General features: G+C 46.3%; 45 protein-coding genes (2 of these 45 cut by a window edge). 33 read left to right on the top strand and 12 right to left on the bottom strand.

The features are described 5' to 3' along the window. Positions 1 to 178, bottom strand: partial view of a rhodanese-like domain-containing protein gene (locus G459_RS0118645; RefSeq protein WP_026969003.1) — the beginning only. 218 nt of this gene lie to the left of the window's left edge; the window shows 178 of its 396 coding nt (coding positions 1-178); the start codon lies at positions 176 to 178; its stop codon lies beyond the left edge, outside the window. Positions 179 to 247: 69 nt separating this feature from the next. Between G459_RS0118645 and G459_RS0118640 the strand changes: the two genes are divergently transcribed. The 3 genes from G459_RS0118640 (at position 248) to G459_RS0118630 (ending at position 2,978) form a co-directional block, all read left to right on the top strand. Continuing rightward, complete coding sequence (locus tag G459_RS0118640; protein WP_026969002.1) at positions 248 to 751, top strand: metallophosphoesterase family protein; 504 nt, start codon at positions 248 to 250, stop codon at positions 749 to 751. 147 nt (positions 752 to 898) lie between these two features. Then, entirely contained in the window at positions 899 to 1,705 is an 807-nt protein-coding gene (locus G459_RS0118635) for a helix-turn-helix domain-containing protein (RefSeq protein ID WP_026969001.1), read from the top strand. Positions 1,706 to 1,775: 70 nt separating this feature from the next. After that, on the top strand, positions 1,776 to 2,978 hold the full coding sequence (locus G459_RS0118630; protein WP_026969000.1) for a serine hydrolase domain-containing protein: 1,203 nt from the start codon (positions 1,776 to 1,778) through the stop codon (positions 2,976 to 2,978). A 14-nt stretch (positions 2,979 to 2,992) separates the two neighbouring features. Here the strand turns inward: G459_RS0118630 and menD are convergent, their stop codons facing one another. Genes menD through G459_RS0118615 form a run of 3 tightly spaced genes read right to left on the bottom strand, consistent with a single transcriptional unit; the run spans position 2,993 to position 6,338 of the window. Continuing rightward, a complete protein-coding gene (gene menD, locus G459_RS27910; protein ID WP_051315306.1) occupies positions 2,993 to 4,705 on the bottom strand; it encodes a 2-succinyl-5-enolpyruvyl-6-hydroxy-3-cyclohexene-1-carboxylic-acid synthase in 1,713 nt (570 codons plus the stop codon). Beyond that, positions 4,702 to 5,919 (bottom strand): chorismate-binding protein, encoded by a 1,218-nt coding sequence (locus G459_RS0118620; RefSeq protein WP_026968999.1) that lies wholly within the window; start codon positions 5,917 to 5,919, stop codon positions 4,702 to 4,704. Before G459_RS0118620 ends, menD begins: the two co-directional genes overlap by 4 nt. Further along, positions 5,916 to 6,338, bottom strand: coding sequence for a hotdog fold thioesterase (locus G459_RS0118615; RefSeq protein WP_026968998.1), 423 nt, complete (start codon positions 6,336 to 6,338; stop codon positions 5,916 to 5,918). Before G459_RS0118615 ends, G459_RS0118620 begins: the two co-directional genes overlap by 4 nt. 53 nt (positions 6,339 to 6,391) lie before the next feature. On the opposite strand from G459_RS0118615, the gene G459_RS0118610 reads away from it, so the two are divergent. Further along, positions 6,392 to 7,021 carry a histidine phosphatase family protein gene (locus G459_RS0118610; RefSeq protein WP_026968997.1) on the top strand — a complete coding sequence of 210 codons (630 nt, stop codon included), beginning with the start codon at positions 6,392 to 6,394 and terminating at the stop codon, positions 7,019 to 7,021. Here G459_RS0118610 and G459_RS0118605 read toward each other — a convergent pair. The 3 genes from G459_RS0118605 to G459_RS0118595 form a co-directional block, all read right to left on the bottom strand. Next, entirely contained in the window at positions 6,981 to 7,421 is a 441-nt protein-coding gene (locus tag G459_RS0118605; RefSeq protein WP_026968996.1) for a hypothetical protein, read from the bottom strand. The two genes, G459_RS0118610 and G459_RS0118605, sit on opposite strands and share 41 nt — an antisense overlap. Positions 7,422 to 7,681: 260 nt before the next feature. Next, complete coding sequence (locus G459_RS0118600; protein ID WP_026968995.1) at positions 7,682 to 8,452, bottom strand: zinc ribbon domain-containing protein; 771 nt, start codon at positions 8,450 to 8,452, stop codon at positions 7,682 to 7,684. Between the two features lie 3 nt (positions 8,453 to 8,455). Continuing rightward, entirely contained in the window at positions 8,456 to 9,556 is a 1,101-nt protein-coding gene (locus G459_RS0118595) for a Nif3-like dinuclear metal center hexameric protein (RefSeq protein WP_026968994.1), read from the bottom strand. A 41-nt stretch (positions 9,557 to 9,597) separates the two neighbouring features. On the opposite strand from G459_RS0118595, the gene lpxK reads away from it, so the two are divergent. The 7 genes from lpxK to G459_RS0118560 all read left to right on the top strand — a co-directional run bounded on the left by lpxK (position 9,598) and on the right by G459_RS0118560 (position 18,079). Continuing rightward, on the top strand, positions 9,598 to 10,644 hold the full coding sequence (gene lpxK, locus G459_RS0118590) for a tetraacyldisaccharide 4'-kinase (protein WP_026968993.1): 1,047 nt from the start codon (positions 9,598 to 9,600) through the stop codon (positions 10,642 to 10,644). Beyond that, positions 10,641 to 12,596, top strand: a complete 1,956-nt coding sequence (locus tag G459_RS0118585) for a putative porin (RefSeq protein ID WP_245588201.1) — start codon at positions 10,641 to 10,643, stop codon at positions 12,594 to 12,596. The genes lpxK and G459_RS0118585 overlap by 4 nt, the downstream gene beginning before the upstream one ends. A 126-nt stretch (positions 12,597 to 12,722) precedes the next feature. Continuing rightward, a complete protein-coding gene (locus G459_RS0118580) occupies positions 12,723 to 13,334 on the top strand; it encodes a MiaE family protein (RefSeq protein WP_026968991.1) in 612 nt (203 codons plus the stop codon). A gap of 177 nt (positions 13,335 to 13,511) precedes the next feature. Continuing rightward, on the top strand, positions 13,512 to 14,756 hold the full coding sequence (locus G459_RS0118575; RefSeq protein WP_026968990.1) for an ABC transporter permease: 1,245 nt from the start codon (positions 13,512 to 13,514) through the stop codon (positions 14,754 to 14,756). Positions 14,757 to 15,134: 378 nt separating this feature from the next. Next, positions 15,135 to 15,761, top strand: a complete 627-nt coding sequence (gene pnuC, locus G459_RS0118570) for a nicotinamide riboside transporter PnuC (RefSeq protein ID WP_026968989.1) — start codon at positions 15,135 to 15,137, stop codon at positions 15,759 to 15,761. Further along, positions 15,739 to 16,812 carry an acyl-CoA dehydrogenase family protein gene (locus G459_RS0118565; protein WP_026968988.1) on the top strand — a complete coding sequence of 358 codons (1,074 nt, stop codon included), beginning with the start codon at positions 15,739 to 15,741 and terminating at the stop codon, positions 16,810 to 16,812. Before pnuC ends, G459_RS0118565 begins: the two co-directional genes overlap by 23 nt. Before the next feature lie 211 nt (positions 16,813 to 17,023). Next, complete coding sequence (locus G459_RS0118560; RefSeq protein WP_026968987.1) at positions 17,024 to 18,079, top strand: PA0069 family radical SAM protein; 1,056 nt, start codon at positions 17,024 to 17,026, stop codon at positions 18,077 to 18,079. 107 nt (positions 18,080 to 18,186) lie between these two features. Here the strand turns inward: G459_RS0118560 and eutB are convergent, their stop codons facing one another. Beyond that, positions 18,187 to 20,532, bottom strand: coding sequence for an ethanolamine ammonia-lyase subunit EutB (gene eutB, locus G459_RS27905; RefSeq protein ID WP_084454573.1), 2,346 nt, complete (start codon positions 20,530 to 20,532; stop codon positions 18,187 to 18,189). Positions 20,533 to 20,936: 404 nt separating this feature from the next. Here eutB and G459_RS0118550 point away from each other — a divergent pair, with 404 nt between their 5' ends. Together G459_RS0118550 and katG are read left to right on the top strand one after the other, a co-directional pair. Further along, positions 20,937 to 22,247 carry a prolyl oligopeptidase family serine peptidase gene (locus G459_RS0118550; RefSeq protein ID WP_026968986.1) on the top strand — a complete coding sequence of 437 codons (1,311 nt, stop codon included), beginning with the start codon at positions 20,937 to 20,939 and terminating at the stop codon, positions 22,245 to 22,247. Positions 22,248 to 22,747: 500 nt separating this feature from the next. Beyond that, complete coding sequence (gene katG / locus G459_RS0118545) at positions 22,748 to 25,039, top strand: catalase/peroxidase HPI (RefSeq protein WP_026968985.1); 2,292 nt, start codon at positions 22,748 to 22,750, stop codon at positions 25,037 to 25,039. 241 nt (positions 25,040 to 25,280) lie between these two features. Here katG and G459_RS0118540 read toward each other — a convergent pair whose 3' ends face one another. Both G459_RS0118540 and G459_RS0118535 read right to left on the bottom strand, forming a co-directional pair. Next, on the bottom strand, positions 25,281 to 26,162 hold the full coding sequence (locus tag G459_RS0118540) for a pirin family protein (RefSeq protein ID WP_026968984.1): 882 nt from the start codon (positions 26,160 to 26,162) through the stop codon (positions 25,281 to 25,283). 84 nt (positions 26,163 to 26,246) lie between these two features. Further along, positions 26,247 to 29,570: a ligand-binding sensor domain-containing protein gene (locus G459_RS0118535; protein WP_026968983.1), complete on the bottom strand. Its 3,324-nt coding sequence runs from the start codon at positions 29,568 to 29,570 to the stop codon at positions 26,247 to 26,249. A gap of 743 nt (positions 29,571 to 30,313) precedes the next feature. Here G459_RS0118535 and G459_RS0118530 point away from each other — a divergent pair. Further along, positions 30,314 to 30,880: a hypothetical protein gene (locus tag G459_RS0118530; protein ID WP_157373378.1), complete on the top strand. Its 567-nt coding sequence runs from the start codon at positions 30,314 to 30,316 to the stop codon at positions 30,878 to 30,880. A gap of 62 nt (positions 30,881 to 30,942) precedes the next feature. Here G459_RS0118530 and G459_RS0118525 read toward each other — a convergent pair whose 3' ends face one another. Together G459_RS0118525 and G459_RS0118520 are read right to left on the bottom strand one after the other, a co-directional pair. Next, positions 30,943 to 31,737 carry a thymidylate synthase gene (locus G459_RS0118525; RefSeq protein WP_026968981.1) on the bottom strand — a complete coding sequence of 265 codons (795 nt, stop codon included), beginning with the start codon at positions 31,735 to 31,737 and terminating at the stop codon, positions 30,943 to 30,945. Between the two features lie 101 nt (positions 31,738 to 31,838). Beyond that, positions 31,839 to 32,882, bottom strand: coding sequence for an endonuclease/exonuclease/phosphatase family protein (locus G459_RS0118520; RefSeq protein ID WP_026968980.1), 1,044 nt, complete (start codon positions 32,880 to 32,882; stop codon positions 31,839 to 31,841). Positions 32,883 to 33,204: 322 nt separating this feature from the next. On the opposite strand from G459_RS0118520, the gene G459_RS0118515 reads away from it, so the two are divergent. The 19 genes from G459_RS0118515 to G459_RS0118425 all read left to right on the top strand — a co-directional run. Continuing rightward, complete coding sequence (locus G459_RS0118515; protein ID WP_026968979.1) at positions 33,205 to 33,780, top strand: DUF2911 domain-containing protein; 576 nt, start codon at positions 33,205 to 33,207, stop codon at positions 33,778 to 33,780. 121 nt (positions 33,781 to 33,901) lie between these two features. After that, positions 33,902 to 36,316: a penicillin acylase family protein gene (locus tag G459_RS0118510; protein ID WP_026968978.1), complete on the top strand. Its 2,415-nt coding sequence runs from the start codon at positions 33,902 to 33,904 to the stop codon at positions 36,314 to 36,316. An 8-nt stretch (positions 36,317 to 36,324) separates the two neighbouring features. Continuing rightward, complete coding sequence (locus G459_RS0118505; RefSeq protein ID WP_026968977.1) at positions 36,325 to 36,696, top strand: hypothetical protein; 372 nt, start codon at positions 36,325 to 36,327, stop codon at positions 36,694 to 36,696. Between the two features lie 107 nt (positions 36,697 to 36,803). Then, entirely contained in the window at positions 36,804 to 37,322 is a 519-nt protein-coding gene (locus G459_RS0118500) for a DeoR family transcriptional regulator (protein ID WP_026968976.1), read from the top strand. A gap of 144 nt (positions 37,323 to 37,466) precedes the next feature. Further along, entirely contained in the window at positions 37,467 to 40,088 is a 2,622-nt protein-coding gene (locus G459_RS0118495) for an SLBB domain-containing protein (protein ID WP_026968975.1), read from the top strand. Between the two features lie 11 nt (positions 40,089 to 40,099). Next, on the top strand, positions 40,100 to 41,419 hold the full coding sequence (locus G459_RS0118490; protein WP_026968974.1) for a UDP-glucose dehydrogenase family protein: 1,320 nt from the start codon (positions 40,100 to 40,102) through the stop codon (positions 41,417 to 41,419). A 26-nt stretch (positions 41,420 to 41,445) separates the two neighbouring features. Continuing rightward, on the top strand, positions 41,446 to 42,624 hold the full coding sequence (locus G459_RS0118485) for a Wzz/FepE/Etk N-terminal domain-containing protein (protein ID WP_026968973.1): 1,179 nt from the start codon (positions 41,446 to 41,448) through the stop codon (positions 42,622 to 42,624). Further along, positions 42,614 to 42,814: an LbetaH domain-containing protein gene (locus G459_RS30610; protein ID WP_157373377.1), complete on the top strand. Its 201-nt coding sequence runs from the start codon at positions 42,614 to 42,616 to the stop codon at positions 42,812 to 42,814. Before G459_RS0118485 ends, G459_RS30610 begins: the two co-directional genes overlap by 11 nt. Before the next feature lie 323 nt (positions 42,815 to 43,137). Beyond that, the gene (locus tag G459_RS30440) at positions 43,138 to 43,533 is read left to right on the top strand and encodes a Gfo/Idh/MocA family oxidoreductase (RefSeq protein ID WP_245588200.1); all 396 of its coding nucleotides are present in this window, start codon (positions 43,138 to 43,140) and stop codon (positions 43,531 to 43,533) included. Between the two features lie 590 nt (positions 43,534 to 44,123). Beyond that, positions 44,124 to 45,275, top strand: a complete 1,152-nt coding sequence (gene rffA / locus G459_RS0118475) for a dTDP-4-amino-4,6-dideoxygalactose transaminase (RefSeq protein ID WP_026968972.1) — start codon at positions 44,124 to 44,126, stop codon at positions 45,273 to 45,275. Continuing rightward, positions 45,268 to 46,458 carry a TDP-N-acetylfucosamine:lipid II N-acetylfucosaminyltransferase family protein gene (locus G459_RS0118470; RefSeq protein WP_026968971.1) on the top strand — a complete coding sequence of 397 codons (1,191 nt, stop codon included), beginning with the start codon at positions 45,268 to 45,270 and terminating at the stop codon, positions 46,456 to 46,458. The genes rffA and G459_RS0118470 overlap by 8 nt, the downstream gene beginning before the upstream one ends. Further along, entirely contained in the window at positions 46,449 to 47,909 is a 1,461-nt protein-coding gene (locus G459_RS0118465; RefSeq protein ID WP_026968970.1) for an oligosaccharide flippase family protein, read from the top strand. Before G459_RS0118470 ends, G459_RS0118465 begins: the two co-directional genes overlap by 10 nt. Further along, positions 47,899 to 49,044: a glycosyltransferase gene (locus G459_RS29105; protein ID WP_084454571.1), complete on the top strand. Its 1,146-nt coding sequence runs from the start codon at positions 47,899 to 47,901 to the stop codon at positions 49,042 to 49,044. The genes G459_RS0118465 and G459_RS29105 overlap by 11 nt, the downstream gene beginning before the upstream one ends. Positions 49,045 to 49,050: 6 nt before the next feature. Further along, positions 49,051 to 50,928 carry an asparagine synthase (glutamine-hydrolyzing) gene (asnB, locus tag G459_RS0118455; RefSeq protein ID WP_026968969.1) on the top strand — a complete coding sequence of 626 codons (1,878 nt, stop codon included), beginning with the start codon at positions 49,051 to 49,053 and terminating at the stop codon, positions 50,926 to 50,928. Between the two features lie 32 nt (positions 50,929 to 50,960). Then, positions 50,961 to 52,088 (top strand): glycosyltransferase family 4 protein, encoded by a 1,128-nt coding sequence (locus tag G459_RS27890; RefSeq protein WP_051315302.1) that lies wholly within the window; start codon positions 50,961 to 50,963, stop codon positions 52,086 to 52,088. 6 nt (positions 52,089 to 52,094) lie between these two features. Further along, positions 52,095 to 53,378 (top strand): glycosyltransferase family protein, encoded by a 1,284-nt coding sequence (locus G459_RS0118445; RefSeq protein WP_026968968.1) that lies wholly within the window; start codon positions 52,095 to 52,097, stop codon positions 53,376 to 53,378. Between the two features lie 1,295 nt (positions 53,379 to 54,673). Continuing rightward, positions 54,674 to 55,606, top strand: a complete 933-nt coding sequence (locus G459_RS0118435; RefSeq protein WP_211234406.1) for a glycosyltransferase family 4 protein — start codon at positions 54,674 to 54,676, stop codon at positions 55,604 to 55,606. 22 nt (positions 55,607 to 55,628) lie between these two features. Then, a complete protein-coding gene (locus G459_RS0118430) occupies positions 55,629 to 57,221 on the top strand; it encodes a glycoside hydrolase domain-containing protein (RefSeq protein ID WP_084454570.1) in 1,593 nt (530 codons plus the stop codon). After that, positions 57,214 to 57,671 carry the start of a DUF1972 domain-containing protein gene (locus G459_RS0118425; protein ID WP_026968964.1) on the top strand. The gene runs 631 nt beyond the window's last position, so 458 of the gene's 1,089 nt are visible here — the first part of the coding sequence; it begins with the start codon at positions 57,214 to 57,216; the stop codon falls past the right edge of the window. Before G459_RS0118430 ends, G459_RS0118425 begins: the two co-directional genes overlap by 8 nt.

Here is a 57,671-nt window from a genome sequence, read left to right as displayed (position 1 = left end):
GTCCTTCTGCCACTTCCTCGGGAGTTCTGACATCGATTACCAGAGTATTTTTCTTCGAGCTTTTTGTTGCAAAATTTTCCACAGAAAGAACACTAATGGAGTCTTTTTTAGCAGTTTGGGCAAAAGAGTCCGCTCCGGCAAAGAACAAGACAAGCAGGAATAGAAGTTTTGTTTTCATATGCTGGGGTTGAATAAGTGACCAAGGTCTGCCATATTGAACTGAAAATTTACCCCCTTTCGTTTCAAAATGCCCAAAAAGATCGGATTGATTTCAGACTCACACAGCTACATCGATGCCAAAACACTGGTCTATTTGCAAGACGTAGATGAGATATGGCATGCGGGGGATATCGGGATTCGCGATGTGATGGAGGCGCTGCCCAAGGACAAACCGGTTCGGGCTGTCTTTGGGAATATCGACGATGCCAACGTACAGCTCGAGTATCCGGAGTGGATGGATTTTGAATTGGAGGGAGTGAAAGTGCTGATGACTCACATCGGCGGCAGGCCTCCCCGCTATGCCAAGGGGGTGAAAGAGCGGATCAGGTCCTTCGGAGCCCAACTTTTCATCTGCGGACACTCGCACATCTGCAAGGTGGAATTCGATAAAACTTTAAACTGTCTCTACATGAATCCCGGTGCGATTGGCCAGCAGGGATTTCACTTGATGCGGACGATGTTGCTTTTTGAACTGGAAAGCGGCAAGATTCAAAACCTCCGGGTGGTAGAATTGGGGAAAAGAGGAACTTAGAATTTGCGCCTTTGCGTGCGAAGAATGGCTATTTTAGCCTAAAATCGAAATGTCGGGTGAATGTCGGGCGAAAACCGAGTCCGATACGTCCAATGCTAAAAATCAGAAAGAGAACTTGCCATGGTTAAATCAAAAACAGCATTCATCATGAAGCAACCACAACTGGGCAAGAAGATCTCTGAACTGAGAAAAGCCAAAGGACTGACGCAGGAAGAACTCGTCGAGAAATGCAATCTGAATGTGCGGACGATCCAGCGCATTGAATCCGGAGAGGTGACTCCGAGGAGCTACACGGTCAAGGCCTTGTTTGAAGCCTTGGATTACCAATGGGAGGAAGTGAAAAGCGGCTTTGCTGACGAGGAAAGAAAAGTACCCGCTTACTTGTATTTCGCATTTGCGGCAGGATTGGTTTATTTCTTCCTCGCTTTTTTCGAGATCGGGATGGAGTATGATTGGATTCAGGAGGGCGTAAAGACCGACACTTCGGCCTTTGTCGGGGTGAAGCTAGGGACTTTCCTGACGTACGCGGCATTCATCTATGGTTGGATCAGGCTTGAGTCCTTTATCCCGAATCCGGTTCTCAAGATTGCCCTCTGGACGATGCTGGGAGCCAGCGTGATCTGGTACAGCGTCGATTGTTTTGCGCTTATCACGGGACAGCTGGCTTTGGAGGATTATTATCTGGTGAAGCTGAGTTCATTCGGGCTTTGCTATGCCTTTATGGGGATTGGGTACCTGACTTACAAAAAGCTTTGGTCTAACATTCCGCAAATCCTCGGCGCCGTCGGTTTGATCGCCGGAATACTTATTTTCTCCGGCATCGGGGTGATTTTTGGACTGATTCCGCTGACTCTTTTTGAGATCGGGCAATTGGGATTGATGATTTGGGCTATAAATAATATCGGGAGAAGCAGTTCTCCCGATTCCTTTTTTACTGCTGATTTTCAGGGTTAAAGAGTCCAAGACTTAACAGTGGAGACACTTGTTAAGCATTAATCAATCTTCATTTTTATAGCCCACTCGAATGAAAAAAGTAGCAATCATCGCAAGCATAGTTGCGATTGTAATCCTGTCTTATTTTCTTTTTGAACCAGTTTTTACTTACTGGCTCACCAGAACGGAATCTCCAAATTTCGAAATACTTCTCCCGACGACAACGCATGCCGATGCTGTCAGCGAGGAGGCAGACGAGTTGTTGATTAACAAATTTCGACTCTTGAAAGCACCTTCACTATCCGTCTCAATAGGAATCGATGATTCCGTCGTTTGGTCAAATTCAATCGGATACTCAGATGTAGAGAATAAACGGTTGGTAGATTCAACGACCAAATACCGGATTGGAAGCGTTTCAAAAACTATCACCTCAATTGGATTGGGGCTACTTTTACAGAGCAAAGCGCTCAATCCAAATTCGATCGTGGGGGACTACGTACCCTACGTGACTGGTGATTTGACCAACCTGACTGTAAAAGAACTAGCCTCTCACACATCCGGAATCAGAAATTATGGCACTTGTATGTGTCTCCCTCTCTGGGAATATTATGACAATGACCACTATCATTCCACTGAAGAGAGTGTCTCCATCTTTGCAGATGACGAGCTTCTGTTTGCGCCTGGCAAAGCTTTCAGTTACAGTTCTTACAATTACACACTGTTGAGTGCGGTGATTGAAGGGGCGTCAAAACAGGAATACCGCGATTACATCCAGAGCAACGTGCTTGAGCCGTTAAATCTGACTCAGACAATCCCGGATAATGTGCTTCAACCGGCGCCAAACACTGCGGTATTTTATGATTTCGAGGGTGATTATTTGAGTACAGCTTTCGCCGTAGATAACAGCAACAAATGGGCGGGAGGAGGCTATCTGTCTACACCGACAGACTTGGTCAAATTTGGTAACGGGATCTTAAACAACAGCTTACTGGATGAGGATACGAAAGCGTTATTGTTTAACCCTGTCAAGCTAGCAGACGGCCAGGTGAATGAGCAGAACTACGCCTTGGGGTGGCGAAATGATCTCAGCAAAAAGGTGTTCTCGGACGGCCGGGAGGTCCGGATAATCCATCATGGAGGAACGGCTGCGGGATCTACCGCGATTCTGGTGTTGCTTCCAGAATATAATGCGAGTATCTCACTGGCAATGAATAAAAGTGGGTCAACCGCTGATCTATTTGATATAGCATTTAAACTAGCGGAGCTATTTCTTACAGAACACAAGCGTGAATAATCGTTGAAATGATCCTACAATTCCGCTGCTGTGGACTGTTGACCGTCGTCTGTTGACAATCGCATCCGCTCCTTCACCGACTTCAAAATCTCCGCGTTTTTTGGACTCGAAGTCTCGATTTCCAGGATCTTTGGATGAAGACTTGGTTCGTAGAAATCCGACAAAGCAGCTTCCAGCTCCTCTTTATTGATCACCTTCGAGTAGAAAAAACCGAACTCAGTCGCCAAATGCTGGGCCGTCAATTGTTGTTTGGTCTCAAAAAACTCCTCCAATTCGGGTTGCTTGGCGGGACCGTCGATCAGCCGGAATATTCCCCCCGCATGGTTGTTCAGAAGGATGATTCTTAGGTTGGGCATCGCGTAGTTATGCCAAAAAGCGTTGCGGTCGTAGAAAAACGCCATGTCTCCCGTGATCAGCGTCACCGGGTCTTTGGTAGTAAATGTACAGCCCACCGCCGTACTGTTCGAGCCGTCGATGCCGCTGGTGCCTCGGTTGCAGATGACCTCCTGTTCTCTTCTTCCGAGGAAATTCACATAGCGGACTGCCATGGAGTTGGCCAGATGGAGTTTTGACAGCTGTGGGATTTTGCCCAAGACAGAATACAAAGCAGGGTATTCTCCGAATTCCAAAGATGAAAAAGCAGATAGAAGCGCCTCTTGGGCTCTTTTCTCCAAGCCATCCCAGCGGCCAAAAAACTGCTCGTCCTGTGGTGCTAGATTTTCACCCAGCCAACCGAGAAACTCTACCGAAGCGCAAGGCAGGATCCTCGTCAAATGCTGGAATGTGTCTCTGGACTGCCCGTCGGGTTGGATGTGCCAGTGAGAAGCGCCGGACTTTCTCAGGAACTGCTTTAGTGACTTTGAGATCACGGATTTGCCGAAACTGATCACCAAATCAGGCGCTAATTCTGCTTGCAGGTTTTCATTTCCCAGCCAATGATCGTGGAGGCTGATCGTATGTTCGCTCTGTAGATTGGAGATCGTATCGGTGACGACGACCACATTTTGATCTTTGGCAAGTGCTTCCAGCAGCTTCTGGATCTGCGGATTTGGCTTTTGCTGGCCTGGGACGATCATCAGTTTCCTGACTTCCGCGAGCCGGTTTTTGATAAGTTTCAGACTTTCTTCGGTGAGCTGACTCTGGCCGGACACAGTCGTAAATTCTCTCGGATGTTCGGGATATTCAAACTTTTCTCCTTCCGCAGGATAGAAAGGTTCGCGAAGCGGAATATTGATGTGAACCGGGCCGGCAGGGAATTGCTTGGACAGGTTTATCGCCTCATTCACAATCCTTCCCGCGTGCCAGATTTGATCTTCGTTTGAGAAAGAGTCGGGGAAGCGGAAGCTCTTTTTCACATGCTTTCCAAAAACCTCTTCTTGATAGATTGTCTGCCCATCCCACTGATCAATCCACTCAGGTGGCCGATCGGCAGTCAAGATCAACAGCGGAACTTGTTGGAAATAGGCCTCTGCGATAGCCGGATAATAGTTGAGCGCCGCCGAACCTGAGGTGCAGACCAATACTACCGGCTGCGCCAGTTGCTGAGCCATACCCAAAGCAATGAAAGCGGCCGAGCGCTCGTCAGAGACCGTCCTGGAGTGGATATCCGGATGCCTTGCAAAAGCCAAAGTCAGAGGAGCACAGCGCGAGCCGGGTGAGAGAATCGCATTTGCAATTCCCTTTTTGGCGCAGATGGCCACTAGGTCGAGGATTGGCTGAATGATCAAGCTTTTGGTTTTTGGATGAATTTGCCAATGATCTGACACTTGAGCTCGGTTTCTTCCCATTCTTTTTCGGGATCAGAGTCTTCGGTGACTCCTGCTCCGGCGTAGAGAATCGCATGTTCTCCTTTAAGAGAGGCAGTGCGGAGATTAACATAGATGGAGGTCTCCTCCTGAATGTTCACCGGCCCGATGAAGCCTGCAAAGAAGGAGCGGTCGAAGTCTTCATTCGCCTGCAAAAACTCATGGGCTTCTTTTCGCGGCATACCGCACACTGCGGAAGTCGGATGGAGGAGATCCAGCATCACCGAACCCAACTGTGGAAATCCGGTGGCTTTCATGTCTACTCTGAAATCAGTGCGGAGGTGCAGGAGGCTTCCCGCCATCACCGTTTTAGGGCCGTGTTCTTCGTATTCCCTGAGGCGGATTTTTTTGAAGCAATCCACGATGTAGCGACAGACCAGCGCCTGCTCTTCGATCTCCTTTTGGGTCCAAGCGGCAGATTTAAGCGGATTTTCTCCGGAGGCTGGCTGTGTGCCCGCCAAAGCCATGGTGTAGAATTGATCTCCTTTGGTCTCAATCAATACTTCGGGACTTGCGCCGATCCAGGTACCAACTTGAGGGATATGAAAAAAGTTGACAAATGAATTCGGGTAAGCCTCCAGCATGTCGAGGAAGGTTTTTCCCAGATCAAAGTCTTCAGGAATCGAAATCTTCTTTGTTCTCGCCGGCACTGCCTTTTCCAAAACTCCAGCCTCAATCGCGTCGATGCCTTGCTGAACGAGCCGGATAAAATGTGCCTTCCGATCCGATTCAGTCTCCTTAATTTTGGTCGATGCGGAGGGTTGCCTGATCAGATTTTTGATCTGGGCTTTGACAGATTTCCCGGGATTAGTTGCGGAGGCTTTTACCCATTCCGGTAGATCTTCCTGATCAAAGTCTTGATCCAGCTGAAAGCTGAAATAGTGGTCTGATTTGATGAAAAAAGCTTTTTTATCCTCTTGGTCTGCGAAGGGATGGACGATGAAACCGCCGGGAAGCTCTTCGAAACTCAAGCTGACCCGCTCTGGACTTGCTTGGTCGTCGAGCAGAAATTCAAGTTTTTGGGATTTGGGTTTTCTCCACACCGCAAACGAACCGCCGGAATTAAGTCCCTTGAGAAAGAGGAGATCCAGAAATTCGGATTGAGTGGTAAGAGAAGAGGGTTCGGTATAATTCATTTTTTATCCAAAATAGCCATCGTGATCCGGCTAATGCAGCACAACTGTTCTGACTCGTTGTAGATCTTAATCTCCCAAATCTGGGTGGATTTGCCGACGTGGACGGGCTTCACGATTCCTTTCACTTTTCCATCCTTCACGCCGCGAACATGGTTGGCGTTGATTTCCAAGCCCACACATGCCTGCTTCGAGAGATCAATGGTTAGGGAAGCGGCGAGGCTTCCCATCGTTTCGGCCAAGGCTACATTTGCACCCCCGTGTAACAAACCCATCGGTTGCTTGGTTCGATGATCGACGGGCATAGTGGCTTCGAGGTAGTCTTCTCCGACAGCGGTAAACTCGATACCCAGATGGTCAACCATCGTCTTTTTGCTGATCGTATTCAGTTGATCCAGTGAAGGACTTGAAAGAAAAACCATTAAAATGTGGGTTAAATGAAGTTTATTTGGGCTTTGGACAAAAATAGAGAATCTTGAATCGAAAAAAAATTTACCTGGTCAGACACGGACAGACTGACTTCAATCTACAGGGAGTAGTGCAGGGTAGTGGAATAGATGCTCCAATCAATGAAACTGGCTTGGCTCAAGCCAATGCTTTTTTTGACGTCTACAAAGACATCGCTTTTGAACAGGTCTATCACACCGCCCTGATCCGGACCAAGCAGTCAATCCAGCAGTTTATTGATCTGGGGATTCCGACCACCGCGCTGCCAGAACTGAATGAGATCTCTTGGGGTGACTACGAAGGCACGCCGATGACTCCTGAGGAAGGAGAATATTATCGTCACATGCTACAACAGTGGCAGGAAGGGAATCTCGATTACGCGATTGCAGGGGGAGAAAGTCCCAATGTGGTGGCGGAAAGAATGAGAATCGGGATCGGCAAGATCTTAGAAGGCCCAGGTGAAACAGTGCTGGTGTGTACGCACGGCCGGGCAATGCGGATATTTCTCAGCCTGATCCTGAATTATGACCTGCGGTACATGGATCAGTTTGAGCACCATAACTTATGCCTCTACCTTCTGGAGCAGCTGCCGGATGACACGTTTGTAGTGAAGAGATTCAATGACCAGGAGCACCTCGCTGCTCTGAGTCAGCTTTAGAAGCCTTGGCGGCTTTTTTCTTGGCAACCAGACTTTCCTCGTACATCGCTTGATATTGCTGGTGGAGCACTTTGTTTTCGGTTAGATCATACAGCCGAAAAGCGATTTGTTGAAGCTGGATTTTTTGTCCGTTGTCGAGGTCAACCAAGAATTCCCCAAGGAAGCATTTGTCAAAATCATCGGAGGGTATTTCGATGAGCAGCGCTAATTCAGAGTTTCCTGCGAAGTATTTTGTCGAAAAGATACCGGCGAACTGCTCCTCGATGTCTTTGAGTGTGGTCTTGATCTCCTTCAATTCCTTGGTTTTGAAAAGCACCAAAAAGGTCTTGGATTCGGGATCATTCGCAAATGCCGAATTGCAGCAAATCAGAATTAAGAGAAGTGTTGCAAATTTTTTCATGGCTGACAATATAATGGATTAATTTTCCTCAACGCAAGTAAGAAAAACATAATCCATGCCTAAGGGGCTGAAAAAGTGAGATTCCGCAGCTCTTTGTAAAGCAAAAGTCTCCTGGTTTGCTGAAATGGGGTGATTCGATTTTTAACTCGCTCCGCCATTCAGTCGGTCATTGGTTCTGCTTGGCGGAATCTGGAAAATTTGGAGAAAAAAAATCCCCGAATTGTTGAATTTCGGGGACTGTATTTTATGCCGTTGGGAGATTAGGCTTTCGCTGTTCTCTTTTTGGTCTTAACGCCTTCTTCTTCGATCTCGTCTTCTACACCTGCGAGGATTCTACCGCAATGTTCGCAGACGATAAGCTTCTTCTTTTCACGGATGTCAGCTTGTCTTTGTGGAGGAACTGTGTTAAAGCATCCACCGCAAGCGCCTCTTTTCACCATAACCACAGCAAGACCATTTTTGGCATTTGCTCTGATTTTAGTGTAAGACTTGGCAAGTCTGTCTTCTATCTTTTTGATTGCCTTGTCATGCTCAGACTGAAGTTTTGACTCCTCTGATTCGCTTTCGGCAACGATGGTATCCAACTCTTCTTTTTTCAGATCCAGATCCTTCTGACGGTCTTTCATCAAGTTGCTCAGCTCTTCCAAATCGCCCTTTTTCTGGTCGATCTTTAGTCCGGATTCAGCAATTTTCTTCTTCGATACCTGAATTTCCAAATCCTGAAGTTCCAGTTCTTTGGTGATCGCGTCGTACTCACGGTTGTTTCGTACGTTCATCTGCTGCTCCTGATACTTTTTGATCAGTTTCTCAGACTCCTTGATGTTGTCCTTGAATCGCTTGATGTCGTCTTCGAAAGAGTCGATGTCGCTCTGGAATTTTTCGAGGCGTGTTTCGTAGCCTGCTATCTCATCTTCGAGGTCTTGGACTTCCTCAGGGAGGGCTCCTCTAACTTTTACGATGGCATCTAGTCTTGAATCTATGAGTTGAAGGTTGTAGATAGCGTCTAGCTTTTGTGCTACTGTACTTTCCATGTACTATCGGTAGGATGTGGGATTAGTAACTACTTTTGTCAAATAGAGTGCAATATTAGGGAAATTTTGTGACAATAGCTCCCCCAATAATTCTTTTGTGAAAATTTCGCTCTCATAATGCCCTATGTCACAAAGAATCAGCTGCCCATCCGCATCGAAAAATTCATGATACTTCACATCGGAGGTGATGAAGACGTCCGCCCCGGTCCGCTTTGCATCTGATAGGAGAAAGATCCCAGCTCCGCCACAAACTGCTATTTTCTGGATTTTTGTTTTGGTTGAGGCCGTGTGTTTAAATGTTTTAAGGTTCATTTTCTCCTTCAGATAATCCAGGAAAATCTCCGCGTCCATTGGCTCTTGCAGGACTCCAACCATTCCGGCACCGACTTCCTGGTTTTCATTTTCGAGCGAAGAGAGATAGTAGGCAACCTCTTCGTAAGGATGGGCTTTTTTCAAGGCATTCAGAATTTGATTGCTCTGAAAAGCCGGTAGGATTACCTCCACCCGGGCTTCTTGTTCGGACTGCTGCTTACCGCGCTCACCGACGTAGGGATTTGCTTTTTCAGAAGGGGTAAAGGTGCCGGTTCCATCCACCTGAAACGAACAGTCCTTGTACTCTCCAATCTGTCCGGCTCCCGCCGCAAACACGGCATCCAGGACAGAATCCTTGTCTTTGACCGGTACAAAAAACACCAGTTTGTTCAGGATTTGCTTTTTGGGTTGGAGGATTTTGGTGTCCGTAAGTCCCAGTCTGTCACAGATCCGCTTGTTTACACCGGTTGCCACGTGATCGAGGTTGGTGTGGATAGCATAGATTGCGATGTCGTGCTTGATGGCCTTGATGACGGTGCGCTCGACGTAGTTGCGGCCGGTGAGGCTTTTCAGTCCTTTAAATACAATAGGGTGATGAGCCACGATCAGGTTGGCGCCCAAGGCTATGGCTTCGTCAACGACCGCTTCGGTGCAGTCCAGCGTGCAAAGAATTCCAGTCACAGCGTCTCCGCGGCTTCCGCAGATCAGTGTGGCATTGTCGTAGCTTTCCTGATAGGCCGGTGGCGCCACTTGCTCCAGGTAAGAAATCACATCCTGAATCCTGTATCCCATAATTTTTCTTTTTCTTTGGTCAAAAATAGCAATTCCTGCCAATGCCGTGGTACGCCTTTCTGCTTGCACCTTTTGCACTGATTTTTCGGATCATCACCGGCATCCGCAATTGGCTATTTGACCGGCAGATCCTAAAAAGCTCTAAATCGCCGATCCCAACGCTGGTGGTGGGAAATCTGAGTGTGGGCGGAACGGGTAAGACGCCGATGGTGGAGTTTCTGATCCAAAATCTTGGCCCCGAACTTAGAATAGCGTCCCTGAGCAGAGGATATGGGAGAAAAACCAAAGGTTTCCTAGAGGCCAGTTCCAAAAGCTCTCCCTCTGAGATTGGGGACGAACCTCTCCAGATTTATGAGAAATTTAACGGAAAGGTGCCGGTTTTTGTGGGAGAGGATCGGGTTTCAGCTTTGGAAAAGATTGCCGCGATTTCGGCAGATCTTGGATTGGTGGTCTTGGACGACGCGTTCCAGCATCGAAAACTCAAAGCTGATTTTTATTGCCTGTTGACACCTTATAGCAGTACTTTTTCTGACGACTTTCTGCTGCCTATGGGTAGACTTCGCGAGAGCCGATCCGGAGCTAGCCGGTCCGATATGGTCGTAGTGACCAAGTGTCCTGAGACCCTGTCTTTGGAACAAAGAAAACAGGTGGCAAACAAATTGAGAAAATATTTACAAGCGGATACTCCGGTGTTTTTTTCCAAGGTTGGGTATGGAAAACCGTGTCCGATGGATCATCAGGAGCCATTTTCGGAAGCGGTAATCTTGCTTTCCGGTTTGGCAGATGACCGGCCTTTTGCGGACTATAGCCATCGTAAATTCAGGGTGCTGGACAGGCTGGCGTTTCCGGATCATCACGACTACACCACTGCGGACCTTGCCAAGATTTCAAGGAGTTGGGAGAAACACCGCGGCCAAAAGCCCGTTTTACTCACGACAGAAAAGGACGCCGTCAAACTTAAATCTCTGGCAAATCAGGGATTTTTGGGGGAAATTCCGATTTTTGTGTTGCCTATCGAGGCTCAATTTGATTCAGAAGACAAGCAAATGCTGCTCAGCTACATCCGGGAAAAATTCAGAAAGAAGTGATCAGAAAAGGCTTAGTCTTTGGGTTTTTGTTTGCGATGCTGGCTGCTCAGTCACTTTTTGCGCAGCGTCCCATCCCTCAGAATACGAACACGGGAGTCGGGCAAACGAACCGACCTTTGCGCGGTGAGGCGGATCCGGGAGAAGAAGAAGAGGTGACAGATGGGAGAAAGCCGCTGTTGGATGACAGTACCCGGCAGGTTTATGGACCGAAGACTTCTCTTTTCTACTTTGAAAAGGACCTGAAGCGCAACCGGCTCCAACTGTACGAGCAAGACACCTCGCTGACCAATTTTCACAACTACGACCCGGTAGCCAAGGGCGGCTGGAAATATCAGGACCTCGGAAATATCGGTTCGAATGCCAAGCCGGTATTTTATGAAATCCCGGAAACCATCGGGCTTCGGTCTGGATTTCAGGGCTATGATCTTTACTATCAGGATCCCGCAAAAAGGAGGTATTTTGACACCAAGTCACCCTTCACGGAGATGTCGGCTTTTTTTGGCGGGGGCAACCGAAACATGCTGGATATCGCCTTTTCCCGCAATGTGACTCCGAAGTGGAACTTGGGCTTCGAGTTGCACACCGAGCGGGTGAGAAAAACGCTCAATCCGGTGGATCGGGACGATCACATGACCGAGCAAAATGCCTATACGTTTCATACCAACTATCGCTCCGAAAACGGGAAGTATTGGGCGCTGGGGGCGTTCTCAAGGATGCGGCACGTGGTCTATGAGATCGGCGGGATTATTCCCCCGGACGTCGACCCTACCTCGCTCTATTTCACCTACGAGGACGCCAAAGTATGGCTTCACAACTCCCGGGCGCGGGATCTTCGACAGGACTATCATGTCTATCACGAGTATAAGCTGGGCAATGGCCTGCAGATCTACCACACGCTGGACAACAAGAACCAGAACGTCGTTTTTGAATCGGATCTGACGACTTCTGATTCCTCATTTTTTAACCAAGAACGGTATAACTCCTTGGATACCACGCGTAACGAAAGTGACTTTGCGGAGTGGAAAAACGAACTCGGCATCAAAGGGTCCTACAAAGGATTTTACTACAACGCCTTCACACGGATCAGAAATGGTCGAATGGAAAGTCCTTTCTTCCCGGATAAGAAGGAGTCTTTCAACGAAGTCTATATTGGAGGCGAGCTGATCGGTAAAATCTCAGAAAAATGGTCTCTGAGCGCGGATGGGGAATATTTGATTCCGGGGGCGTTCCGACTTCACGGGCTTTTTGTGTCCCCTTGGCTGGAGCTGGAATATACCAAGGCGGTCTACAAGCCAACCTCGCAACAACAGATCTACTACGGAAATCACTACCTGTGGGAAAATGACTTTGATAATATAGGTGTCGATCAGCTCAAGGGACGGATTAAATTGGACTTCAACAAGATCAGCCTACGCCCGAATCTGACGATCAGCCGGGTGAACAATTACGTATTTTTCAATGAGGAAAAGATAGCGACGCAAGCTTCCGGGCAGGCCTTCTTACTGATGCCGGGTCTGATAGCCAACATTCAGGTGGGAAAGAAACTCCGTTGGGATTCGGAAGTGATCTTTACGGAGGTTTCCGGCGACGGATCGGACAATTTCCGTATTCCGCAACTGTATGCGAACACCCGCTTCTACTTCGATAGCCCGATGTTTAATGAGAATGTCTTTGTGCAACTCGGAATTGATCTGCGGTACAAGTCGTCCTACTATGCCGACGCGTATAATCCCTCTTTTCAGCAATTTTACCTCCAGAATACGTTCGAGGTCTATGCCTACCCAGTGGCGGATATCTTCCTGGATTTCCGGATCAACCGAACCCGTGTGCTGTTTAAATACAATCACCTCAATGCCGGCATGATGAGCAGGGAAGGGTATTTTGTCACTCCTGACTATACCGGATACAGGTCTTTCCTGGATTTGGGTATCACGTGGTATTTGTTCGATTGAGATTTATATCGCAAGAAATTAAGACGCAAGAGCCGAGAATGTCTTATCGAAGAGGTCAAATCCCTGAAAAGACGCCAATTATTTGTTGGGATGTCGTAAATCAAAAATCGTAAATCTTAAATACCCATGGTTTGGGAAGAAAGCACCAGACAGAAAATGCTTCATCTGAAGCTGCCGACCGATCCTAGATGGGTTGGGATTGCGGAGATGCAGATCGAGGATATCTTGGTAGATCATGCCTACTGCGAGCAAAAAGCCGCCTCCTCCTGCATCAGTTTGATCCTGCGCTTTGTTGATCTGGAGGAGTTGGTCGATACGCTGACCCCGATTGTGGCCGAGGAGTGGGGACATTTCGAACGTGTGCTGGCTCAGCTGCGGAAGCGGGGGATGAAGTTTGGCTTTCCCCGAAAAGACGAGTACGTGATCAAGCTCCAAGAGTTTGTGAAAAAGGGGGGAAGCCGCATGCAGCAACTCACGGAGCAGTTACTTCTGAACGCGCTGATCGAAGCCAGGAGTTGCGAGCGCTTCAAGCTTTTGTCCCAGAATATCGCAGACGTGGAGCTTCAGAAGTTTTACTACGAACTCATGATCTCGGAGGCTGGACATTATGTGACTTTCATCGAATTGGCCCGAAAGTATCAGGACGTCGAGAAAGTCAATCTGCGCTGGCAAGAATGGCTGGCCTATGAGGCTGACGTCTTGAAAAACCTCGAAGTACGCGGGGACCGCATGCATTGAAACCGGAAAAAGTGAATTGAATGCGAAGAAGGGTTGGGTTGAAAGCTTACAACCTCTTTTTCCCGGATCATGAACTCATAAAAAATGTCAATCATCCGCCCAAATCTTCCGTATTTGTGTATTATTAATCCGATTACCGAGTAATTTTTCAATAAGCTGTTCCAAAACGAACAATCCATGAATTTGATCGAAAATGTCCGCGAGGCACTTAATTCTGTAAAAGTACATTTGCTTCGAACCGTCCTGACCGGAGCGATCATTGCCATCGGGATTTCTTCGCTGGTGGGAATGCTGACAGCGATTGACGGGATCAAGGCCCAGATTTCGGAGAGTTTTGCCGGCTTGGGAGCCAATTCGTTTGATGTTAGAAACAAAGGATTCAATGGAGGCAGGGTGGTGCAAGACGGGAAGACCGAAAAAACCTACCCGAACATCACGTTCAGAGAAGCACGAAAATTCAAAGAAGACTACGCCGCCATCGGAATCTCCACGGTGTTCAACTCGGTGACTGGAATTGCAGAAGTGAAGCGCGGCTCCAAGAAGACCAATCCAAATATCAGAGTGAGGGGAGGCGATGAAAACTACCTGGCGATCAAAGCAATGAAGCTTGCCAAAGGAAGAAACTTCAGCAACATGGAAGTGCGGTACGGCACCTCTGTAGCCATCATCGGAAAGGAGCTCGAAGAGACGCTTTTCAATCCGGGTGAAGATGCCATCAATCAGAAAATCAACTTCTTGGGAAGGCCTTATACCGTTGTGGGGGTATTGGACAAGCAAGGCGGAGTTGGACAGGACCAGGGCGCAGACCGTCAAATCTTGATCCCAATCGAGAATGCGGCCCGCTTGGACAAGGGTGGCAACTTCAACTACAGAATCACGGGAGTGGCTTCGGATCCGGTCAAGATCGACTACGAAATGGGGCAAGCCGTCGGGATCATGCGAAAAATCCGTCAGGATCGAGTCGCTCAAGAAGATTCATTTGAGTTGACGAAAAGCGAATCGGTGGCAGAAAGCCTGGAAGAAGTGGCCGGATATCTTCGGATTGGCGGTTTTGGAATCGGCTTCATTACCCTACTGGGTGCGTCCATCGGTCTGATGAATATCATGCTCGTGTCTGTGACTGAGAGAACCCGGGAAATCGGTATCCGAAAAGCACTCGGCGCCACACCACTCTTGATTCGTCAGCAATTTTTGATCGAAGCGATCGTGATCTGTATTATCGGAGGGATCTTTGGGATGCTGTTGGGTCTCGCTATCGGGAACGTCATTGCCAATTTCATCGGCCCCGGAGGATTCTTAGTTCCTTGGCTTTGGATGATCATCTCATTCGTGATCTGTATCATTGTAGGATTGATCGCCGGGTATATTCCTGCGTACAAAGCCAGCAGACTGGATCCAATCGAGTCGCTTAGATACGAATAGTTTCTAGTCGACAGTCAGTTAACAGCCGACTGTCCACAGCGGAGGAGGGGTAAAATCAGAGCCTCCTCCTTTTTGTCGACAAAAGATTTTTGGCTTCAGAAGAAAAGCGAAGTAGCGTCTAGGCCTTGCAAAGTGGCGGCTGTGGACTATGGTCTGTAGACCCCTTAACTAGAATCTGCGCGAATAAATCGGATTTCATTTCCGATATCGTAGCGTTTTAACTTATCTTCAAGCCATCAATTAAGGGGTGCCCTAACATGACGGGCTGAGATCATACCCATCGGCAAGCGATTGCCGAGCACCTGATCCGGGTAATGCCGGCGTAGGGATCGATAATCTACTTCTCCCTTATTTGAATAATGACTAAAAATTATTCAAATGGATTTCACATTCGACTCTGGTTTGCTTCTCGAGCAAATCCAAAACACCGGCATCCTGGAATGGACCGCGGTCGCTTTCGGGGTTTCCGAAGTTCTTCTGGCTAAGAAAAACAGCATCTGGCTCTATCCGACGGGGATCATCGGGATTCTATGCGGCTCGATCTTGCTGCTGGATTCCAAGCTGTACGCGGAGACCTTGCTCCATGGCTACTACCTCGTGATGAGCATCTATGGCTGGGCCAATTGGAAAAACCGCAGCCAGTCAGGAGCCTCGCAGATCAGCAAGAGCGACGGGAGGGATTTGGCTATCACGGTTGGGATCGCCGTCATCGGCTGGGGGTTTCTGTACTTCATGCTCACGACTTTTACCGACTCCGATGTGCCCGTGATTGACGCATTTGTGTCTTCTACAGCCTGGGCAGGGATGTGGCTTTTGGCCAAGCGCAAACTGGAAAACTGGATTTGGCTGAATATTTCCAACTTGGTTGCGATCCCTTTGCTGTATTCCAAGCAGCTGTACATGTTCTCATTTTTAACCCTTTTCCTTTTTGTAGTCGCCATCTTCGGCTATCTGGATTGGAGAAAAGAACTCAACAAAAGACATGAAGCACTCCAAACTGTTTAATTCCGAGCACGCGGCAGCGTCTGAAAAACTGGGACAGCTTTCCCAGGAATGGCTGGAGATGATCTATCAGGAAAAGTGGTTTAAACTTTTTGTCCCCCAAGAATTGGACGGCTTGGGCTTGAACTTGGTGGTTGCACTTCGTATCGAGGAAAAATTGGCCCAACTCGACGGAAGTTTGGGTTGGACCGTGACGCTTTGCGCGGGCGCTGGCTGGTTTGTGGGTTTTATGGAAAGGGAGCTTGCCAAGGAAGTGTTTGCCAATCCAAAAGTCTGTTTGGCCGGAAGTGGATTTGTGGGTGGAAAGGCGGATCTCGTTGGCGAAAATTACCTGATCTCGGGAAGCTGGACCTATGCCTCGGGCGCTTTGCATGCCAGCCATTTCACAGCAAACTGTGAGATGCTGGAGGGCGGCAAGCCTCTTCTGGACAAAAAAGGAAATCCTGTCGTCAAAGCTTTTATACTCAAGAAAGACGAAGTCCAAGTCCTGGATGGCTGGAACTACATGGGGATGATTGCGACGGGAAGTCATGCTTTCAAGGTGGAAAACTGCCCGGTGCCGCGTAATCGGGTTTTTGAGATCCATCCGGAGAAAGTCACACTGGGTAATCCCGTTTTTCGCTACCCCTTTTTGCAGTTTGCTGAGGCGACGCTCGCGGTGAATCTTCTGGGGATCAGCTACCACCTGATCAACCTGATTGAGCAGGCTTTTTGGAGGAGACACGAATACCGGAAGTACGACAAAAGGCATCAGAAGCATTTTCAAAAGCTTATTAAAAAACAGCGAAAGAAGCTGGAGAAGCTCAAAAAGGCGTTTTACAACTTGGTTCAGGAGTCGTGCGACGAGCTGGATGCAAAAGGGAAAATCGCCAATTCTCTGCTAAAAATGGTCAGCCGGATAAGCAGGAAGTTAACCCAAAATTGCCGGGAGGCCAATGGGAAGCTGTATCCTTTTGCCGGTCTGGAAGCTGCCAAAACCCACACTGAACTCAACCGTGTCTGGCGGGATTTCAACACGGTCAGCCAGCATGCTTTGCTGATCTTTCCTTTTTGAAAATTGTCCGCTAGAGAGGTTTTCGAAGAGGACGTTGGGATTTGGGAAAAGGCAGGCTTCCCGAAACTTTATCCACAGATCAACAGGGTATCTTAACATACTTGCTTCTAACCATCCTTGCTAATCACTTTCCGACATTCTCAGTCAGTCCCTTCCGATTCTCAGATCAACTCCCTATACTAAGGGCAACAGGTTTGACATTTTGAGTGACATGGAAGCGGAATATTTCAAAGGGAGAGGAGCACAGATTCAGTCGGGAAACCGGTTTTTGCAAAACCGCGTGGTGACGGATCATATTGAGGGTTTGGACGAGGAACTGCTGCTTCCTCCAAAGACTGAAATTCGGATCGAACGCTCCAAGACGATCGTCAATCCGGTCAAAAGCCCGGATTTGGGGCTGAGCTTTTCGCTGAATCCCTATCAGGGTTGCGAGCATGGATGCATCTATTGCTACGCTCGAAACTCCCACGAATACTATGGCTATACGGCGGGGTTGGACTTCGAAACCAAGCTCATGGTCAAGCCCGACGCTCCGAAACTACTCGAAAAGCAGCTTCTTCACCCCAGCTGGAAGGTTGCTCCGATCTCGGTCTCCGGCAATACCGACTGCTATCAGCCCTTGGAAAAGGAGATGGGAATCACGCGGGAATTGCTGAAGGTTTTTGCCCGGTATCGGCATCCTGTGGGTATGATTACCAAAAACAGCCTGATCCTCCGCGATCTGGATTTGCTTCAGGATCTGGCTAAGGATAGCTTGGTGCAGGTGTATATATCCATCACCACGCTGGATGAAAGCCTGAGAAGAAAGATGGAGCCTCGGACTGCAAGTGCGGAAAAGCGCCTGAAGACCATCGAGGCCTTGGCCAAAGCGGGAGTGCCGGTAGCAGTGATGAATGCGCCGATCATTCCAGGGCTGAACAATCAGGAAACTCCGGCGATTCTCAAAGCCGCTGCCGACCACGGAGCGCTCAGTGCAGGCATGACGGTGGTCCGGCTCAACGGTAAGTTGGAGGAGATTTTCAGGGACTGGTTGGAGAAAAATTTCCCGGACCGCAGTCAGAAAGTGATGAACCAGATCGCAGAGCTGCATGGCGGCAAGGTCAATGACAACGAGTTTGGACGAAGAATGAAAGGCAGCGGTGTGCTGGCCGAAAGCATTCAGACGTTGTTTCGATTTGCCAAGAAGACCCATTTTGCAGGCAGAGCCATGCCTGCTTTTGACCTCGGTAAATTCCGTCGTGGAGGCAACTTTAGCTTGGAGTTTTAGGGCTAACCCCCACAGATTCTCACAGAAAAGGGCGCAGATCATGGATTTTTAGCGGTAGGATCCGAAGGTTTTTCCAAGGGATGCCGAGATTTGCAAGCAAAACCTTGCTACGCGACGGATGATGCTTCGAGCCCCTTTTTCTGGAATAAGCCGTCAAAGATCTCTGCGACTTCCTCCGCGGCAAGTGTCGGTCGGAGCGAGGTGTCAGAGATTCCAGACACCACACGCGTGATGTCGTGGTCGACCTTCCCCTGGGTGCTCCACAGCCCAACCGGAGCCGCGGTGATGTAGGCAGAAAAGGCGTGATGGCCTGAGCCGGGCCGCTCGCCAATGATGTGGATGATGCCTTTTTTCTGTTCGGAATTCGGAAGATTTCCAAAAAGCGCTTCCCCAGTGGCATATCCCGCTCTCACCCGACCGTGGGTAAACACCGCGTTTTGCGGGCTGATGTGATAGCCCCTGGACTTGAGCTGAGCGGTCAGATTTTCCAGAAAAGGAAAGAGATGATTATCGTCTGTCAAAGCCAAAGCATTGAGACCGTCAGAGATGACGATTTGAAGGTCTGGAGCTTCACTTCCCCATCCGGTCCGCATCGCGGTCAACTGATCAGAAGTCTGTTTGCTGAGTTTTTCGCCGGTTTCCGGATGATAGACGTAGTCCTTGCGGTCCTTGCTTTGGGTGATCAGCGGAATGGCAGCAGGAATAGCTTGGACGAATGAACTCGGCATCTCAGCCCAAAGGCTGACCTTGGCGTCCTCGTAGAGTTCATGGATCTTTTTGTCGAGTTCGGGATTCAGATCCCAGACGTTTTCTCCAAAACCCTGCGCGATCGGGACGCCCCGTTCCTCAATTTCGGCGATGGTTTTTCTTCCTTCGGCCAAAATCTCCTCCTTGGTTCTCAGATCTTTTTTGGCGAGTTGGTATTGGTAATATACCCAAGTCGGATCGCCAAAATGCTCGGTGGGACGGTTGTCGGCGCCGATGACTTCGATCTTTTTGAAAAAGTCCCACATCGCGTCGTTGATCTTGTAGCCAAACTGTTCGCGGATCTTGACGTGGTTGTAAAAACCGGTCGTCAGATAGCTCAGCATCGGGTCGTTTTTGGTAGGCAAAGCCATCAGATAAGCGGGATTCGCCGGCATGATCTGGGCAATGCACCAGTCCAGATCATCCAGGGAGACATCCATGTGGAGCGTCGAGCACACATCCAGACCGATGGTCAATCCGTGCAGTTTGCCCATCACTGTGTCTTCCAGACAGCATCTGACGAGTTGTTCTTTGCTTTTGAAGACTTCCGGCCCGATGAATCCAGCTACATCATTTACATGCACCCAAGGCGTCTCTTCGGGACTTTTTCCTTCGGAAAGCTTCGCCTGCAAGGCCCGTACGAAGCCGTACTTTCTTGCTTCATGCACCACCATGTCGAAGCCTTCGCCATGTCCGTTGGTGAAGTCTGCGCCTTGGCCGGTTTCGGCATAGAGCCCAAATTGCCCGGTTCGGCTCTCCATGTGCGCCAGCATCTTGTCGATCGACACGTCAAAGGTTTGATTGGCATTGACTGTACCGGCGATGCTCTGAAACCAGATTCCAGAGGTTCCGGGATAGATTTTTTCCGCCTCGGCCTGGACATCGATGTGGGAGAGCACGCAGTTGGAGATGGTCTTTTCCAAGCCAAAAGTGGTGAGCACCTCAAAGAGTGCTTTCTCGATTTCTGCGACCGATCGAGGATCGCTGGAGACTGGATTTGTTCCCAAGACCAGATCACCTACTGCATAGCTCCACGCGTCAAAAACCTGCCAGACGATGTCGGTAGGATTATCTGTGGGGGAGTTGGGCTGCACTCTGGCGCTCATGTAGCCTTTGCTGCCGATCTGCGTGCCGGGGATGGGATTGAACACTTTCTGTCCCACTTGGATCAGTTCGTCGTTGTCCATCAACTTGACGACACAGGCGATCACGTCGCTGGACAGAGCGGGCATGATGGCTTTGATCTCAGCTTCGGTTTTGGTAAGTAGAAATACCTTCAATTCACCGAGAGTCCAGCTGTCAAGCTTGCTGTTTGTTGCTGTATTTTTTGCGATCAACTCGTAGAGCTCGTCGGTAAAAAGGCTGTTTGTCTTGAGGTCTCCGATGGTGGTATTTGCCAAAAGACTTCGGGCGTTTTGGCGGGAAGTCTCGGACTCCGCGGCGATCCCAAGGGTCAGGTCACCTTCCTTAAACTCGTTGGCAGCACCGATGATCTGGCGATAAAGCGTTTGGTCGTATTCTCCTGCGGTCCTTCGGATGTAGGCAAAAACGTCCTCTGTATCCAGAGGAGTGTCGATGATAGGGGCGGCACCTTCGATGCCCTTCTGCCGAAGCGAATTGAAATCGCAGGCGTTGAAAAGTAGAGCGGACGTGCCCAAGAGTCCCATTTGTGCCAAAAATTCTTTTCGACTGATTGTTTGAAGCATGTTGATTTAGAAGCTTGATGTTTCTGAAATCTTGGGTTTACTGACTTGTCTTGATTTAGGTCAAGTTAGCCAAAAGTTGCTGGAATTTTAATCCGAACAGCGTGTAAAAGCTGCCCGATTTTTAAATATTGAGAACTGTTTGCTGACTTCAGGGTGAAAGTGAAACGGCTTTCTCAGGAAAATGGGCTATTCGAACCGGTCGTTTCGATCGGATTTTTCGGCATAGTCCGGTTTGAGAGAAATAGGCAGATCGGGTAAAATTTTCTCTGTATCTGAGCCGGATTCTTAACTTTTTATCCCCGAAGAGATAAAGATTAAATCACGGCCATTCAAATAAAAAAAATGCAAAAATTGCCTTGATTGGCTACCTTTTATCATTGACTCTCAACCCAAAATTTAGACCTATGAAAAAACTAAAACTTTTATTGATCCTGCCTCTATTGGCCTGGACTTTTTTCCTGGATGCCAAAGCTCTGACAGTAGGTACTGAAACGGAAAGCGTGGCTCCGTTCGCCGGTGAATACAAACTGGTGGTGGAGGGATTTGACTGGGGGCCTGCGGTGAACAAGGTAGTTCTGAGTTTAGGCGAAACTGTAACTTCTGCCGATGCTTCGGATTTTTCAATCACAGCCACCCGCAAATCAGACAAAGGTGAAATTCCCGCTGCAAATGCCTCGGGTGCCCGATCTGTCGTGTACTCCTATGTTTCGGATGCAAATGGAGCTCGGGTAGAAAGTGGCGATCATGTTACGCTTGTCCTTGCTGTAAGCCCGAATCAGGCAATTGGCTCTCCGATTCAGTATTTTCCACGTTTGGGAAATGTCTGGATCGACTATAAGCTTCAAGTCACCAATACCAAAACCGGCAAAGTTTGGGACACCGAATCCGGCCGAATCATGCCCTTGGTCGATAAGTTTGACCTGACCGGGAAATACAAATACAACGACAATTTGACCATGGCTTACGCTTCCTATTCTCCGGATGGCTTACAGGAAAAAGCTCCGTTGATCATTTGGCTTCATGGCGGCGGCGAGGGCGGAACTGATCCGACAATTCCTCTACTGGGAAACAGAGCTGCCAACTATGCCTCAGACGAAATCCAGATGCTGTTTGGCGAAGGAGCATTCGTGCTTGTACCGCAAGCACCTACTTTCTGGATGCAAGGGCCTGATGGCATGACCAGAGGGCAGACCAATGACATTTACAATGAAGGATTGATGGCATTGATCAAAGATTACGTGGCGTCCAATCCCAAGATCGATGCGTCACGCATTTACGTGGGAGGGTGTTCAAACGGCGGGTATATGTCTTTGAAGCTGATCTTGGAGCATCCGGATTATTTTGCCGCAGGCTATATCAGTGCCTTGGCTTATAGCAATGAGTTTGTCAGCGATGCTCAGATTCAAAAGATCAAGAATGTGCCAATGTGGTTTGTCCATTCCAAAGATGACAATACCACCAAATCAGAGGAAACGGTGGTGCCGCTATATGAAAGACTAAAAAAGGCAGGAGCAAAAGATGTGATTTTCAGCTATTACGATCACGTCACGGACATCACCGGATTTTACGGTGGGAAAGACTATCGCTACCCCGGCCATTGGTCGTGGATATATTCCCATGCCAATGTGGCCCGGACAGACTTTGATGGTTCGCCGGTCTTGCTAGACGGAAGACCTGTCAGTATCATGGAATGGATGGCTGCGCAAAAGAAATAGCTGGCTTGAGTTCCGCACGTTGTGTCGTGTTTTCAGTTTTCCGGCATCAAGCCGGATTCCCAAGATAAATTTCTCACTGCTGAAGTTCATTTAAAGTGGTTCAACGACAAGAGTCATAGTTTTTATCAATCGAAAAAATATTCATATAACAATTCATTTTGGTACTTTCGTAGGCATCAGTGAGAAAATTATTCAATAGAGATATGGGCGATAGTAACACGCTCGGCTCTGACATGGAGAGCGACATCAACAAGTACCCTTTTCGTTTGTCGGAAAATACCGCCAAGCAAGGGTGACTACATTCGAATTCCCACTGATTTTTAAAAGAAGATAAATGATATAAAAGGCCTGCCGGAAAATGCACGCCAGGTGATAGGAAATAGCTATCAATTCATAAAAACAATCAATTTGACTTATCGGCAACAGATAAGTTGATTTGGGTTCAGTTTTAAAAGTATTTACCTTAAATGACCATTTTAAACTAACAGACAATGTCAGAAATGAAAGATCACAACTCTGGTGGGCCAGGTGCAGGAAAATGCCCTTTTGGCTATTCTGATACACCTGCCGAACAGAAACAAGCTGCCGGTAGTGGTACCAGAAATAGAGATTGGTGGCCCAATCAATTAAAAGTCAGCATTCTGAGACAAAACTCTTCGCTGTCTGATCCAATGGGCAAAGACTTCAACTATGCAGAGGAATTCAAGAGTCTGGATTTGGAAGCTGTGAAAGAAGATCTCCGTCACGTGATGACTGATTCTCAGGATTGGTGGCCGGCGGATTTTGGACATTATGGGGGCTTATTTATCAGGATGGCGTGGCACAGTGCCGGCACTTATAGAATACACGATGGCCGCGGCGGCGCGGGAGCTGGAATGCAGCGTTTTGCGCCGTTGAACAGCTGGCCGGATAACGTCAGCTTGGACAAAGCCCGAAGACTGCTTTGGCCAGTCAAGCAGAAATATGGTAAAAAAATCTCTTGGGCAGATTTGATGATCCTAACCGGAAACGTCGCATTGGAAACCATGGGATTCCAGACTTTTGGCTTTGCCGGAGGACGCGAGGATGTGTGGGAGCCAGATGAGTCGGTGTATTGGGGATCGGAAAAAAATTGGCTTGGAAGTGATCTGCGCTATGAGCACGGTTCTCCCGGTGTTGCCGATGATCGCGGCGTTTTGGTCTCAGATGACGATGCCGATGGTAAAACCCACTCCAGAAACCTGGAAGAACCACTCGCAGCTGCTCACATGGGGCTGATCTACGTCAACCCGGAAGGTCCCGACGGAAATCCTGATCCAGTAGCCTCTGCTAAAGACATCCGTGACACGTTTGGTAGGATGGCCATGAATGACGAGGAAACTGTGGCTCTCATAGCGGGAGGACACAGCTTTGGAAAGACACACGGCGCGGCGACTTCTGAGCATGTAGGTCCTGAGCCAGAAGGCGCTTCTCTCGAATCCCAAGGTTTTGGCTGGGCAAATAGCTATGGTTCAGGAGCGGGAAAAGATGCCGTGACTTCCGGTTTGGAAGTGATCTGGACCAAAACCCCCACTCAGTGGAGCAACAACTTCTTCGAAAACCTTTTTGCCTTCGACTGGGAGTTGACCAAAAGTCCGGGAGGAGCTCATCAATGGGTAGCGAAAAATGCCGATGCTTTTATTCCGGATGCTTTTGACAGCTCCAAAAAGCATCGACCAATGATGCTGACGACGGATTTGTCATTGAAACTTGATCCCGGATTTGAAAAGATCTCCAGACGCTTTCTGGAGAATCCCGATGAATTTGCTGACGCTTTTGCAAGAGCTTGGTTCAAGCTGACTCACCGCGATATGGGTCCCAAATCCAGATACTTAGGACCTGAAGTCCCGGCTGAAGATCTAATCTGGCAAGACCCGATTCCTGCGGTTACCCATCCCTTGATTGAAGGGGAACAAATAGAAGCCCTTAAAGCAAAAATCCTTGATTCAGGATTGAGTATCTCTGAATTGGTCAGCACTGCTTGGGCGTCCGCCTCTACTTTCCGCGGATCTGACAAGCGTGGTGGTGCCAATGGCGCCAGAGTTCGTCTAGCACCACAAAAAGACTGGGAGGTAAACAATCCTGCTCAATTGTCTAAGGTGCTAAGTGCGTTGGAGAAAATCCAAAATGACTTTAACTCAAGTAATGAAGCCAAGCAGGTTTCATTGGCTGACTTGATCGTTTTGGCTGGTTCTGCTGCGGTGGAGAAAGCTGCAAAAAATGCTGGATTCGACATCCAAGTTCCCTTCACGCCAGGTCGTGCCGATGCCTCACAGGAGCAAACCGATGTGGAATCATTTGCAGTACTCGAGCCTCTGGCTGATGGCTTCAGAAACTACTCCAAAAAGCTGTTTAGAGTTTCTCAGGAAGAAATGCTGATCGACAAGGCCCAATTGCTGACCTTGACTGCTCCCGAGCTGACCGTCTTAGTAGGCGGGATGCGAGTCTTGGACACCAACTTTGATCATTCCAAACATGGTGTCTTCACCGATCGACCAGGTGCACTGACCAATGATTTCTTCTTGAATCTATTGGATATGCGCACTGCCTGGAAAGCGACTACGGATACTCAAAATCTCTTCGTAGGAAGCGACAGGGTTACCGGCGAACCAAAATGGACGGCTTCCCGAGTGGATTTGGTGTTTGGCTCCAACTCAGAACTCCGCGCTATCGCGGAAGTGTATGGCTGTGCTGATTCCAAAGAGAAGTTTGTCAAGGACTTCGTCGCTGCATGGACTAAGGTGATGAATCTGGATCGATTCGATCTGGCTTAATTGCGAGAGTTTTATATACTAAAAAGGCGGCTCTGAAAAGGGCCGCCTTTTAATTTTTAGCCGGAAAGCTTAAAAGTTTTTCACCACAGAGTTTCAAAGAGAATTTTCAAAATAGGTTGGTTGGACTTAGTTAGAACTTTGAAAGATCTTCCCCTTACAATCCCTTTTTGAGAGCTAGGAGAGTAAAAGCTGAAGCTTTTCTTGGGGAACTGGAGGATAGTTGATGTGACTTGCCGCGATCCTATTTTTTGAGTGTGGGGTAGGGGACAAACTCCACCTCGTCTCCGGGGATTTTGTCAAATAGCTGGGCATCCCATTTTTCTTTGGCTTCGTCGATCAGTTCCTTGCTGGAGGAGACGAAGTTCCAGTCGATAATCCGCTCCTCTGGAAATGCATCGCCTCCAAAGATATAAACAGTGCTGTTGGCTTCGATGGTAAACTCACAAAGCTTACTGTCTTTGGCAACCAGAATTTGCTTTGGGCCAAAGGTGTTTCCTTCACTTTCGATTCCTCCCTCGAGGATGTAGAGGCCGCTTTCTCCAAAGAGATGTTCGCCGATGTTCAGGACTTGCTTTTCCTCACTTTTGATCTCCAGCATGTACAGGTTACTGTAAACCGGCACGGCAGAGCGGCGTCCAAATGCCTCTCCAGCCACCAATTTGAAGTCGACTCCGTTCTCACTCCATGTTGGGAGCTTGTCAGCCTCGACATGAAAAAACTCCGGATCCATCTGCTCCAGATCCTTCGGCAGCGCCACCCAAATCTGTAGCCCATGCATCAATTTGTCTTCGTGTCGTAGATAATCTGGCGTCCGCTCTGAGTGGACGATGCCCTTGCCGGCGGTCATCCAGTTGACCGCGCCAGGCTTGATCTCCACTTCGTTTCCCAGCGTGTCGCGGTGCATGATGCTTCCCTCAAAGAGAAATGTAAGCGTCGAAAGCCCAATGTGTGGATGAGGCCGGATGTCCATTTGTTCGCGCTCGTTGAGCTTGACAGGTCCCATGTGATCGATGTAGATAAATGGGCCAATCATGCGCTTCTGGCGAAAAGGTAAAAGTCTTCCGACGAGAAACTTGCCGATATCTGCGGCGCGCTCTTCGATGATGAGGTTGATGTTGGACATGTCAGATGGGCATTTCGTGGAACCTAAAAATGCGGTTTTTCATCGGGAATTTCCCCTCCGAGACAAAAAAAGAGAAGCTAAAAACTACACCGCGACCTCAGCTGACTCATACTTGCTCAGTGAAAAGTTGAAAGTGCTTCCTTTTCCAAGGGTGCTTTGAGCCCAGATTTTTCCTTCGTGTTTTTGTACAATTTCCTGACATAGGACCAGTCCCAAGCCAGTTCCCACCTCGCCCATGGTGCCAGGCGCCTGAGTGTTCGACTCTGAAAAAAGCTTGCTGAGCACAGCTTCTCTCATGCCGGTGCCATAATCTCGTACCGAGGTAATTACATCTCCTGACTTTTCGCTCACCGAGATCTCTATCCTGGAGTTTTCATCGGAAAACTTGATAGCGTTAGATATCAGATTTCTCAATACCGTCAGGATCATATTCCGGTCAGCATGGATAAATATCTCCTCTGAACACGACTTTTTTAGTGTGATTTTCTTATAGTCAGCCTGGGATGATACCATATCTACCGCAGCTTTCACTATCTGGCTCATCTGGATCATTTGGGGTTTCACTTCAAAAATCGTGGTTTCCTTAATCGCCCATTGCAGCAGGTTTTCCAGAAGATTATGGGTGTTTCGGGAGACATTCAGGAGATATTGGATGTTCTCCAGATGCTCCGAATTGTCCGTGTTTTTAAACTCGTCTTCCAAAAGCTCCATGTATCCTATGATTGAGAAAAAGGGATTTCTCAAATCATGTCCTATGATGCACAGGAGTTTGTCCTTGTCATCGATGTGTTTTTTCAGATCAGCATTTGCATGCTGCAGCATAGTAGTCCGCTCTTTGACCTTGTTTTCAAGTTGCTTGTTTCGCTGATTCATGGCACGGACCTGCAGTTTGTAGACAATGATCAAAAGGCTGACCACAACAAACGATACGAGCGTAATAAACCAAGCTGTCTTCCAGAACGGTGGTGATATGACCAGCACCAAGGATGTTCCTGTTTCGTTCCATACTCCATCGCTGTTGGACGCCTTGACCCGGAACACATAGGTGCCGGGGTTCAGATTGGTGTAAGTGGCATTTCGCTGCGTACCTACATAATTCCAGTCCTCGTCAAATCCTTCCAAGAAATACGCATACTGATTTTGCTCCGGATTGCTGTAATTCAATCCGATAAAATCAAAGGAGAACACATTCTCTCTGTGGGAAAGTCTTAGTGTGTCGGTTGCCGAAATGTGCTTTTGTAGAGGAGTGCCAGGTGATTTGAAATCCACAGATTTGTTGAACAGCTTTAAGTCTGTCAGGTACACTTGCGGCGCGTGCAGATTGGAGGTAAGATGGGCGGGATCAAACAGATTAAACCCATTCAGGCCGCCAAAAAGCAATTCCCCTTTTCTGGTTTTTAGGACCGAATATCTGGAGAATTCATTCCCCTGGAGACCGTCGGCTTTACCAAAGTTCTTGAAGGTTTGACCGACGGGATCAAACTTTGATATACCCCTAATCGAGCCGATCCACAGGAATCCAAGATCGTCCTCGACGATGGAGGTAATCTCATTCACTGGCAGCCCATCCTCCTGATCGTAGGTGATAAAGTTATCTTCTTCAGGCATATATCTTGAAAGGCCCTTGTCTGTAGCGATCCAGATGTTCTGATTTCGGTCTTCGAAGATTTGCCGGATGGAATTGCTCGGAATGCTGTTGGGGTTCGATTCTGAAAGCTGATAAACTTTGAATTTGCCTTCCACCTTATCTTCTGCACGGATCACATTCACGCCCGCGTGTGTTCCTATCCAAAGATTTTTGCGGCTGTCCTCAAAAATCCGGAGCGTGAGATTTGAAGAGATGCCGTCAGATTCATTTTTGTCACTTTTAAATAGACGAAGCTCGTTTCTTCTCTTGTCATAGCGGTACAAGCCTTCATCGAACGCCGCTATCCAGACATAATCTTCGTCAAAATGGACGTCGAAAACATTTCGGATGGGATAGGTGTCGTCTTTGATCCATTCCTGGAAACTGATGAAGGTACCTTTGTGCTCATCGGCCAAGATATTAAGCCCGCCGTTCCAAGTGCCCACCCAGAGTTTTCCCTCCGAATCTTCATTGAGGCTGATCACCGCATCCGAGCGCAGTGACCGTGGGTCGCCCGGGTTGTTTCTGTAGCTTTTAAAAGTACCCTTTTCGCGGTTAAAGTAATTCAGCCCTCCGCCGTCAGTGGCTACCCATATATTTCCGTTTTTTGCTTCCAAAAAATCCCTGACAATGTCATTATTCAGACTCTCCGGGTTCGTTGGGTTATTAAAATAGTGGGAGAATTTCGAGGCATAGGGATCCGCAAGATCTATCCCCGATTGCGCTGTGCCCACCCAGTACCTGCTCTGGTTATCCTGAAAGATATTCCAAACTGAGTTCAACGTCAGGCTGGTCGGGTTCTTTGGATCATGCAGATACCGGTAGAAAGCATCCATTTCTTTGTCGTACAGATGCAATCCACCGTTCTCATTGCAAGTCCAGAGGTTGCCTGTTGGGTCTACATAAAGCTTGTAGATGGCGTTGTTGTACAAGCTGTGCTCGTCAGCAGGGTCGTGCGCATACCGCACAAAGCTGACCTTGCCCTGTTGTGTTGTCATCCTGTTGAGACCATTGCTTCGGGTGCCCGCCCATAGGTTTCCGTCCCTGTCCACAGCTACGGTTTTCACATGGTTTGAGCTGATGGATTGGGAGTCGGTAGGGTCGTGTTGGAAATATTCTGTTTTTGACGTGGCGGTATTCAGCTTGACCAGCCCGTGCTGAAATGTGGCCAGCCAAAGTATATCTCCGTCTCCATAGGCCATCCCATTGATGACGATATTCGCATCCAATCCATAGGAGAGGAACTCCTGTCTGTCACGGTCAAGATAGAACAAGCCGGAACCGACGCTCGAAACCCACAGGGTGCCCCTTGAGTCTTCGAGAATCGTATTCACCAGATTACTTTCGCCCACTGGTTGCTTAAAATCAGTAGGAAGCCTAAATCTGGTAAAATCGTCCGTGTCTCTGTTGTATAGTGCTACTCCATTGCCGGTTCCGATCCATAGTTGATCATGACTGTCTTCATAAAAGGCCCCAATGTAATTATTGTTGATGCTGCTGGAGTCAGCACTGTTGGTATACGGACGGAATTTCAACCCGTCGTATTTGTGAAGACCGCTGTAGGTTCCTACCCAGATGAACCCCAACTTGTCCTGGTAAACCCCGGAAACCCGGTTGTTGAGCAGTCCTTCGAATATCCTTTGAAATTTCAGATCAGGCTTTTTTTCTATTCTTTGCCCTAGGACGACCGACCCAGGCAAAGTCAACACTGCCGCTAGAGCGAAAACCAGGATATACAGCTTTTTTATTTTTGAAAAGGGCAGATTACTGAAAACCTTCATTTTCGGTTTGGGTTGACGGTCAATTGGGTGTTTAGGATTTCAGGTGGAAGATGAACGCAATTTTCGCTGCTATTTCCACCGGATTTTCAAAAATATAGAAAAGGAATCAGGCTGCCTAAAGGATTAACTAAGTGTAAAGTAGATTGTATTGACGTCCGTTTTTGTTAGTTTTTCTTTGAATAGTTCAATAGGGAATTTTGCTATAGTAGGACCGAATCTGCATTTCACCCGAGACTCACTAAAAGAACGCGGCGAAATGCATTTTTGCATATACGTCTGAAAATCAAGTTCAGACTTCGGTCGCTTACCGGGAAATAGCATAAATGAGATGTTTTGACCTTTTTATTGAATTCTTGAGTGTTCCGTAAATGCGAGCTCGGTCGAAAGATTTTTTAAAGCGGCTAATATTTGTAAATGAGATGCTTATCCCTTGAAGCGGGTGGGGTCAAATCGATGCAGAGGATAGAGGTTTAACGGACAGGCTTAGCCTCGTATCGCTTACAGCTAAATCCGTTTGCCTGTCTTTAGAAGTAAGTACGGGCATCGCATCCATGGCGATGGTGACCCCAGTTTTTTGTGTCTTGATATAGACACGGGGAAATCTGCGCCGGATTCCACCCTGCTGTAATCTGCTCAGTATCGGGTAGACGGCAGGTTAATTTTCGGTGATTTTAATACTGAATCGAAAATCAGGTTCGTTTTGAAGAGAGTCTAAAGGCGCCAAAAAAGCCAAAAAGCATACAATGATCAACAAATTACGTAGTTTTTTTACCGGGTACAGAGTCAGTCAAGTAAGTCTGAACGGCTTGGAAATCAAAACCTATTACCGAGGGAGAACGCCCTCTTCCGACCCCTTGGCTAACCTAAGAGATTTGAAATTGAAGCTTCCTCAGATTCCCCCTGCAACGGAATTGTCGATGGATTTCAGCAAGTGTTGGGATGAAAAAATCAAATGCCTGGATGGACTGTCTCCATCTTTTACTGCAAAATTTCAAGTCGGAGATAGCACTTATTCGATAGCAAGATTTGTCACCAAGCAAGATAAATCTCCTGTGAGCCAATACGCGTTCAGTGAAAATGAGACAGTGTTTGCTGTTTTCTCGAGAATCTATGACCACGGTGATTTTTTTAAGGAAATTGAAAATGACCTGTTGGTAAAGCATAAGATTAATAGCGTTGGAACAGAGGATAATGGCTATTTCATCACTGATAGACAATATTCCGTTCTGTTTGATGTTTTTGGACATTCTCAGTCCTTTTTTTGGAATGACCAGAAGGCTCTTGAAAGATGCCTAGCTGGTATCGAGTAATAACAAAATAGCCCTGAATTCTGCAGAATTCAGGGCTATTTTTCAGATCTCATATTTCGGTCTCACACCGCCACCGCAGCCTTGATGTGAGGATGGGGATCGTAGCCCACCAGTTCGAAGTCTTCGTACTTGAACCCGAAGATGTCTTTCACTTCGGGATTAATCTTCATCGTCGGCAGCGGCCGAAGTTCTCTGCTCAGTTGTAATTCGGCTTGTTCGAGATGGTTGGAGTACAGGTGAGCATCTCCGAACGTATGCACAAAGTCCCCCGGCTCCAGCCCGCAGACCTGCGCGACCATCATAGTAAAGAGCGCATAGGAAGCAATATTGAACGGCACTCCCAGAAAGACATCGGCGCTTCGCTGATAGAGTTGGCAGGAAAGCTTGCCATCAGCTACATAGAACTGAAAGATCGTGTGACAGGGAGGCAAAGCCATGTCGTCGACATCGGCCACATTCCAAGCGCTGACGATGTGACGACGGCTATCCGGCTTCGTTTTGATCTGATGAATTAGAGCTTTGATCTGATCGATTTCGCCGCCTTTTCCGTCAGGCCAGTGTCTCCATTGATACCCGTAGACTGGGCCAAGGTCGCCGTTTTCATCCGCCCACTCGTCCCAGATGGATACGCCGTTCTCTTTCAGCCAGGCAATATTGCTTTCTCCTCTGAGAAACCACAACAGCTCGACGATGATGGAGCGGAGGTGCAGTTTCTTGGTCGTGACTACCGGGAATCCATCTGCCAGATTGAACCGCATTTGGTGTCCAAACACGCTGAGGGTTCCGGTTCCGGTGCGGTCGGTTTTGGTTGCTCCTTCGCTGAGAATTCTTCTCATCAAGTCGTGATACTGCTGCATGGGATTAGGGGGATTCTTGGTCGGCAAGTTAAGCTTTTGAGTCAAAACTTGTAAACAAATCTGGGTTTTGGTGGGTGCCTTATGGAGAGAATTGTCAAAGATCAATCATCCATCCCCTGCCAGGTAAAGGTGGCCGTGACTGGGTAGTGATCCGAATAGTCGACTTCCCGATGGGTGTTGAAATGCACGGGAGTGAGCGAAGGATCGGCAAAGATGTGGTCAATTCTCAAGAAGAAAAGGACCTTGTTGTAGGTGAATTCAAAGCCTCTACCGGCTTTCTCGAAGGCATTGTCCAGCTTTTCACTGAGCTTAAAGTACACATAAGAATAGGGAACTTCATTCATATCGCCCATCAGGATCACGGGATGCGGACTGTTGCTGAGGTGCTCGTAGAGGATCGACAGCTGCTGCGCACGCACGAGACTTCCCCTATGCAGCTTGCCCAACGTCTGCCTGTAGACCTGCTTGGCCTGATCATAGTCGTTGAGTGACCCGGTTTGAATCGCCATAGACTCCAAATGGGTGTTATAGATTCGCAGCGTGTCGCTTCCGACTTGAATGTCTGCGAAGATGGCACCGTTGGTCGCGTTGTTTTCGAAGATTACTCCATCGTTGACAATGGGATATCTGGAAAAAATAGCCATTCCTTGGGATCTTCTCTCCGGGTTGCCATCCACTGCATGAAAGACGTATTCATATTCCCCATCCTTGCTAAGCAGTTTGATCGCATTGCGGGTGCCAGACGTGTAATCTTGGTAGAATTCCTGAAAGACTTTGACATCAGCCGGATGCTCGGCCAGCCAGGTGAATACGTTGGGATCCAGCTCGTCTGACTTTTCTTTTCGATAGAAAAAGCTGTGGGTGTTATACGTCAATACCTTCAGGCCTTCAGCTTCTTCGTTTCGGGGATGAATCTGGAATGTGATCAGGATAAATTTATAGCCAATTGCCAGCGCGACGAGGGGGACGAAAGCAAGTCTCCGCCAGGCCAAGGCCAAGATGGCAAAAAGAAGTGCATTGGCGATAAGGATGATGGGAACAAAAAAGGGCAGCAGTCCTACAAAGCGAAAGACTTCCGGAGAAATGAAGACGCTTGAATAAAGTATCAGCGATACCAAAAATACCAGTCCGGTGATCAGTTTCATTTAGGTTGGGTTGAGAGCAATAGGAAATAACCCGAATTCAAAAGTGCTATTTTTTGTATCAAATTTTTCATTAATCTATTCCTTTTGAGAAAAAAGGGTGAAGCGTCCGCGCGGAGTATGTGTACGGGAAAGGGTATGGAATGTGTCAACCAAATTTCACGCTGCTCTTTGGAATCAGGCGATTTAGATTAATTTTACGTAATTACCCCATCAAACTAATCCTCTAACTCACATGGAATCGAGCATGACAAAACCGTCCCACACTGGGATGATCGTAATATGCGAGATTCCGTATGGCCTTTAAAAATCAAATTATACTCATATGAAAAAACTGTCTACTATTTGGTCGGTGGCCTTGGTCTGCGCATCGTTTCTAGCTTGCGAGCCCAAAGCAAAAGAATCCGCCTCAGAAGCGACTGCAGGAGACTCTGCTGCCGCGGAAGCGACTGAAAGTGAACAAAGACCGAGTCCTTTGATCGTTGAAGAAGGACAGATTGCCGGAAAGACGATCAAAGTCCACTATGGATCTCCAGCCGTGAAAGGCCGGGTGCTGTGGGGTGATCTGGTTCCCTACAATGTGGTGTGGAGAACAGGGGCAAATGAGGCAACCTACATCGAGATTCCCCAGGATATTTTGGTCGAAGGCAAAAACTTGGCTGCCGGAAAGTATTCTTTTTTCACCATCCCCAAAGAAACCGGATCCTGGACGGTGATCTTCAACTCGGATTGGAATCTCGAACACGGGCATTTCCAATATGACGAGAAAAAGGACGTATTGAGAGTTGAAGCCACGCCCGTCTGGGAAGAGAGCTCTGCCGAGAGACTGAGCATCAAAGTCGAATCTCCGGGCTTGGTGGTCCGCTGGGACAAATTGAAGCTGCCCGTTTCCATCCAATAATCCAAAAATCAACAGATCCCTGGTCCTAGGTCCGGGGATTTTTTTATCCCCAGGCCTGCATTCTCTACCTCGTTTGGAATTTCAAAAAATATAGACGTTCGCTCCCAAATAACGATCTTCAATGAAGTACTTTTCCTTCTTTTTCGTGTTGGCGATCACAGCCGCGCTGGCTGTGGCAGTGTCGATCCCGCTTGGGGAGATCCCTCCGATTGCTCCACTTTTAGATCCTAATCACGGGTTTTGGCAAAATTCGATCAGTGAAGATCAGCTTGCTATTGAAGAGATTGATCTTGAAAATCTGAGTGCACCGGTCGAAGTGGTTTATGACCAAAATCTGATTCCCCACATTTTTGCGCAAAATGAAGCAGACCTCTATCGCGCTCAGGGCTACGTGACCGCGCAGCATCGACTTTGGCAGATGGAATTCCAGACGATGGCTGCTGCCGGACGGATCTCAGAGATTGTTGGGCCCATAGCGATCGAACTGGATCGCATGACCAGAAGAAAAGGTTTGGCCTATGGCGCGGAGCTGGGTATGAAATATTTGCAGGAGAATGATCCAGAGACACTTGCCCTGATCGAGGCCTACGCGGATGGAGTCAACCAGTACATTTCACAGTTGGAGGAAGCCCAATTGCCAGTCGAGTACAAGATACTGAATTATCGACCGGAGCCGTGGTCTGCCTTCAAGTCGGTATTGCTTCTGAAGTACATGTCGGACATGCTGGTAGGAGATAGGGATCTTGAGTTTACCAACCTCCGGAAGATCTTGGGTCAGGCCAAATTGGACAAGTTGTACCCGGATTTTCCCACTGAAAATGACCCGATTATAGAGGCTGAGCGAATTTGGGATTTCACCGCAATCCCCGTCGCTAAACCTGACAGTATTTCTTATCCCGATGACCTGATCATCGCTGAGCCATTGCCTCAGCCGGAGGAAGGTACCGGCTCCAACAACTGGGCCGTGGCCGGGAAAAAGACAAAAAACGGAAATCCGATCTTGGCAAATGATCCTCATTTGAGCCTAAATCTGCCTTCCCTTTGGTACGCGATGCAGCTGAGTACACCCGATCTTACCGTGAAGGGAGCCACCCTCCCCGGCGCTTTGGGCGTGATCTCCGGATTTAACGATGATATAGCCTGGGGTGTGACCAACGCGACGAGAGATACCCGAGATTGGTACAAGATTACTTTCCAGGATGACAGCCGTAAATCGTACAAGTACGGTGCAGAGTGGCGGCAAGCCAATTTTCGCATCGAGGAGATCAAGGTAAAGGGCCAAGATCCGTTTATGGATACGGTGGTTTATACGCACTATGGGCCGGTCGTGTATGATCGGACGTTCAAGAGCGAGCGCCAAGATCTAAATTTTGCTTTAAAGTGGACTGTGCACGAAGGTGCTAATGAGCAAAAAACCTTTTTGCTGATGAACAAGGCCAGAAATCACAACGACTACAACGCCGCCCTTGATCACTATGCCGCACCCGCCCAAAACTTTGTGTTCGCCTCAGCGTCCGGGGATATTGCGATGAGGGTTCAGGGGAAATTCCCGCTGAAATGGCCCGGTCAGGGGAAATTTCTGATGGACGGGGCGGATCCCCGGCTGGAATGGCAGGGATACATTCCCAATAGCCAGAATGCAAGCACGCTGAATCCTGAGCGTGGGTTCGTCTCCTCGGCAAACCAATATCCTACCGATGCTTCCTATCCATACTATGTGTTTGACAATAGCTTTGAACAGTATCGAAATCGTCGCCTGAACAGAAAGCTTCGGGAAATGGAGCAAATCACGGTAGAGGACATGATGGCCCTCCAGTTTGATGACTACAATCTGCAGGCATCGGAGGCGCTTCCCGTGTTGACCACCTTGCTCGGTACCTATAAGTCAGATTCACCGGAAGCGGAAAGATATCTGCAGGAGCTTAAGTCGTGGGATTTTTTTGCTGACCCCAACCAAAAAGGACAGACCCTCTATTCGATCTGGTCGGCGGAAACAATGGAGAGCGTGTGGAGAGAGCTTCTGGACAGCAAAGCGCCCATTTTACGTCCATCCAGCTACCGGACAATTGAATTGATGGCCACGGCACCGAGCGATTCTATCTTTGACGTGGCTTCTTTCGAGGGTGTCGAAACCGCCGAATGTCACGTGCGGGCAGGGTTTGATTCCCTGCTGGTGAAGATGGCCGAATGGGAAGCAGAAGAGGGGGATTATGCCTGGGCAAATTTTAAAAAGACCACCATTCAGCATTTGGTGCCAAATTTTAAGTCTTTCTCCGCAACCAATGTCTATACGGGTGGCGGATCGGGCATATTGAACGCGACCGGTAGCAGACATGGAGCGAGCTGGAGAATGATCGTGGAGTTGGGTTCGGAAATCAAGGCCTTTGGAGTCTATCCGGGTGGGCAATCCGGCAATCCCGGAAGTAGATTTTATGAAAATTTTGTCCCCATCTGGGCTGCGGGAGAGTATTTGGATTTTGATCTGAGAGCTCAGCAGAACGCGGAGAATGTCCTTTTTAAAACTACATTGAAATAACCTGAGCCATGAGATTTATATTTCTGACTATTCTTACCGCCATTTTGGTGGTTTTTCTCAATCCCGTCGCACCTTTTTGGATGGTAATGATTGGAATTGCTTTCCTGGCAGCGTTGATCTACCCCAATGGCTTCGGTGGATTTCTGGGTGGGGGGCTCGGGATGGGTCTTACTTGGCTGGGTCTGTGTATCTATCTGGGGATCACTACCGGGAGTTCTCTTCCCGACAGGATGGGGGAGCTAATGGGCTTAGGCTCTGGAGTGACCTTGATAGCAATCACCGGAGTCGTAGGTTTTTTGCTCGGAGCATTTAGCGGCTGGACTGGAGTTTCGTTTCGCAATATGCTCTTGAAAAATCCCGAAGATGTCTATCAGGGATAAGTAATTGAGGCTCTTTAGCCTCGCTCTTTTTTTGTCAAAAACTCATTTTTATTTTTTCAGTTAGTTTGAATGAGTACCTTTGTTACTCATTATTTGCAAGATTTTTTATGCTTGAATCGTTAATCACCTCGAAGACCCGGCTGCGGCTTTTGATAAAGTTTTTTGTCAATTCCCAGAATCACAGTCATCTAAGGGGACTTGCCGAGGAATTTGGTGAGTCTACCAATGCGATTCGTAAAGAACTAAACAATCTAACTCACGCTGGAATATTGATTAAGCATTCTGATAAAAATAAGATTGAGTATCAGGCAAATACCATCCATCCATTTTATACTAATATCCGGGACATCATCCGAAAATATCTCGGGCTTGATATGCTGTTGGAACAGATTCTGGAAAGAATGGGAGAAGTGGAACAGGTTGTGCTCACCGGAGACATTGCGCGTGGTAGCGATACGGGTACAATTGACGTACTGGTGACTGGAGATAGTCTGAACGAGGATTATTTTGAGCATTTGACCCAGCGACTGGAGCAATTGATCGAACGTAAGGTAATCTTCACGCTGGCTTCCGGACGATTTTCTTCCGGCGGCCTGATGCTTTTTGACCGGCAAGCCGGCATTTGATTTTTTCGCCCCCGACGGTATTGGCATGCTAGGCACAAGTATTGTGACTGAAAGGGCGAAGCTGTATCAGATGAAGGTATTTTCGGTAAAACGATGCAACTTTAACAGATAAATAATGCGGAACAGTAACATTCCAAAAAAGAAGTGAAGCAATTCTATACTCATTTTGTATCCAAAGCGGTAGCGCTTTCCTTTGTTTTTTTACTTTTTGTCGGATCGGTTTGGGGCCAAAATCTCAATGACCTCAGAAATTTGAAAGTGGACAATCTCTCAGATGCCCAGATCGAGCAGCTAATCAAGCGAGCCGAGTCCAGCGGACTTACGTCAACTCAGATGGAAGCAATGGCCAGAGAGCAGGGCCTCTCGCCTATAGAGGCGAACAAGCTGAGGACAAGGATCATGGAGTTAAAGAAAAATGTCAGGTTGAGTTCTGAGACCAGCTCGGATGATAGCTTTAACATCAGTGAGCAGACTGAATCTGATTATTTGTTTGACTCGATCCGGAAAGCTGATCCATACTACGATCTCACTCCGTTCCAAAAGAAGATTTTTGGATACAAACTTTTTCACAACCGCAATCTCAATTTCACGCCCAGTCTAAATCTCCCGACGCCTCAGGGCTACATCATTGGGAGTGGAGATCAGTTGTTGATAGACGTCTACGGTGTATCTCAGGAGTCATTTGATGCGACTGTCTCCTCGGAGGGGCGTATCATGATCCCGAATATTGGGCCGATCCAGGTGGGAGGAGCTTCCATCGAGGCAGCGACGGCCAGGCTGAAAACAGCATTGTCGCGCATCTATTCGGGATTGGGAGGCAGTAACCCAAGTACGTTCCTTCAGGTCAGGTTGGGGAACATCCGATCGATCAAAGTCTCCATGGTTGGGGAGCTGGCCAAGCCGGGCACCTACACCCTGCCATCGTTTGCTTCCGTCTTCAATGGCTTGTTCGCTGCCGGTGGGCCAAATGAGAATGGATCGTTCAGAACTATCCAAGTGTACCGGGACAGCCGTTTGGTGACTACGGTGGATATCTACAAGTTTTTGTCAAAAGGCCAGTCTGAGGCTAATATAACCCTGCGGGACAATGACGTCGTGATCGTCCCGCCTGTTCAAGCCCGGGTTGAGATCATCGGGCCGGTGAGAAGAGAAGGTTATTTCGAAGTGCTCCCAGAGGAGACACTTTCTGACCTCTATATCTATACGGGAGGGTTTACCAGTGAAGCTTACAAAGACCGACTGACCGTGAGACGGATCGAAAACAACGAGCGAAAAGTCTTGGATGTCGCTCAGGCCGATTTCAAAAACTTTAATCCAAAGGATGGCGATGAAATCCTTATCGGAGAGGCTTTGGACCGGTTTGTAAACCGCGTACAAATATCCGGTGCTGTCTTACGACCGGGAGAATATGCGCTTGAGAATGGCGTTTCTGTAAAAGGCTTAATTGAGAAAGCTCAGGGACTGAAGCCCGAAGCCTTTGTCAATCGGGCAACACTCTATCGGACTGGCGCGGATTTGACTTTGGCGGCTACTACGCTGGATCTTAAGGGAATTTTGGATGGAACTGCGGCGGATGTCGCTCTCAAAAATGAAGACCTCCTTTTTATTCCCAGCCGGTATGATATTCAGGAGGAAAACTATGTGAAGATCTCCGGTGAAGTGAGTATACCTGGCACTTTCCCTTACGCGACTTCCATGACTGTGGGAGATTTGATTTTGCAGTCGGGCGGTCTTTTGGAATCTGCCTCCAATTCCTATATCGAGATTGCCAGAAGACTGAAAGACACAAGTTCTGGCAAATTTGCAGAGTTGGTTACACTCACGATTGACCCCAATCTCCAGCTTTCTGAGGAGGAATCTAAGCAACCTTTGATGCCTTTTGATCATGTATTTATCCGCAAAAGTCCGGGGTTTGAGCGGGAGCTCTTGGTCAATGTGCAGGGTGAGGTGAATTACCCCGGCGCGTTTGCCATCTCCTCTGCCGATGAGCGGATTTCGGATTTGGTCAAGCGTGCCGGCGGGCTAAACCAGTTTGCCTATCCTAAAGGCGCGAGTCTGGTAAGGAGAACGATCTACTACAAAGAACTGACTCCGGAGCAAAGTAAAGAAAAATTGATGCGGGAAATCCGCGAAAAAGTGGATCCGGAAAACAAAGATCAAATCAATCAGGCGGAACTCATTCTCTTTGAACGACTCGACGAAAAGCTTTCGGCGATTGAGGAACAGAGGCTGATCGAAGAGCAAAAGCGGATTCTTCAGGGCGACAGCACGAAGACTGCAGACTCTCTTTCGAGGGATACCCTGTTTAATGACGTGCGTTTTAAGCAACAGGATGTCATCGGAATTAACTTGACGGAGATTCTCCAAAACCCCGGGACAGGTGAGGATCTGATCCTGCAGGAAGGGGATATTCTCAGAATTCCTAAAGAACTCCAGACGATACGGATGGTAGGCGAGGTACTGCTTCCGACTACCGCCAGATATGTCGAAGGAGCGAGTTTCCGACGCTATATTTCCAAAGCCGGAGGGTTCTCTGAGAAGGCAAGGAAAAGTAAAGCCTATGTCATCTATGCCAACGGCGATGCAAGGAGGACACATTCCTTTCTTATGTTGAAGTTTTACCCTCATCTGGAGCCGGGCGCGGAGATAGTCGTTCCCGAAAAGCCTGAGAGGCAAAAATTGGGTGCAGCAGCCTGGGTGGGCATTGCAACCAGCCTGGCCACGCTTGGTATTTTAGTGCAGACATTCATTAACAACAATCCGTAAGTAATTATTTCATGAAAATAGCAGTAGTTGGTACCGGCTACGTCGGCCTGGTTTCAGGGGCATGTTTTGCAGATGTAGGGATCGAAGTGACTTGTGTGGATATTGATCAGAGAAAGATCGAAAACCTGAAGAATGGCATTATGCCAATCTATGAACCTGGACTTGAAGAGATCGTTACCCGAAATTTCAAAAGTGGGAGGTTACAGTTCAGCACGGATCTGGGAGAGGCTATTCAGGGAGCAGAAGTAGCTTTTATCGCAGTGGGAACACCTCCCGGCGAGGACGGTTCTGCGGATCTCAAATATGTATTGGCAGTAGCAGATGAGATCGGGAGGAAGATGACCGACTATATCGTCGTAGCAACCAAAAGTACCGTACCTGTCACTACAGGTGAAAAGGTCAGAACAGCGATTCACAATGCCCTGACAGAAAGAGGTTCGGAATTGCCTTTCGCTGTCGCTTCTAACCCTGAGTTCCTGAAAGAGGGCGCAGCCGTCGAAGATTTTTTGAAACCGGATAGGATCGTCATCGGGGTCGACGACGAGCGGGCCGAGAAGATCATGCAACGCTTGTATAAACCTTTCCAGCTCAGCGGAGAGCGAATCATCTACATGGATATTCCTTCTGCGGAGATGACAAAATATGCAGCTAATGCCATGTTGGCTACCAAGATCTCGTTCATGAACGACATCGCTAACCTATGCGAACTTGTAGGCGCTGATGCCAATATGGTGAGGAAAGGAATCGGCTCCGACCCAAGAATCGGTAATAAGTTTATCTACCCCGGCGTGGGATATGGTGGTTCGTGCTTTCCGAAAGACGTGAAAGCCATCATCAAAACAGCTAAGCAATATGGCTATGATCTGAGAGTGCTTCAGTCGGTTGAGGACGTAAATGACGATCAGAAACATGTGCTGGCCAACAAGGTGAAAGCCCACTTCGGTGAAGATCTCAGCGGAATGACCTTTGCGATGTGGGGCTTGAGCTTCAAGCCCAACACAGACGACATGCGGGAAGCTCCTGCTTCAGTCATCATCGACGAACTACGAGCGGCCGGCGCCAATGTGAAAGCCTACGATCCTGTATCGATGGAAGAGGCAAGGGCGCACTACATCTTTGACAAGGTGACTTATTGTAAGGATGCATACGACGCGTTGGTAGATGCTGATGCACTGCTACTCGTGACCGAATGGTCCGAGTTCCGAATCCCTAGCTGGGATGTGGTCAGCAAGCTGTTGAAAAACAAAGTCGTCTTTGATGGTCGAAATATCTATGACAGGAAGTATCTGGAAGGCCTCGGCTTCGCTCACTATGGGATTGGGGCCAAGTAAGGCAGAATTATCGGCTTTCATCTCGTATGTCCAACTATTTCTATTCGGAAGAACAAGAATCGGCATATGAGCATTTCAACAAATCTCTAATCAACGACATGCATAGAACTAACGGAAATACCCCAAACGAACAGTCCAGCTTGGACTACGTAGGTTTGATCCGGGCTACCTTTGAAAATAAAAAGGTACTAATCAGAATGGTGTTGATCGGATTTTTTTTAGGGATTCTGGTAGCCTTTACGACTCCCAAGGAATACCAAGCATCTTCTTACATATTATTGGAATCTGATGGCTCTGCGACTTCGTCGATGGGCCAATTGGGAGCATTGGCTGGTCTGGCAGGCATTAATATGTCTCAGTTACAAGGGGGGCAGATGTCCCTGACTTCAGACATTTTTCCAGATGTAATTCAGAGTAGGGATTTTCTTTTGGCAATAGCGAAAGAAGAGTTCGTTTTTGAGTCAAAAGGAGGTGCTAAACAATCTCTAGAAGAATACTACTTTAAAGAAAAACCCTCCAACATCCTCAAAAAGACTTTAGATTTTATCCTCGGAATTCCTAGTATGATCGTTGGCTGGTTTTCATCACCAGGTCCGATTCCTGCCGATCTACCCGCCTCGCAAGGAGGGGACATGGACTACCTTAATCTTTCTTCGAAGGAGATTTTTGCCGCGGGAGAGCTCAAAAAGAGAATCCTCATTGAGCAAAAAGAAAAGATGATCAGATTAAATGTGTCTATGCCGGAACCTCTCATTGCAGCAGAAGTAAATTCCAAAGTCTTAGAGCGTCTAATCGCCTATGTCACTGAATACAAGGTGGGGAAACAGAGGAGGAATATTGAGTTTATCGAGGAACGGGTAAAAGAAAGCGAAGAGAAATTTAATGACGCACAAATGAGACTGGCATCTTTTAGGGATTCTAACCAAGGGGTAGTTTCCAGAAAAGTGTTGACTAGAGAAGAGCAGCTGGAATTTGAGTTTAACATCGCCTATAATATCTACAACTCTCTGAAACAGGAATCTGAACAAGCTGCAATTCAGTTGAAAAAGGAAACGCCTATTTTCACAGTTTTGGAGAAATCCTCTGTTCCTTTGGGAGCATCAAAACCCAATAAGCCACTGATTCTGATTTTCTCCATTTTCTTGGGGTTTTTTGTAGGTTTTTTGGTAAACCTCTACAAAGTACTAGCAGCAAATGTCAAGTAGATTAAAAGATGGCAACAATACAAATGATAGATCTTCGTACGAAATCCAACACAACGTGTCTGTCTACACTGGAGTAACTTGCAATGACGATGTATTCTTGGGCCCATCGATGGTGTTCAGCCATGTGACCAATCCGAGAAGTGCCATTAATCGTAGAAGACAATACGCCAAAACCCATGTTGGCCACTGAGCTTCGATAGGAGCCCTGTAGCCACGATAGTCTGCTTACATGACATACGAGAGTTCGCGTTTGTAGGAGTGGGTACAGTTGTTACTAAAACTATCTCGCCATATGGGTCGGTGGTAGGGAACCCCTCCCGTCAGGGATGGATCAGCGAGTATGGACATAAACTGGTATTTGATCAAGATAGGATAGCAAACTGCCGAGTCAGGGGGAAAATATCAAGTTAAATCTGGAACTGTTTCAAAAATACGATAGGGAATAGAATGATTCACTAGTGAAAGGAATTTTGGGAAGGAGACCTTTATAATTGAATTTCAAGAAAATAAAGAATGAAGAATTTTGCACCAATAGACGCGGCGGGATATATCCCTCCCAGACACATGAAGGCAATAAAGGATGCCGGAAATGCACTTTTAGCTTCGTATGACAAATTTGAAAGTGGCGGAGTAATGGACAGTCATTTTCCAGAGGCAGATTTTTTCACTGAATTTGAGCGATTTGACCTGCCTGTTGAGAAGTTGAAGGGAACGGAAAACGGGATAGAATATGTGAGCATTTGTTTACCTAATTACCTTCATGATTCCCATATCCGATTTGGACTGAGAGTCGGGGCCGATGTAATCTGTGAAAAGCCTTTGGTATTGAATACTTGGAACATCGAGGCCCTCGCTGAGGTGGAAAAGCAGTACGAAAAAAGGTGTTTAATATTTCGCAACTTAGACTGAATCCGTCTATAGTTGCTTTCAAAGAACGGATTCAAAACGGCCCTATGGATAAAATCTATGCTATAGATTTGGCTTATATACTTCTAGAGGCCATCGGTACTATACCTCCTAGAAAGGGGACGTAAGCAAATCTGGGGGCACTGCAACAAATTGGTGTGCATTTACGATATGTTAGCTTGGGTCTTGGCTCGGTCAAAACTAGTCAGGCCCACATCCATTCCCATGATAGGGCTGCTGGATATTTGGAGCTCGAAAAAGCCCATGTAAGGTGGTTTTTGAGTACTGACGAAGATACCCTTCTCGACTCAGTAAAGACTAAAGGGGGGAGAACTTTCCGCTCTCTGTTCATGGAAGAGGAAGAAATTGAATTCACCGAACTTCATACGCACTGCTATCAACACATTCTGGAAGGCAAGGGATTTGGTCTTGCAGAAGCCATTATTAGGATTCAATTAGTGCACGATATCCGACACATTAAGTCTCTTAAGCTGATGGGTGACTATCATTCCCGTGTGAAATCTCCTCTTAACAACCATCCTTTTAATTCAAAATGAAGCACTGTTGCTCATACAATTCAATTATACAGCTGCATGATTCCATTTAACAAACCCTATATCACCGGTAAGGAAATTGGTTACATCACTGACGCGGTAAACACCGGGAAAATATCGGGTAATGGAAAATATACGCGACTGGCCCAGACATTTTTTGAACAAAAGTACGGAATAAAAAAAGCGCTCCTCACGACCTCCTGTACCGATGCCCTTGAAATGTGCGCGTTGCTGCTCGAAATACAGCCAGGTGATGAGGTGATTATGCCCAGCTATACTTTTGTTTCTACTGCCAATGCATTCATGCTGCGGGGGGCAAAAATCGTATTTACGGACAGTAGAATCGATCATCCGGGAATGGACGAAGACACTGTCGAATCGTTAATTACCCAGAAAACCAAGGCGATTGTCGTTGTTCATTATGCTGGAGTTGCATGCGACATGGATCGGATCATGGAACTTGCAGACAGGTATGGTATAACCGTCGTGGAAGATGCTGCCCATTCCATCAATTCCTTTTATTCTTCGAAAAAAGGAACAAGAACACCACTTGGCTCAATTGGACATCTGGCCACATTTTCTTTTCACGAGACGAAAAATATCTCATCAGGAGAAGGTGGCCTTTTGGCAATTAATGATGAGAGATATGCCTATAGAGCGGAAATTATTTGGGAGAAAGGAACAAATCGGGCATCATTTTTCAGAGGGGAGGTAAATAAATATGGCTGGGTTGACCTTGGTTCTTCCTTTTTGCCTTCTGAAGTGACTGCGGCATTTTTGTGGGCACAGTTGGAGCAATTGGATGACATCCAATCCAAAAGAATCCAGATCTGGGAAAGGTACTATCGCCACCTCTCCGGCAAAGTGGAGAAGTTCGGAATACGGTTACCCTCAATTCCAGATTTTGCGATGAACAATGGGCATATGTTTTATCTGATTGCCAGCGATGACAATCAGCGGGATTATTTGCTTCAGTCACTAAAAAAAGCTGGCATACTGGCTGTTTTCCATTATTTGAGCCTTCATAAAAGTGATTTTTTCTGTCATAAACACGACGGACGTGAACTGGCCGCTGCAGATTTATACACTGATAATTTAGTTCGCTTGCCACTTTATTATGAGTTGACAGAGGATCAACAAACGGAGGTGATTGGTCACGTTTTAAGAGCACTTGAATTAGTTAATGCTTAAGAATTTAATTTTTCTTCCGGATTCACCGTATTGCGAATGGATCATCGAAAGGTGCGAACATGTCCTTCCCGGAGAAAACCGGTATATCAATGTATGTGCAAGCGAGCCCAAATACCCCCACCCATGTTTGGAGGTGAAAGGTGGAGACTATGCTGAGTTATGTGCTTTGGCCGACCAGCTGAACAGCTATGCCCAAATAGTTATTCACTATCACTTTGATCTTTTGGGATTCATACTGGAACGGGCCGAGATTACGCCGGATCGTGTTACTTGGGTGCTTTGGAGTGGAGATTTGTACAATACACCATTTTTTGACCGGCAGATCTATCTGCCGCAAACTCGATTTTACGCCGCAGGGGGAGTGATATTGCCTCCTACTGGACTACGGTGGTTGAAGGAGAAGATTAAGCTTTATCGTCGAAAGCCGGGTTACTTCAGTTATAGAAAGTCTTTCCAGCGAATAGGTACCATCGCGTCTATCTTTGAGATGGATGTTGCTCACGCTTCCAGGATTTTCGGTAGAAGCTATAAGATGCTGCCTTTCGCACTGCTGTCTTTTGAAGAGTTGCTAAGGGGGATTCCGGGAGAGGGCAAGCAGCCTGGAGAGAAGATTCTCCTTGGCCATGCCGGCGTACCTGAGAATAATCATCTTGAAATGTTTGAGAGGATGAGGGAATTGGCAGTGGATCGGCCCTTGGTTTGTCCACTTTCTTACGGAAATTCTACCTACAGCAAGATGGTGTATGCCAAGGGTTCGTCCATGTTTGGGGCGCAACTCGAGATCATTATCAAGTTTATGCCAAGGCAGGATTATTACACCAAGTTATCAGAAATGGGATTTGCGGTATTTAACACTCTGGTTCAGCAGGCATTTGGGAATATCCTGGGACTGTTATATATGGGAGTAAAGGTATTTTTGAACAGAGATAATTCGATATATACACAACTCAAAAAAATGGGAATTGTCGTCTTTTCAATGGACGAATTGACCAATCAAAATCTCCTAAACCGACTTTCTCCCTCTGAAATAGCACATAACAAAACGTTGTTGAAGAGGGACTTTGCTGAGGAGAATATCATCAGATACTATCGATCCCTTCTTGATCCAAGTTTTGTTGCGGCTGAAAGTCCATCGTACCTTTCCCAAAAAATGGACAACCTCCTGTCAATACAATGTCCCTAGCCGGAAATATCAAACGACTCCTTTCTGAGAGTATGATATACGGACTGTCGGGAGTGTTGTCGAGGTTTATTTCCGTATTTCTCACTCCGATTTATACGAGGATTTATACCCCCGAAGATTATGGGGTGATCAGTATCCTTACCAACGGGTATTTGTTGGTTTCCATTGTTCTTGTCTTTTCTATGGATTCCGCCACCGCCAGGTGGTACTACGACTCAGGATCCCAAGACATCAGGAAACAGGTAATCAATACTTGGATATGGTTCTATTTGTTTTTTTCGCTTTTGGTGGGGGTGTTCCTCTTTTTCTCGGCTGGTTTCTGGCAAGGGAAATTTCTACAGGAATCTCCTGATGCCGTGTTTTACATTAGGTTGATAGCGCTCAATTTACCGATGGTAGTGTGGTCAACTGTCGCTATAAACGTGCTCCGGTTTGAACTGCAGGCAAAGAAGTCTGTTTTTTTATCCCTTTCCCATAGCTTGTTGCTGATTTTACTTAATGTTCTTTTTGTTGTCATTCTTAGACTGGGACTCCAAGGGATCTATTTTGCCCAGCTAATGGGTTCGTTGATTATCGTTCCCCTTTCTTTGCATTATTTAAGGAAGTGGATCGCTCCTCCCAAATGGTTTTCGAGATTTCTGTTTCGAGAAATGGTAAAATTTGCCTTTCCTTTAATGCCGGCTACGGTAGGCTATTGGGTGATCAATTTATCAGGTGTATTTTTTATCAACAAATTCCTAACTCAAGACCAAGTCGGACTGTACCAGATCGGAATTAGCATCGCAGCGGTGTCAGGATTGGCCACCACGGCTTTTCAACAGGCATGGTCACCATTCGCATTCTCTATCTTGAGTCAACCCAATTCGAAACAGGTTTTCGCCTTGTCTCTGAAAGTATATGTCTTGCTCGTGGGCGTATTTTGTATGTTGATAGCCGTGTTTTCTCACGAAGCCTTGGTTGTATTGACGACCGAGGCTTACTATCAAGCTGCGGTAGTCGCCAGTATCTTGACGTTCAATTCTTTCCTGATGGGGCTCAGTTCCATCTCGGGCTTGGGAGCAACAATTGCGAAAAAAACTTTTCCCTTAGGAATGATAAACTTGGTTTCAGGCCTCGTACTGATAGCATTAAATTTCGCTCTGATTCCAATCCTCGGGATTGAAGGGGCAGCTTTGGCGGTTTGCATTTCCCAATTGTTGATTCCCACCTACATGTTTTGGAAGTCCCACCAGTATTTTGCCATCCCTTTTCCATTCTCGAATTCCTTTTTTTTGGTCGCATTGATGGTGGGTGCAGTCATCTCGACCTATTATTTTGAGCAGGCAAATTTTTGGCTGAACCTTGGCTTAAAATCAGCGATTGTCATTCTTGCCTTGGGTCTCATGGTCTGGATGAATAAGTCTGAAGTGGAAAAATTTTTAATTTTGGTAAAATCCCGCCGTGATAGCTGAGAAACCGACATTGTTGATCTTTACTGTGAATCCGGTACACAATGCGCCGCGCGTGATACGTGAGATAGAATGTCTAAGAGACCACTTCCACATTGTTGTTACGGGTGACACGAAGCCTCTCGACGCTTCAGTTGCCTACTTGGATACTTCCAAAATAAAACTCTCCCAGCTGGAATACACGCTGGGCAAAATCTATCGCATCTTCACATTGGGAAAAGTTTTTATGGGTATATATCCGACCACCCAACGAAAGATTGACAGTCTACTCGATCGGGTCAGACCCGATTTGGTCATTGTCCATCCGGGGGCATTTTTGCCTTATTTTTTTGGGAAAAAGAAAAAATTTAAATTGGTCTTTAACGCCCATGAGTTTCACCCAAAAGAATTTGAAGGAGATCTGCGATGGAAGAATACTTGGGGCCAAATCTATGACTCTATCTATAGAAACTATCTCCACAAGGTAGACCTGCTGGTGAATGTCTGCGAGGGCATAGCACACGAATGTCTCAACGTCTACGGAAAAGATTCATTGGTCATCCCCAATGCTGGACCCTGGAGACAGGGATTGGAGCCAAACTTGAAAACCTCGGGGAAAATCAGGATGATTCACCACGGTGTGGCGATTCGGGAAAGAAAACTGGAATTGATGATCGAACTTGCGGACCGGTTAGGGACTAAATTTGAGTTAGACATGATGTTGGTATATCAAGACAAAGCATACCATCAAAAACTCCAGAAGCTTGCTGCGGCTACGAAGAATGTCAGGCTAATTTCAGCGGTGTCTTTCGACCGTATTATCCCATTTATTCATCAGTACGATGTGGGTTTATTTTTACTCCCTCCGGTTAATTTCAATTACCTTTATGCTTTGCCCAATAAATTTTTTGAGTTTGTGCAAGCGAGGTTGGCAATAGCAGTTGGCCCCTCTCCGGAAATGGGTAGGCTGGTTGAAAAGTATCGTCTGGGAATTGTTTCTGACGACTTCACAGTGGATTCTATGGTCGAGAAATTGACCACCTTGTCTCATCAGCAAATCAACCAATTTAAATGTTCGTCTGATCACGCCGCAAAAGTTTTGAATGCTGAAAGATATCAAGATTCAATGCTGGCGGAGATACAAAAATTAATGAATTAGAATTCTATGTGCGGAATAGCAGGAATCATCTCCGAAGATCGAAATCAAGTCGCTAAAGAAAAGTTGGTCAAAATGACCGATTCCATCATCCATCGCGGTCCTGACGGTTCCGGTCATTGGATCAGTGAGGATGGTAAAGTTGGATTTGGACATCGACGACTTTCCATATTGGATTTGTCAGAGACGGGAGCTCAACCCATGCATTATCTGGGTCGATACACGGTTACTTTTAATGGTGAGATATATAATTACCTGGAAATTAGAGATAAATTGCTGGAGAGGGGATATATGTTCCGAAGCAACTCAGATACGGAGGTACTCTTGGCTCTTTATGATTTTAAAAAGGAAAACTGCCTTCAAGATTTGGATGGCATGTTCGCCTTCGCCATTCATGATAAGCAAACCAATGAAGTTTTTTGTGCACGGGATCGGTTTGGTGAAAAGCCATTTTTTTACACTCAGTTTCAAGGCGCTTTCTATTTTGCCTCAGAGATGAAGGAGTTTTGGTCGGTGGGTGTGGATAAAACTCCAGATTCTGAGATGATCTTCAATTACCTCCATTTTGACTTATTGGATAATCACTCAGAGTTGGGTCAGACATTTTTTAGGGGAGTTCGAAGGCTTGCCCCAGGCAATTTTCTCATCTGGACAGACGGTAAGTTTGTCACCAAGAAGTATTGGAATATCAATCCCCAAAAACAAAATAGGTCTATTGGGCTGGAGGAAGCAAAAGAACAATTCAGGGCCCTATTTATGGAATCGGTTAGCAGAAGGCTTCGTTCTGATGTATTGGTGGGCTCCAGTTTGTCAGGGGGCATTGATAGTTCTTTGGTAGTCTGTGCGATAGATCATCTTTTAAGAGATCACCCTGAATCTATTCAAAACACCTTCTCTGCCAGATTTAAAAATTTCCATAAGGACGAGGGATATTTTATCCAAAAGGTCCGGGAAAAAACGAGGATAACCTCTCACGAGGTGTACAGTGAGATGGATGATTTGGAAGCTGTTTTTGACAAGATCTGTTACCATCAGGAGGAACCATTTGGCTCGGCGAGTATCTTGGTCCAATATCAGGTCTATGAGCTAGCCAAAAAGAGGGGAGTCACCGTCCTGTTGGATGGTCAAGGAGCAGATGAGATTTTAGCTGGATACCATCCGTATTTTACCACCTTTTTCAATGAAATAAGAAAGCGTTCAGGAGCACAGTTTGAAAAAGAGTTTTCTGCATACGCTCAGCTTCATGAAGGAAATACGATCAATGCGAAAATTCCTAAGCCGGGATTGAAACAATCAATTGCTGCAAATTTCCCCGGTCTGGTCAATAAAGTGGCACGGAGAGTATTGAACATGCAGATGAAAAATACTGCTTTGATGGCAGAAGATTTTTTCACGGAATATAAACCTCTGTCACATAATGACTTTAATTTTGATTTTGGGCATTTGAACAGTCATTTGTATTTCTCCACCTTTGAAGTTGGATTGCCTACTCTTCTGAGATATGCTGACAGAAATTCGATGGCGCATAGCAGGGAGGTAAGGCTTCCTTTTCTTTCTCATGAATTGGTAGAATTTGTCTTTAGTTTACCTTCGGAACTGAAAATCAAAGATGGCTGGACCAAATACCTGATGCGAATAGCATTTGAAGATTCGCTTCCGGCAGAAATTACTTGGCGTAAAGACAAAATAGGGTTTGAACCCCCACAAAAATCTTGGATGGACAATCCTAATACTCAAGAGAAGATAAGAGCCTCAAGGGAAATCTTGAGCAAGAATGGAATACTAAAAAAGGGGGCGGAAAATCTACCCATCCAATCCCAAGTAGCGCACACCAAAGGTGATGGGAGCTGGAATCATTTGATGGTCGCAAATCTTTTTGAAAATTGAATAATCGGGTTCTCATTTTATCTTTTTCCCGCATGGACTCTGATCCCCGGGTGCTGAGACAGATCGCCTTTTTCGAGAAGCAGGGATTTGAAATCATTTTGAGTGGATTGGAATATAATGGAGACAAACTTTTTTTTCCTCTTGTTAAATCCAGACCTCCATTTTTCAGGCTACTAAAGCTGATTATTTTGGTGACTAGATTGACTAGAATCAGGGTCTTGGAGTTTTTGCGTTACAGCAGCTTGAAAGATTTAAGTAGTCAAAGCCCAACTATAGACTTGATTTTAGCAAATGATGCCGAAACTTGGCCTCTTGCTCTGGAATTGAAAAAATCACACCCGCCGGCTAAGGTGATCTTTGATGCCCATGAGCAATATGCCAAGGAGTTTAGTGATATGTTTGTGTGGAAGTGGTTTCACAAACGATTTGTAAATTTTGTCTGTGAAAATTACATACCAAAAGCAGATAGATTTATAACAGTATGTGACGGCATTGCCCAGGATTATGCCAAGGAATACGGTGTCGAGGCTCATCTAATTTTGAATACCCCAGATTTTAAAGACGATTTAATGCCTAGCCCTGAAAAGGAGAAAATTCAAATCATTCATCACGGTATCGCCAATAGAAGTAGAAAAATTGAAAAAATGATTAATCTGGTTGATCATCTGGATATCCGTTTTGAATTGAAATTGATGCTGGTACCTTCAAATTCTGCTTATTTAAGACAACTGAAGGAAATGGCCCAAGGCAAAAAAATTGAGTTTTTGGATCCAGTACCCACCCAGGAGATTTCGGCATTTATCAATAGATTCGATATAGGCCTTTTCATTTTGGAGCCAGTCAATTTCAATTATGCAAATGCCCTCCCCAATAAATTTTTTGAGTTTATCCAAGCAAGACTGGCAATTGCCATTGGCCCATCTCCTGAAATGAAAAAAATTGTGGAAGTCGAACAAAATGGGATCGTAACCAAATCATTCGAAGAGAAGGAAATGGCCCAGGTTTTAAATAAGCTTTCCAAAGAAGAGATTCAAAGGATGAAAGCTAAATCGCACGAAGTAGCCTGGAAATATTCCAATCATCAAAATGAAAATGTGATGAAAAATCTTCTTCATGACTTAAATCTATTACAAATCAGCGCTGCTGATTCAGCCAATTAATCGGCATTGAAAAAGATCATTCTAGTATCTTTTTATTTTTCCCCCTGTACCCTTACACCGGCACAGCGGATTACTTTTTGGGCTGAGAATTTTCACCGGTTTGGATACTATCCCATCGTTGTCACCCGAGCTTGGAACAAGGATCTCAAGACTCATTTAGACACTAAAGTGCCATTTGAGAAGGAGATAGAAGTCCAAAAATTCCCCAATTTCGAGGTTCATTACCTACCATTCAAGCCCGGAATCCTGGACAGGTCTTTCAGAAAATTTGGGGAAGGTAAACTTCGGCCCTTTTTTTTGTTGACCAAGTTACTGGATGTAATGATGGCGCAATTCACTCTTGCTTTCACTTCCTATTCCAATTTTTTACCGCATCTCCATAAACTTATTCAAAAAGAAAATCCTGAAAAAATGTTGATTTCAGGAGCGCCTTTTTACCTGTTTAGGTTAGGTTATAGTCTTCGTAGAATATTTGGGATTTCTTGGATTGCGGACTATCGGGACGATTGGAGCACCAATGAACTACAGATGGAAAAGGGGGGAGGCAGCATTCGAAAATGGGTGGCAAAAATTGAGTCCAAGTATGAAGAAAAATGGGTCGGAACGGCGGATTCGATCATTTCAGTATCTGATCCATATACTAAAAGGATTTGCGATTTCCTCAGGAAACCGGGAATCACAATTCAAAATGGATTTGAAGAATCACTTCTTGACTTGACGGAAGTGGCGTTGTATCGTCAATTCACTGTCATTTACAGTGGCGTGCTTTATCCGTCTCAGGAATTGAGTTTTATCATCGAAGTATTGAATCGTTGTAATGAAGCGGGAAGTCCCTTTCGGCTCGTCTTTTTGGGAGCCGGATTTGATCCGAAAGAGAAGGTGAGAATTGAGTCCCTGGTACCGAAGCATTTGACTCCTTGGGTGGAAGTGACGGCCCGATTCCCACGACAGGAGGCGATCCAAAGACTTCGCAAAGCCCACGTATTGCTCGGCATGGCCTATGGGAAGATGAAGGGAATTCCTTCCTCCAAATTATATGAATACTTGGCCTTGGGAAAACCCATTCTCCTATGCCCAAGTGACGGAGATGTCATGGAATCCATGGTCATGGAGGCGGGTATTGGGTTTGTCGCCAACGATGTCAGTGAAGGAGTACTCCAGATCAATCGACTACAAGCTTTATATATGCTCCCTGAACTAGTCGAAGAAATGAAAGTGAAATCGCAGGAAAAAATTGGCAAATTCAGTCGCTTCGAACAGATGAAAAATTTGATTGATGTACTCAAATAGAGAACTTTATAATTCTTTTAGGATTGAAGATCTGAATCGTAAAATCTACAATGTTATTCTATTCGGATTATTTTTCATGTTGCTTTCCTCCGCACTTAAAGTCGATAAGGTTGCTCTCTTAGCTTTTATTGTATTGATGTTTGTTGCTAAATTGAAAGAACCCATTTTATATAGTACGAAACTTTACATTGTTCTTTTTTTGACTTCGTACTTGTTGCTTATTAGTATAGTTAATGAGGTATTCAATCCCATGATTTTTTTTCCACTATTTGGAATAATTTTTCTGAATTTTTTTGACCACCCCAGATTTGTTGAAATTCTATACTCGGTCTTAAGTATCTACATCTTAATTGCACTTTTTGCAGGTGTGGCTTCATACATTCTTGGCCCTAATATCTTTGTTACTTCACTGGGAGATAAGGGGCTGCCGTTTCTTCGACCCCTGATGGGACTTAGCCCGACAGTACAGACGTTTGGATCCATATGTATCTTATGGATGGTCCTCAAAGTCCATTTAAAGGGTTTGAAATCTAATTTGATGTTTTTCATCGTTGCATTTGCTATTTTATTGACATTTAACCGATCAACCTACCTCTTTTTTCTGCTCTTCATGAGCTTATATTACAGATGGGCTTTTTTGGCTTTTTTGGCTTTTGCCTTGACAATTTATATCGCTTTTTTTGACATTATTAATTTGTTTATTTTTAATTCTTCTACCCTTAGTTCACGCTCGGAGTTGCTCCAAGGTTTTTTCATCTCTTATTGGGAAAACAACACATTTGTCGGATACCTATTTGGAAAGGCAACCAATATTTATTCCAGCGAGGTGCTAAGAATGGTCAAATGGAGCCATAGACATGACATTGAGAATATCTATGCGATGCTGCTTCACACCTACGGATTTATCGGGCTCTTCCTCTATATGACTTCCGGAGTAGTTCTAGTCGTTTCGTTTTTGCTGAAACAGAGATTTAATATCGCAATTATATTCAGTTTCTATTTTTTCTTCACTCAGTTTTTTACACAAGAGATAGTCTCCCCGATTTTTTTCCTTGTTTGCGGAACCCTCATGTTGATATCCACCTCTGAGAATGCGAGTAGTAGTAATTAACGCAACCACGGATCTATATGGTTCGAATCGAATATTGTCCCTCGCTCTAAAGGCGCTGCCTGACTCGGCGGTCACTGAAGTTTGGCTGCCAACGCTTGAAGGACCATTCCTCCAATTACTCAGAAGAAATAATCCTCATGTAGCGATCAGGAAATGCGATTTTCTCCCGATCATTCAAAGGAGCATGTTTTCTATAAGAGGAATGCTTCATTTAGTTGGTCTAATCGTGAATTTTTATTTGTATGTAAGAAAAGAGCAAAAGCATTCTAATATTGAGTTGATCTATATTAATACATTATCTAATTTTTTCGTATTACCTATTATAAGATTTATGGGTATTAAGTCAATCCTGCATGTTCATGAAATCTTGGAGCAGCCCAAGTTGGTTGCTAAATTTATTTCAATTTTCGCTGTAAGGTGGGCGAACAATGTGTTGTGCGTTTCTAGAGCTGTAAAAATGGGTTTGGAAAAATGGCAAGATGCACCTTTACCGGCCAAAGTCACGGTGATTCATAATGGAATCCCAAGTTTGGAGGTTCCAAGGAAAGAAGCAGATCGAAGTGGTGAAATATTGGTTACGCTGATTGCTCGAATTATGCCAGAAAAAGGAATTTGGTATTTTTTGGATGCTCTTAAGGAAGTGAAATCGTACGATATTATCAGGGCGAGAATAATCGGGGGGCCTGCGCCAATGAGAGATAGCTATGTTGACCTACTCAAAGAGGACATTCTTAATCTGAAAGTTAAAGTCGAATATTTTCCATTCGTCATCGATGTGAGAGATTATCTGAACGAAACTGACGTTCTTGTTGTGCCGTCACTTATGAAAGACCCTTTTCCAACCACCGTACTGGAGGGTCTTTCTTGCGGAAAAGTTGTTTTAGCTACAAATAACGGAGGGGCGTCAGAAGTTATTCAAAATCATGTAAATGGAATTTTGATATCGCCACATAATCCCGCAGAATTTGCACGTTCATTAGATGTGCTTGCAACAGATCAGGCCCTTCGCAAGAAATTAGGAGAAGCCGGTAAAGCTGTCTACGAGGAGATGTATTCTGACAAAATATATCTAGAAAATCTGAAAGATTATTTCAACGTAAGTGTTGGTTCTTATTGATTTATTCAGTCAATTGTTTGTGATGAAACTACGCATTGGAGTTTTAGTACTTATAATGCTTTTTCCATTTGACGCTTTAGCTCAAAAGGCAGAGATATTCAACTTAGAGAAACTGTATGACCCACAGCCATCCCATGGCGAGTTTGTTTCGTGGAAGAACGACGGAACATTGATCCCTGTTCGATATGAATCCAAGAACTCTGGACGAGTTGAAGTGAGTTTTTCGGGTTTGGATGCGGATTTTCAACTTTATCTATTGCATGAGGTCTTAGCTGACTTTTCGGCTGGAAATTGTGGTACGGATAAGGAAAAAGGCACCTTTGAGGATGTGATGGTGCCTGATCGGGCAGAGCAAAAACCGGATCTGACTTTTGATGCTGACGGCGAAGGTCAATGGCTGCTTGTCCGAATCAAGCCTAAATCAAATTCAATAGCAGGAAAATTTCCCTTTGTCATTAGCTTTTCGCAAAATACAAGTGAGGTTCGCGTAAAAGGATCTCTCTCCGTAAAGAACAGAGTATTAGAAGATTTGAATCAGCTGGACTTTTATTCTGATTTTTGGCAATTTCCAATTTCGATGGCTGATTACTATCAAATCAAGCCATGGTCCGAAAAGCACTGGGAACATGTTGGGGAGATGTTTGAATTGCTACAACAGATCAACCAGCGAAGCATCACCACCTCTGTATTTTGGGATTTATACAATACGCGAATCCGACCATTCGACGAAATGATGATCCAGGTGAAAAAGTTGGGTAATGGTACTTTTAGATATGATTATTCGGTTTTTGATAAGTACGTTGAATTGGCCCAATCCAAGGGGATTACAGGGCAGATTGCAGTTCACAACCTATTTCCATGGAATGGTTTTTTGTTTTATTTCGATGACGCAACTTCGACAGTTCAGTCAGTTCAGACCCAGCCAGGTACTCCGGAATATCAATCATTTTGGAAGCCGTTTCTCCTCGATTTTTCGGAACATTTAAAGAGGAAAGGATGGCATGATAAAGCAATTTTGTTTGTCGACGAAAGAGATCCAAATATGACTCTTGATCTGGCGAAATGGGTGAAAAATGAATTCCCTAGCCTTAAAATGGGATTTGCAGGTGATTTTTATCCTTTTTTATCCGATTGGATTGAGGATTATTCCATGCCTATGAATGTGGTAGTGGATGCCGGTGAAATGAAAAAAAGAATACTGTCAGCGAAAAAAACATCGCTGTATACTTCTTGTTTTGAAAAGTCAAACCAACCAAATTTGTTGCTCACGTCTGATTATCGGGACATCTATTTTTTAACGCTGCTTTCTAGAGCAAAGGGATACAATGGTATTCTAAGGTGGGCATTTAATAAATGGTCTTCTCAGATCAGTACGAATGCGATCTATGCTGATGTGCCGTCTGGGGACGCTCATTTTGTTTATCCCGACGGCCAGGTTTCAACCCGTTATTTAGTGCTGCAAGATGCATTTGAAGAAGTGGCCAAACTTGACGCCAAAAGCAACGCCAAGCAAAGTCGAATAATGTCTACTTCTTTAACGAGATACTTTTTGATCAATATCGAAGAAGATAGATATACAGCTGTTCAGTCTATGAAAAATTACTTGAATGACTAAGAAAAGACTTGCGATCCTGGGTATCGTAGGAGTTCCGGCCAACTACGGTGGCTTTGAAACCCTTGTAGATAACTTATTGGACTTTTTGCCTAAATTCTTTGAAGTTACCGTTTTTTGTGAGAGCAAATCTTATCCTGAAAAACTGCGTTCTTATAAAGGCGCGCATCTGGTCTATCTTAACAAGAAGGCAAACGGAGTCCAAAGTGTAATTTACGATTCGCTTTCTTTACTTAAGTCCTGCAGGAATCAACATTATATACTGCTCTTGGGGGTTTCCGGGGCGGTAATGATCCCGCTGCTAAGGCCTTTTACCAAAGCCAAAATCATAACCCATATAGATGGACTGGAATGGAAACGCGACAAATGGGGTTTTTTTGCTAAGAAATTCTTGAGGCTCTCTGAAGCTCTGGCGGTTCGTTTTTCCCATGGTGTGATCGCCGACAATAAGCA

The sequence above is a fragment of the Algoriphagus terrigena DSM 22685 genome, assembly GCF_000429445.1.
Classification (GTDB): Bacteria; Bacteroidota; Bacteroidia; order Cytophagales; family Cyclobacteriaceae; genus Algoriphagus; species Algoriphagus terrigena.
Note: the sequence above shows the minus strand (reverse complement) of the source record. Positions and strands in the feature narration are given on the sequence as shown.

Excerpts from the sequence above, each read along its gene's own strand:
- G459_RS0118470 (WP_026968971.1), top strand. The coding sequence starts at position 45,268 with ATGCTTAAGAATTTAATTTTTCTTCCGGATTCACCGTATTGCGAATGG.
- G459_RS0118615 (WP_026968998.1), bottom strand. The coding sequence starts at position 6,338 with ATGGTTTTTCTTTCAAGTCCTTCACTGGATCAACTGAATACGATCAGC.
- G459_RS0118535 (WP_026968983.1), bottom strand. The coding sequence starts at position 29,570 with ATGAAGGTTTTCAGTAATCTGCCCTTTTCAAAAATAAAAAAGCTGTAT.
- G459_RS0118485 (WP_026968973.1), top strand. The coding sequence starts at position 41,446 with ATGTCCAACTATTTCTATTCGGAAGAACAAGAATCGGCATATGAGCAT.
- G459_RS27890 (WP_051315302.1), top strand. The coding sequence starts at position 50,961 with ATGGACTCTGATCCCCGGGTGCTGAGACAGATCGCCTTTTTCGAGAAG.
- G459_RS0118580 (WP_026968991.1), top strand. The coding sequence starts at position 12,723 with ATGGTTTGGGAAGAAAGCACCAGACAGAAAATGCTTCATCTGAAGCTG.
- G459_RS0118635 (WP_026969001.1), top strand. The coding sequence starts at position 899 with ATGAAGCAACCACAACTGGGCAAGAAGATCTCTGAACTGAGAAAAGCC.
- G459_RS30610 (WP_157373377.1), top strand. The coding sequence starts at position 42,614 with ATGTCAAGTAGATTAAAAGATGGCAACAATACAAATGATAGATCTTCG.
- asnB (WP_026968969.1), top strand. The coding sequence starts at position 49,051 with ATGTGCGGAATAGCAGGAATCATCTCCGAAGATCGAAATCAAGTCGCT.
- G459_RS0118550 (WP_026968986.1), top strand. The coding sequence starts at position 20,937 with ATGAAAAAACTAAAACTTTTATTGATCCTGCCTCTATTGGCCTGGACT.
- G459_RS0118430 (WP_084454570.1), top strand. The coding sequence starts at position 55,629 with ATGAAACTACGCATTGGAGTTTTAGTACTTATAATGCTTTTTCCATTT.
- G459_RS0118515 (WP_026968979.1), top strand. The coding sequence starts at position 33,205 with ATGAAAAAACTGTCTACTATTTGGTCGGTGGCCTTGGTCTGCGCATCG.
- G459_RS0118620 (WP_026968999.1), bottom strand. The coding sequence starts at position 5,919 with ATGAATTATACCGAACCCTCTTCTCTTACCACTCAATCCGAATTTCTG.
- katG (WP_026968985.1), top strand. The coding sequence starts at position 22,748 with ATGAAAGATCACAACTCTGGTGGGCCAGGTGCAGGAAAATGCCCTTTT.
- G459_RS0118640 (WP_026969002.1), top strand. The coding sequence starts at position 248 with ATGCCCAAAAAGATCGGATTGATTTCAGACTCACACAGCTACATCGAT.
- lpxK (WP_026968993.1), top strand. The coding sequence starts at position 9,598 with ATGCCGTGGTACGCCTTTCTGCTTGCACCTTTTGCACTGATTTTTCGG.
- G459_RS0118575 (WP_026968990.1), top strand. The coding sequence starts at position 13,512 with ATGAATTTGATCGAAAATGTCCGCGAGGCACTTAATTCTGTAAAAGTA.
- G459_RS0118560 (WP_026968987.1), top strand. The coding sequence starts at position 17,024 with ATGGAAGCGGAATATTTCAAAGGGAGAGGAGCACAGATTCAGTCGGGA.
- G459_RS0118520 (WP_026968980.1), bottom strand. The coding sequence starts at position 32,882 with ATGAAACTGATCACCGGACTGGTATTTTTGGTATCGCTGATACTTTAT.
- eutB (WP_084454573.1), bottom strand. The coding sequence starts at position 20,532 with ATGCTTCAAACAATCAGTCGAAAAGAATTTTTGGCACAAATGGGACTC.
- G459_RS0118435 (WP_211234406.1), top strand. The coding sequence starts at position 54,674 with ATGTTTTCTATAAGAGGAATGCTTCATTTAGTTGGTCTAATCGTGAAT.
- G459_RS0118510 (WP_026968978.1), top strand. The coding sequence starts at position 33,902 with ATGAAGTACTTTTCCTTCTTTTTCGTGTTGGCGATCACAGCCGCGCTG.
- G459_RS0118630 (WP_026969000.1), top strand. The coding sequence starts at position 1,776 with ATGAAAAAAGTAGCAATCATCGCAAGCATAGTTGCGATTGTAATCCTG.
- G459_RS0118595 (WP_026968994.1), bottom strand. The coding sequence starts at position 9,556 with ATGGGATACAGGATTCAGGATGTGATTTCTTACCTGGAGCAAGTGGCG.
- G459_RS0118540 (WP_026968984.1), bottom strand. The coding sequence starts at position 26,162 with ATGTCCAACATCAACCTCATCATCGAAGAGCGCGCCGCAGATATCGGC.
- pnuC (WP_026968989.1), top strand. The coding sequence starts at position 15,135 with ATGGATTTCACATTCGACTCTGGTTTGCTTCTCGAGCAAATCCAAAAC.
- G459_RS0118605 (WP_026968996.1), bottom strand. The coding sequence starts at position 7,421 with ATGAAAAAATTTGCAACACTTCTCTTAATTCTGATTTGCTGCAATTCG.
- G459_RS0118530 (WP_157373378.1), top strand. The coding sequence starts at position 30,314 with ATGATCAACAAATTACGTAGTTTTTTTACCGGGTACAGAGTCAGTCAA.
- G459_RS0118505 (WP_026968977.1), top strand. The coding sequence starts at position 36,325 with ATGAGATTTATATTTCTGACTATTCTTACCGCCATTTTGGTGGTTTTT.
- G459_RS0118465 (WP_026968970.1), top strand. The coding sequence starts at position 46,449 with ATGTCCCTAGCCGGAAATATCAAACGACTCCTTTCTGAGAGTATGATA.
- rffA (WP_026968972.1), top strand. The coding sequence starts at position 44,124 with ATGATTCCATTTAACAAACCCTATATCACCGGTAAGGAAATTGGTTAC.
- G459_RS30440 (WP_245588200.1), top strand. The coding sequence starts at position 43,138 with ATGAAGAATTTTGCACCAATAGACGCGGCGGGATATATCCCTCCCAGA.
- G459_RS0118525 (WP_026968981.1), bottom strand. The coding sequence starts at position 31,737 with ATGCAGCAGTATCACGACTTGATGAGAAGAATTCTCAGCGAAGGAGCA.
- G459_RS0118565 (WP_026968988.1), top strand. The coding sequence starts at position 15,739 with ATGAAGCACTCCAAACTGTTTAATTCCGAGCACGCGGCAGCGTCTGAA.
- G459_RS0118600 (WP_026968995.1), bottom strand. The coding sequence starts at position 8,452 with ATGGAAAGTACAGTAGCACAAAAGCTAGACGCTATCTACAACCTTCAA.
- G459_RS0118490 (WP_026968974.1), top strand. The coding sequence starts at position 40,100 with ATGAAAATAGCAGTAGTTGGTACCGGCTACGTCGGCCTGGTTTCAGGG.
- G459_RS0118500 (WP_026968976.1), top strand. The coding sequence starts at position 36,804 with ATGCTTGAATCGTTAATCACCTCGAAGACCCGGCTGCGGCTTTTGATA.